This window comes from Blastococcus sp. SYSU D00813, from assembly GCF_054050735.1.
This window is the reverse complement of the sequence record NZ_JBJGZX010000038.1, coordinates 1-43,406: the sequence shown is the minus strand read 5'-3', so window position 1 is coordinate 43,406 and position 43,406 is coordinate 1. Positions and strand designations below refer to the sequence as shown.

Here is a 43,406-nt window from a genome sequence, read left to right as displayed (position 1 = left end):
CACACGAACTTGTTGTTTTGTGGCGCCAAAAAAACAACCACACACCCCCCCCCCCCACCCCCCCCCCCCCCCCCCCCCCCCCGCCCCCCCCCCCCCCCCCCCAGCCCGAGCGGCGCGGCCTGCGCCTGCGCCGCCTCCTCCTCCGAGACGTACCCCTGCTCGGCCATCCGCGAGAGCACCTCGTTGCGCCGCTCGGTGGCGCGCTCGGGGTGGGTGAACGGGTCGTCGTTGGTCGGGCTCTGCACGAGGCCGGCCAGCAGCGCGGCCTGGGTCAGGGTCAGCGCGGAGGCGTCGACGCCGAAGAACGCCCGGGCGGCCGGCTGCACGCCGTAGGCGTTCTGCCCGAAGTACACGATGTTGAGGTAGCGGGTGAGGATCTCCTCCTTGGAGTACTCGTCCTCCAGCGCCAGGGCCAGCCGCGCCTCGCGCAGCTTCCGGCCGACGGTCTGCTCCGTGGCCGCCACGCGCTCCTCGGGGGTGTCGGCGGTCTGCAGCAGGGTCTGCTTCACCAGCTGCTGGGTGAGCGTCGACCCGCCCTCGGCGACCTCGCCGGCGGTGATGTTGCGGACCAGCGCGCGCAGCGTGCCCTGGACGTCGAGGCCGCGGTGCTCGTAGAAGCGGGAGTCCTCGATCGCGACGATCGCCTCCTGCATGACCTCGGCGATCTGGTCCGGCGTGACGGGCTGGCGGTTCTCCTCGTAGAAGTACGTGATCGGCTCGCCGTTCGCGGCGAGCAGGACGGTGTTGCCCGGCGGCGTCCGGTCGGTGAGCTCGAGCGGGATGTCCCCGAGCAGCCCGGTCGACTGCGAGGCGATCAGGGCGGGCCCGCCGACCCAGGGGAACAGCAGCCCGGCGACCAGGGCCCCGGTGGCCACGATGGCGGCGACGAGCTTCAGCAGCGTGCCGAGCCGCGCGCGCCGGTCCATGGTCCTCCCTCCGGGGTGCGTCCTCCCTCCTGTCGGCCGCCCACGGAAACAGAGACGGCGGGCGGCCACAACCACCCGCGCCGCGACGGGACGCCCGGGACGCGCGTGACGACGCCGGCCGGCCGGTCCGGTCGACGGCCAGCGACCGGACCGCGACGCTCGGCGACCGCTCAGCCGGCCAGCGGCGCCGGCAGGTCGCCGCGGTGCAGGACCACGAGCCGGCTGACCGCCCGGGTGAGGACGACGTAGAGGCGCTGCAGGCCGCGGGGCTCGGCGGCCGCGATCGCCGCGGGGTCGACGACGACGACCGCGTCGAACTCCAGCCCCTTGGCCAGCCCCGCCGGGACGACCGCCAGCCGGCCGGCCGCGGCGCCGTCGTCGGCCAGGGGCTCGGCGGGCAGCCCGGCGTCCCGCAGGCCGGCGACGACGCCGGCCACCTCCGCGTCGGCGCACACGACCCCGATGGAGCCCGGCACGGCGGCCAGGTCGCCGACCACCTCGGCCAGGGGGCCGGCGAGGTCGGTCACCGGCCGCACCGTCAGCGACCCCGGCTCGCGGCGGACGGCGGTGGCGGCCGGCAGCCCGGGGGCGATGACCGGCAGCAGCCGGTTGGCGTAGTCGAGCACCTCGCCCGGCACCCGGTACCCCCGGACCAGCGGGCGGACGGCGGTGCCCGGCCGGCCCAGACCGCGCAGCGTCGGCCCCCACTCCCTCGCCGACCAGGGACTGGTGGCCTGCGCGAGGTCGCCGAGCACGGTGAGCGAGCCCGCGGCCAGCCGGCGGGCGATCGCGCGGCACTGCATCGCCGAGAGGTCCTGCGCCTCGTCGACCACCACGTGCCCGTAGCCGCCGGTGCGCTCGAGCAGGCCGGCCACCTCGTCGACCAGCACCGCGTCGGCCGCCGTCCACGGCGCCGTCCGCAACGACCGGGGAGCCGGCCGGACCAGCGCGGCCTGCTCCTCCTCGTCGAGCACGCCCCGGGCGGCGCGGGCCAGCACGGCGGCGTCCGACAGGAGGTCGCACACCAGCGCGGCGGCGTCCCGGGCCGGCCAGACCGCGTCGCAGAAGGCACGGACCTCGGGGCTCCGGGCAGCCCGGCGGGTCTCGGCGTCGCTGGGGCTGCCGCCGGCGGCCTCCTTCTGCCGGCGGGCGTCCTCGGCGAGGCTCATCGCCAGCCGCTCGCGGCCGGCGGTGTAGTGCAGCACCTGCTGGTCGTCGTCCCCGCGGCCGCGCCGCCGCAGGTCGTCGACGTAGCGCTTCAGCCGCTCCACCGGCACCCGGTAGCGGCGGCCCGCGAGCGGCACCTGCACGTCGTCGGCCGGCTTGGCGACGGCGCCCCACAGCGCCCGGTGCAGCACGGCCGCCATCCGCTCGTCGCCCTTGAGGGCGGCGACCTCCGGCGCGTCGGTGGCGCGGACCGGGACCCGGGCGGTCAGGTCGGCCACGGTCGTCTGCTCGACGTCGACCTCGCCGAGGGTGGGCAGCACCTGCTCGATGTAGCGCAGGAACGCCCGGTTGGGGCCCACGACCAGCACGCCGGTGCGGGCCAGCTGCCCGCCGTGCGTGTACAGCAGGTAGGCGGCGCGGTGCAGGCCGACGGCGGTCTTGCCGGTGCCCGGGGCGCCCTGGACGCAGACCGACTCGGCCAGCGGCGCCCGGACGATCTCGTCCTGCTCCGGCTGGATCGTGGCGACGATGTCGCGCATCGGGCCGGTGCGGGGGCGCTCGATCTCGGCCCGCAGCAGCGCGCCGTCCCCCTCCTGGCCGGCACCGAGCAGCTCGTCCTCGTAGCCGGTCAGCTCGCCGCCGTCGAAGCCGAACCGGCGGCGGCGGACCAGGCCCTGGGGGTCGGCGGCGGTGGCCCGGTAGAACGGCCGGCTCATCGGCGCCCGCCAGTCGATGACCACCGGGTGCCCGGCGTCGTCGCGGACGTGCCGGCGGCCGATGTGGAAGGTCTCGCCGCCCCCGTCGCCGCCGCCGTCGGTGCGGCCGAAGAAGGGCGGGACGCCGGGGTCGTCGGCCAGCGCGGCCAGCCGCTCGGCGCGGGCGGCGCCCAGCCGCTCGGAGGCCCAGGCGTCGACGCCGGCGTCGGTCACGGCGGTGGCCGCGGCGCGCATCCCGGTGAGGCAGTCGGCGGCGTGCGCGAGGTGCGCGCGCTCGGCGGTCAGGACGGGGTCGGGGGCGGGGTCGGGGGCGGGGTCGGGGGCGGTGGTCGTCTCAGCAGGCGGGACAGACACGGTCGATGGACGTTACGCGCGCCCGGGCGCCCCGTCGATCGACTTCCGACGTGTGCCCGGCCGCCGCTCCGGGGAGGGAGAGGGCATGTCCGACACGATGCTCGCCGGCCGGTTGAACGTGCGCACGAGGGAGTTCACGGTGCGCGAGGTGCCCCGCCCCTCCCCGGGGCCCGGCCAGGTGCTGGTCCGGGTCCGCGCCGCGGGCATCTGCCTCTCCGACGTCCACCTCATCGAGGGCCAGCTCTCCCCGCTGTTCCTCGCCGGGGAGGAGGTCACCCTCGGCCACGAGGTCGCCGGCGAGGTGGCCGAGCTCGGCGAGGGCGTCACCGGCGCGACCGTCGGGCAGCGGGTCACCCTGCAGGCCGGGGAGGAGATCGGCGGCTGGATCCACACCCGCGGCGTCGACTACGACGGCGGCTGGGCCGAGTACGCGCTGGCCACCGTGCCCACCCTGGTGCCGATCCCCGACGACATGCCCTTCGAGCAGGCCTGCATCGTCCCCGACGCCGTGTCCACGCCCTGGGCCTCGATCGTCCGCACGGCCGGCGTCCGCGCCGGCGAGCCGGTGGGGGTCTGGGGCATCGGCGGGCTCGGCGCGCACGCGGTGCAGCTGCTCCGCCTGGCCGGCGCGGCGCCGATCGTCGCCGTCGACCCGGTGGAGGCCGCCCGCGAGCGCGCCCTGGACTTCGGCGCCGACCTGGCGCTGGACCCGTCCGAGGACGTCGCCGCGCGGGTCCGCGAGCTCACCGGCGGCGCCGGGCTGGCGTACGCGTTCGACTTCGCCGGCGTCGCCGCGGTGCGCGAGCAGGCGGTGCGCTGCCTGGAGCGGGACGGCGGCCTGGTGCTGGTCGGCCTCACCGACCAGCCGCTCACCATCCGCAACGGCACGCAGTTCAGCTACTTCGGCCAGCGCGTCCTCGGCCACTACGGCTCCGAGCCCCAGCACGTCGAGCAGCTCGTGCGGCTCGTGCGGCACGGCCGGCTGGACCTCTCGCGGTCGATCTCGGGCACCCTGCCGCTGGCCGAGGCCGCCCGCGGCGTCGAGCAGCTCGAGCGCAAGGAGGGCAACCCCGTCCGCCTCGTGATCCAGCCGTAGCGCGAGGCCCGGCCGTCACCCCTCCCCGGGTTCCCGGATGAGGACCTCCACGGCGCGGAACTGCTCCGGGGTGTCGAGCAGCACCTGCTTCGTCGGCTCGCCGACCTCGACCGGGGCGGTCCGGGGGAGGTCGGCGAGCGGGCGCAGCCGGGGGTCGGCCAGCACGTCGTCGACCAGCCCGCGGTCGCCGCCGGGCACGAGCGCGGTCAGGCCGGCGGCATGCGGCAGCAGCACGCGGGCCGCGGTGTCGGCGGCCGCGCCCACCACGGCGGCGGTCTGGTTGTCCCGGCGCCGGGCGAAGCGCTGCTGCGACCAGCCGCCGGCCGCCGTCCGCCCCTGCACCAGCCGGCTGTCGACCTTCGACACCACGAGCGCGGCGCCGTCGAAGACGCCCACCGCCCAGCGCCCGCGGCGCACCAGCAGCACGGCCGCGCGCACCGGACGTCGGGCCGCGGCACCGAACGAGGCCAGCAGGGGCGGCTGCGGCGTCCAGCCGAACGGCGCCCGCAGCACGACCGCCGTCCCGTCGGCGCAGGTCACCGCCAGCGCGTCGCCGTCGGCACGCACGTCGGTGAAGGCGCCGTGCCGCTCGGCCACGCCGTCCAGCCACCGGCCCAGCCGCTCGGGGGCGACGCCGAGCCGGCGGCCCCCGCCGGCGGCCGGACGGGACCGGGTCACGGCCGCGCGCCCAGCCGCCGGGTGCCGGCCGGCAGGCCCAGGGCGTCGGCGACCGGCGCGGGCAGGCCCGCGACCGCCTCCTGCGCCGCCAGCAGCTCCGGGCCGGGTCCCGTGCCGGCCAGGGCCGACAGCGGGAACTCCGCGCCGCCGGCCTCCTGCCCGGTGGCCGCCCGGAACGCCGCCACCGTCGGGTACGGCACCGGGGCGGCCGCACCCTCCGGCCAGGTCACCACGGCGGCCGGGTCGCCCGGCCCGGCCACCAGGTAGGCGTTCCCGGTGAGGGTCAGGCCGATCTCGCCGGCGGTCCGCAGGAGCCCGCGGTCCTCCACGCAGACCAGGCAGCCGCTGCCCTGCGCGCCGCCGACCACGTTGCCGCCGACGGTGACCTGGCCCAGCACCCACGTGACGGTCGGGTCGGGCAGCTCCTGCCGCGGGTCGTGCCCCGGCACGTCGAGGTCGCTGGCCAGCCGCTCGTCCTGCACGACCCACAGCGGCCGCTCGCCGTTGCCGGCCACGGTGTTGCCCCACACCTCCACCCCGGCCGCGTTGTTGACCTTGATGCCGGTGCGGCCGTTGCCCACGACCAGGTTGTCGGCGAGGACGGCGCGGCTGGAGATCTCGAAGGCCAGGCCGTTGGCCGTGTTCCGCAGGACGTCGTTGCCGGTGACGGTCGCGTCGAACACCGACTCGTCGAACCACAGCCCGGTGCCCAGGTTGTCGGCGAACACGCTGTCGCGCACGGTCAGCCCGCGGGCCCGGCCGAGCTTGGCGCCGCCGGAGACCGGCGCGGCGTTGAACCGCTCGGTGTTGTTGCCGACCGCCCGCAGCCCGTCGACCAGCAGGCCGTCGGCGTAGGAGGACTCGAGCCCGATCAGCCCGTTGCGCTCGACGGTGACGTCCCGGACGACGACGTCCTCGCCCTGGCCGCGGCCGCCCACGAACAGGCCCTGCGTGGCGTTGTCCGAGACGACGACGTCCTCGACCGTGACCCCCCGGGCGGTGACCCGCACGGTCCCCTTCTGCGGCACCGAGGTCGCGTAGCCGCGGAACCCCAGGCCGCGCACGGTGCTGCCGGCGCCGAGCACCGTGAGCGCGACGTCGAGGTCGCTGGCCCGCACCGCCCGCCCGGTGGGGTCGGTGCCCAGCCACAACCGGTCGCGCGCCTCGTCGACGGCGAAGGTGCCCGGCACGACCTCCGCCCGGCCGGCGACCTGCCGCTGGGCGACGCCGTCGACGAAGAGCATGTCGGGGTGGGCGGCCAGGGGGTGGGCCGGGTCCACGAAGGTGAAGCCCTCCTCCGTGCCGTCCGGCGCGCCCTCGGTGTAGGTGGGGCTGCTGTCGAACTCCGCCGTCCAGCCCTCCAGCCGCCAGACGGGCCCGTCGGCCACCCAGCCGGTGACCTCCCGGGTGCCGTCGAACCAGACCTCCGCGCCGGGCGCCGCCTGCAGGGTCAGCGCGCGGCCCTCGGGGAGGGTGACGCGCTCGTGGTAGGTGCCGGCGGCCAGCACGACGGTCGCCCCGTCCGGGGCGGTCTCGAGCGCGCGGGCCACCGTCCGCAGGGGCGCCGCCGCGGTGCCCGCGGCCGCGTCGTCCCCCGTGGGGGCCACGTGCAGGGCGCCGGCCGGGACGGCGTCCTGGCGGCTGCCGAGCGGCGCCGCGCCGGCCGCGACCACCGGGCGGGGGCCGGGCTCCTCGTTGGGCGGGACGTCCCCGGCGGCCGGCGGCGGCTCGGTGGGCGCCGCCCCGCCGGCCCCGCCGTCCCCCCGGCCGCTCACGGCGACGAGCGCCCCGGCGACGACCGCGAGCACCGCGAGCGCGAGCAGCACCAGCCGGCGGCGCCGCGGCGGCGCCGGGACGCGGGGGGAGGTCATCGCCGGCTCAGTCGCCGCTGATGACCGGCAGCCCGGCCGCCTTCCACGCCTGGAAGCCGCCGACGACGTCGGTGGCGCGGTGCAGGCCCAGGGCCCGGAGGGAGTCCGCGGCGAGGCTGGAGGAGTACCCCTCGTCGCAGAAGACGACGACCTCGACGTCGTAGCCGGTGGCCTCGGGCAGCTTGGCGTCGCTGGCCGGGTCGAAGCGCCACTCGAGGTGGTTGCGCTCGACGACCAGCGCGCCGGGGACGGCCCCGTCGCGGTCGCGCTGGGAGGCGGGCCGGGTGTCGACGAGCACCGCGCCGGCCTCCGCGCGGGCGGCGGCCTCCCGCGGGTCGACCCGCCGCAGCCGGCCCCGGGCCTCGGCCAGCAGCTCGTCGACCGTCTTGGCCCCCGCGGGGCGGTCGGGGGCGGTCACCCGGCCATCACCTTCTCCGCCTCGGCGTTCTGGACGGGGACCACGAGCAGCCGTCGGTAGGCGAAGACCACCAGCGCCGCCACCGCGGCCGCCACGACGGCGACGAGGAACGAGGCGTTGGCACCGTACGAGTCGACGATCAGGCCGGCGAGCGACGAGCCGACCGCCACACCCAGGCCGAGCGCGGTGCCGATCCAGGTGAAGGCCTCGGTGGTCGCCGACGGCGGCACCAGCAGCTCGGCGAGGGTGAAGGAGCTGATCAGCGACGGCGAGACGGCGACGCCGGCGACGACCACGAACGGGAGCATCAGCCACACGTCCTCGACGAGCAGCAGCGGGACGAGCAGCACGGTGAGGGCCGCGAGCACGATCGTCAGCCGCTTGCGCAGCGGGAGCTCCCAGTGCACCGTGCCCCAGCCGATGCCGCTGGCCATCGAGCCGACGGCCAGCCCCGCGATGAGGACCCCGGACAGCGACATCGCGTCGACCTCGTCGGCGAACGCCACCAGCGCGATCTCCAGCGTGCCCAGGATGGCGCCGACCGCGGCGCCGACCACGAAGAGCACCCGGATGCCGGGCGTGCGGATGGCCGAGGGCCCGTTGCGGCTCACGTGCCCGTGCGGGGGCGGCTCGGTGCGGCCCTGCGCCGCGAACAGCAGACTGCCGACGACGGCGAGGACGAAGGCGGTGACCACGCCCGACGTCGCGTGGCCGGTGGTCGACAGGAACGTCACCAGCACCGGGCCGACGATGAACACGAACTCGTCGACGACCGACTCCATGGCCAGCGCGGCCGGCAGGCGCTTGGTGCCCCGCAGCAGGTGCGTCCAGCGGACCCGGATCATCGACGCGACCGGCGGGATGCACGCGCCGGCGAGGCCGGCGAAGAGGAACACGGTCCAGGTGGGCCAGTCGTCCTTGACGGCGGCGAGGAACAGCGCGCCGGAGGCGGCGAAGACGGCCGTCACCGGCAGCAGCGTCCGCCGCTGGCCGAAGGTGTCCGCGAGCCGGCCGAGCAGCGGCCCGACCGCGGCCGTGGTGACCGCGCCGACGGCGGCGACGGCGCCACCGAAGGCGTAGGAACCCGTCTCGTCGGCGATCAGCAGGACGCAGCCGAGACCCACCATCGACAACGGCAGCCGGCCGATGAACGCGGCCAGGACCATCGGCACGGCGTGCGGCGTGCGCATGACGTGCAGGTAGGGAGACACAGAGCAAGGACCCCGTCGTGGTCAGGGGAGGAGGAGGACCCCCGCCACGCTAACCCACCGCGTGCGCCCCGGCCGCCGGACGACGGGGGCCACGCCGGTCAGCCCGCGGCCGCGTACCCCGGGCCGACCGCCGCGAGGAAGGCGTCCCAGTCCGCGGGCGGCTCGCTGCCGGTGAGGACGGCGTCGAGCCGGTCGAGGTACCAGTGCCAGCCGCTCGCCACGTCCGCGGCGCCGATGTCGCCCTCGAGCACCTGCTGGAAGGTGAGCGTCGTCCCCCCGGCGTCCTCGGCGAGGTCGACCTCGAGCCGCCAGCCCATCTCGTCGAGGAACTGCACCACCAGCCGGCGGGGCGGCTCGCACTCGACGAGCCGGACCCGGGTGACCGGCGCGCCCTCCTCGGCGGTCATGGTGAAGGTGCCCTCGGCGCCGGGCCCGTGGGGACCGTCGTACCGGCCGATCCACCGGACCGAGCGCTCGGGCTCGGTGAGCGCACCCCACACCGCGGCGGCGGGGTCGGGCCACGAGCGGCGGAAGACGAGGCGGCGCCGGCCGTCGGGGTCCGTGCGGACCTCGCCACGCCGGTCCTCGGGGCTCGCGGTCATCGGGTCTCCTCCCGGGTCGCCGCCCGCCGGCCGCGGGCGATCTCGGTGTCGAGCGCGTCGAGCCGCCGGGCCCACAGGTCGCGGTAGGGCTCCAGCCAGTCGTCGATCTCGCGCAGCGGCGCCGGGTCCAGCGCGTACAGGTGCCGCCGTCCCTCGACGCGGGCGCGGACCAGGCCGGCCTCGCGCAGGACGCGCAGGTGGCGGCTGACCGCCGGCCGGCTCACCGGGAACCGGCGGGCGAGGTCACCGGCGGCCACCTCGCCCCCGGCCAGCAGCGCGACGATCTCGCGCCGGGTCGGGTCGGCGAGTGCCGCGAGCGCCTGCACGTCCAATGTGTAACACATCGCTGACACGTCGGCCAGGCGGTTGCCGGGCGGCGGTCGCGGGAAGGCAGACCGCCATGACCGTCACCGACCCCGACGTGCCCGACCCGCTCAACGACCCGCGCACCCTGCAGGCCGACCCCGGCGCCCACGGCCAGGGCGACGACCTCGCCTCGGCCGCCGACGACCCGTCCGCGAGCGGCGAGGACGAGCTGACGGCCGGGCAGACCGAGGCCGACGACGCCGGCGGCGGCGACGTCACCGGCGGGGCCGCCACCGACGACGTCGCCCCCATGGGGACGGCGTCCGGCGACTCCGCGGGCGAGGACCCGCTCGGCGAGGACCTCGTCGGCGGCCCGCTCACCGGCGGCGGCGAGACCGCGGGCGGCGTGTCCTAGCCGGTGACGGATCGTTTCGTTTCGCCGCAGCGACCGCGGGAACCGTGTCCTGCACCACACCGGCGGCAGAACGGAGGGTTGTCATGGCGACCGGCGAGACCGGCTTCGAGGACGTCACCTACGACCTGATCTCGGTCCAGTACCACTCGCTCAAGGCCGGGCACGACTACGGCCAGTACGTGCGGGACGCGGAGAACGCGGGCCTGGACGACATCGCGGGCTTCTTCCGCGAGGTCATGGAGCAGGACTCGGCGCGCGCGAAGCGGTGCCACGAGTTCCTGCGGCAGCTGTCCGGCACGGACCAGGGCGGGCCGGCCACCCAGTGACGACGTGAGGCCCCGCTCCGACCCGGAGCGGGGCCTCGTCGTGCGGGCGCCTCAGACCGCGCAGCTGTCGCCCGCGCAGCCCTCGGCCGCGGGGACGGTGGTCAGCGGGTGGGCGTCGGCCCACGCCCGCTCGAGCACCTGCAGGAGCAGCTCGGCCGGTTGGGCGCCGGACGCGCCGTACCGCCGGTCGACGACGAAGAACGGCACGCCGGTGGCGCCCAGCGCCCGCGCCGTGGCGACGTCCTCCCGCACGGCCGCGCGGTACCGGTGGTCGGCGAGCGCCTCCCGGACCTCCGCCTCGTCGAGCCCGGCCTCGGCCGCCAGGGCGGCCAGCGAGTCGACGTCGAAGACCGAGCGCGCCTGCTCGAAGTGGGCGTGCAGCAGCCGCTCCTTGAGCTCCCCCTGCAGGCCGCGCTCGGCGGCCAGGTGCAGCAGCTCGTGGGCGAGCAGCGTGTTGCCGCTGACGCCGGCGGCCAGGTCGTAGCGCAGGCCCTCGCCGGCCGCGGTCTCCTCGACGTGCCGCATCATCGCGCGCATCTCGTCCTCGCCGCGGCCGTACTTGGCGGCCAGCGCGGGCAGCGTCGGGTGCGTCTCGCCCTCGGGGACCGTCGGGTCCAGCTCGAACGACCGCCACACGACCTCGACCTCGTCGCGGTGCGGGAACCGCTCCAGCGCGGCCTCCAGCCGCCGCTTGCCGATGTAGCACCAGGGACAGACGACGTCGCTCCACACCTCTACGCGCACGGACCGGCCAACCGCGGCCGGCCCGCCGTCATTCCGGCCCGTGCGCCTGCGCCCGGGCGCGGCCGTCGCCGGGCGTGGGGTCGAGGAAGACGTAGCGGACGCCGCCGTGCCGGGCCACCAGCCGCCGCTCGGCCTCGTCCGAGGCCCGCTCGACGTCGGCCACCGTGGCGGTGTCGGCGAAGTCGACCTTCGCCGAGACGATGAGCTGACCCGGTCCGATGACGGAGGTCAGCAGCACCGGGACGGCGCTCACCTGCGGCAGCGCCTCGATCTCGGCCCGCAGCTCCTCGCGCAGCCGCTCCGGCACCGACTGCCCGATCAGCAACGAGACGTTGGCCCGGGCGAGCACGGTGGCCACGAGCAGCAGCAGGAAGCCGATGAGGACCGCCGCGATCCCGTCCCACACCGGGTCGCCGGTGACCTGCTCGAGGAACAGCCCGAGCGCGGCCAGCACCAGCCCGACGAGCGCGGCGCTGTCCTCGAAGGTGACCGCCTTGACCGTGGTGTCGGTGGTCTCGGCCAGGTAGCGGCGCGGCGTCGTCCGCTCGCGGCGGGCGCCGCCGCGGACCTGCCGGACGGCCTTGAGCCAGGAGGCGCCCTCGAGCACGAAGGAGACGGCGAGGACGACGTAGGCGATCAGCGGGTCGCCCTGCTCCTCGCCCTCCAGGATCGTCTCCACGCCCTGGTAGAAGGAGAACCCCGCGCCGAGGGTGAAGGTGGCCAGGCAGGCCAGCAGCGCCCAGAAGTAGGTCTCCCGCCCGTAGCCGACGGGGTGGCGCTCGTCGGGGGCGCGGTCCCCGCGCTTGAGCGCGACGAACAGCAGCACCTCGGTGATCGTGTCGGCCAGCGAGTGCGCCGCCTCCGACAGCATCGCCGAGGAGTGGCTGATGACACCGCCGACGAGCTTGGCGATCGCGATGCCGAGGTTGGCCAGGCCGGCCACGACGACCGTGCCGGTCGACTCGCCGCCCTGGTGCTCCCCCTGCGCCTCGCGGACCAGGGCGTGCTCGGCGCCCGGCGCCGGTTCGGTCATGGCGCGGGCTGTGCCCGGCGACGCCGCGCCCCATGCGCGGCCCCCGGGCGCGCCGGGGGACGGCCGACGCCGTCCCCCGGCGGTGCGTCAGCGGACGCCGACGAGGTCGACGACGAAGACCAGCGTCGCGCCGGGCTTGATGACCCCGCCCGCGCCGCGGTCGCCGTAGGCCTTGTGCGCCGGGATGGTCAGCCGCCGGCGGCCGCCGACGCGCATGCCGGCGATGCCCTCGTCCCAGCCCTGGATGACCATGCCGACGCCCAGCCGGAACTCCAGCGGGTCGCCCCGGTCCCACGAGGCGTCGAAGGTCTCGCCGGCGTCGTGGGTGACGCCCACGTAGTGCGCGCTCACCAGGCTGCCGGGGGTCGCCTCGGGCCCGTCGCCGACGACGATGTCCTCGACCACCAGGTCGGCCGGGGCCGGGCCGGTGGGCGGGTCGACGTCCGGTCGGGTCAGTTCCGCCACGGTTCTCCCTCCTGCACCGGGGAGGTCCCGGCACCGCGGTCCATCCAATCAGCGGCGGCCGGGGCCGGCGCAGCGGCGGGGACCGAGGGCACCGGCTCGGGCAGCGGCGCGGCCGGACCGGCGTCCAGCGGGTGGGCCAGCTCGTCGGCCGGCAAGCGGGCCGCGACGACGGCGACGACCGCCATCACCGGCGGCGCCAGACCGGCGACCAGGAACGTGGTGGTCGTCCCGATCGCCTCGCTCACCGTGCCGGCCAGCGCCATCGACAGCGGCATGAAGCTCAGCGAGGTGAAGAAGTCGAGGCTGGACACCCGGCCCAGCAGCGCCGGCGGCACCCGGCGCTGCAGCAGGGTGCCCCAGATGACCATGCCCGCCTGGAACGTCGCGCCCATGAGCGCTCCGGCCGCGATCATCACCCACAGCGCCGGGGAGGCCCCGAACACGACCATCGGGACGCAGCCGAGCCCCCACAGGACGTTCATCACCGTCAGGTAGCGGCGGGGCAGCCGCAGCGACGCGACGACCAGCGAGCCGGCGGCGCCGCCGATGCCGAAGGCGGCCAGCACCCACGCGTGCTGCGCGGGGCCACCGCCGGCCTCGGCCACCACGTAGGGCACCAGCACCTCGAACGGCCCGATGAAGACCAGCAGCATGGCCGCGGCGAACAGCAGCGTGGCCAGCAGCCACGGCGTCCGGACCATGTAGACGAAGCCCTCGCGGACGTCGGCCAGCAGGCCGGTCCCCGGCCCGTCCTCCCCCATGTCCCGGCGGACGGGCGTCTCCGGCAGCAGCCACACGGCGACCCCGGCCAGCACCGCCGCGACCGAGGTGGCCGTCAGGGCCACACCCGGCGAGGAGGCGGCGACCACGGCGCCGGCGGCGGCCGGGCCGGCGGCCTGGGCCAGCAGCGGGCGGACCACGCCCTCCAGGCCGTTGGCCGCCAGCAGCTGGTCGGCGGGCACCAGCGCCGGCACGAGCGCGGAGTACGCCGGGTAGTACAGGCCCATCCCCGCGCCGGTGAGCAGCGAGACCAGGCCCAGCTGCCACGTGGCCAGCAGCCCGGTCAGGGAGAGCACCGCGACCGCGCCGGTGCTGACGGCCTGCAGCAGCTCGACGCCCAGCAGGATCCGCCGCTGGGGCACGCGGTCGGCGAGGGCGCCGCCGAGCAGCGTGCTGGCCAGCATGCCTGCCGCGCTGGCCCCGGCGACCAGGCCGAGCACGGCCGGGCCGGCACCGAGCTCCACCACCTGCCAGACGAGGGCGATCGCCCACATGCCCTGGCCGAACAGCGAGAGCGCGAGCGAGGTGGCCAGCAGCCGGTACCGGCCCGAGGCGAGCGGCGTCAGGGCCCGGGGGAGGCCGGCCATCGTGCGACCTCCTCGATCCGGACGGCGGTGCGCCCCATCGTCACCCAGGGGTGCGACGGGAGTCGCGCGAGTTCTCCGGGGGCGGACGCGGATGCGGCGCGCGCCGGGCCGTGCTGGGCTGGGGCATGCCCGCCGAGGACCGTCCGTGGTGGACCCGCGCCGTCGTCTACCAGGTCTACCCGCGCTCGTTCATGGACTCCGACGGCGACGGCATCGGCGACCTCGGCGGCGTCCTCCAGCGGCTGGACCACCTGGCCGACCTCGGCGTCGACGTCCTGTGGCTCTCCCCGGTGTACCCCTCGCCGCAGGCCGACAACGGCTACGACATCAGCGACTACACCGACATCGACCCGCTGTTCGGCGACCTGGCGACGTTCGACCGGCTGGTCGCCGCGCTGCACCAGCGCGGGATCCGGCTGCTCATGGACCTGGTGGTCAACCACACCAGCGACGCCCACCCGTGGTTCCTCGAGTCCCGCTCGTCCACCACGAACCCGAAGCGGGACTGGTACTGGTGGCGGCCGCCCCGGCAGGGCATGACCGCGGGCGCGCCGGGCGCCGAGCCGACCAACTGGCAGTCGTTCTTCTCCGGCCCGGTCTGGGAGCTCGACGAGGCCAGCGGCGAGTACTACCTGCACCTGTTCGACCGCCGCCAGCCCGACCTGAACTGGGAGAACCCGCAGGTCCGGCAGGCGGTGTACGAGATGATGCGGTGGTGGCTCGACCGGGGGGTCGACGGCTTCCGGATGGACGTCATCAACATGATCAGCAAGGACGTCGCCCCCGACGGGTCGCTGCGCGACGGGCCGCCGCTGCCGGGCTCGGCGTGGGGCGACGGGTCGGCGTCCTACCTCGGCGGGCCCCGCATCCACGAGTTCCTGCAGGAGATGCACCGCGAGGTGTTCGCCGGGCGGGAGGGCGCCTTCCTCACCGTCGGCGAGATGCCGGGGGTGACCGTGGAGCAGGCGCGGCTGTTCACCGACCCGGCCCGCGCCGAGGTGGACATGGTGTTCCAGTTCGAGCACGTCGGCCTGGACCACGGGACGTCGAAGTGGGACGTGCACCCGCTGCGGATGCGCGACCTCAAGGCCTCCTTCGGCCGCTGGCAGGCCGGGCTGGCCGAGGTCGGGTGGAATTCGCTCTACTGGGACAACCACGACCAGCCGCGGGCGGTCTCGCGGTTCGGCGACGACTCGCCGCGGTACCGGCGCGACTCGGCGACGTGCCTGGCCACGCTGCTGCACCTGCACCGCGGGACGCCGTACGTCTACCAGGGCGAGGAGCTCGGGATGGCGAACTTCCCGTTCACCGCGCTCGAGCAGTTCCGGGACGTCGAGTCGCTCAACCACCACGTGCACGCGGTCTCCGCCGGGGCCGACGCCGCCGAGGTGCTGGCCGGGCTGCGCCTGATGAGCCGGGACAATGCACGCACGCCGGTGCAGTGGGACGCCACGCCGAACGCGGGCTTCACCACCGGCACCCCGTGGATCGACGTCAACCCCGACCACGTCGAGTGGAACGCCGCCGCCCAGCGCGCCGACCCCGACTCGGTGTTCGCCCACCACCGGCGCCTGATCGCGCTGCGGCACTCCTCCGACGTCGTGGCCGTCGGGGACTTCCGGATGCTGCTGCCCGACTCCGACGACGTCTACGCGTTCACCCGGTCCCTCGACGGCGAGACGCTGCTGGTCGTCTGCAACCTCTCGGCCACGCCGTACGAGCTGGCCGCGTTGCTGCCCGAGGCGGCCGGCGCCGCGCTGGTCCTGGGCAACCTGCCCGACCCCGGACCGGAGCTGCGCGCCTGGGAGGCCCGGGTGCTGCGCCTGCCCTGAAGGAGGACCCCGTCCCTCGCCGGCTCGGGACGAGCCTCCGGACGGGGCCTGATCAGGCGGCGGCCGCGACGCCCGCCCCGCCGCCGAGGACCGCGGCGTAGTGCCCGATCAGCTCGTCGCCCACCCGCGCCCAGGTCCGGTGCACCACCGACCGGCGGGCCCGGGCCGCCGCCGCGCGCAGCGCCAGCCGGTCGTCGCGCAGACCCGCCACCATGGCCGCCAGCACCCGTGGGTCGTCCCCGCTCCACAGCCAGCCGTTGCGCCCGTGCCGGACGAGGTCCAGCGGCCCGCCGGCGGCGGCCACGACCGCGGGGACGCCCGCGGCCAGCGCCTCCTGCACCGCCTGGCAGAACGTCTCGTCCCGGCCGGGGTGCACGAACAGGTCGAACGACGCCACCAGCCGGCCGAGGTCGTCGCCGGTGCGCTGCCCGGTGAAGACCGCGCGGGGCAGCGCCCGCTCCAGCCGCCGCCGGCACGGACCGTCCCCGGCCACCACCAGCCGCACCCCGGGGAGCCGGTCGACCGCGGCCAGCAGGTGCAGCCGCTTCTCCACCGCCAGCCGCGCGACCACCCCGACGACCAGCTCGCCGTCCGGGGCCAGCCGGGCGTGCAGGGCGGGGTCGCGGCGGCGCGGGTCGAACTGGCGACCGTCGACGCCGCGCGCCCACAGGGCGAGGTCGGGCAGACCGCGGCTGCGCAGCACGGCCGCCGTGGCCGAGGAGGGCACGAGGGTCAGGTCGGCGGTCCCGTGCACGCGCCGCACGAGCCGGTCGGCGAGCGCCGGGCCGCCGGGCAGCCGGTAGCGGCGTGCGAAGGCGGCGAGGTCGGTCTGGAAGACGGCGACCACGGGGATCCCGAGCCCCCGGGCGGCCCGTCCCGCGGCGGCCCCGAGCAGGGCGGGCGAGGCGAGGTGCACGACGTCGGGCCGCAGCCGGCGCAGCGTGGCGGTCAGGTCCAGCCCCGGCCGGGCGACCGCCAGCCCGCGGTAGCCCGGCAGCCGCATCGCGGGCACGCCGACGACCTCGACCGGCGCGCTGCACTCGCTGGTGTAGGACTCCCCGCTGGGCGCCACGACCACCGGGAGGTGCCCGCGGACGGCGAGGTGGTCGGCGACCCGGACCACCGACGTGACGACCCCGTTCACCGCCGGCCGGAAGGTCTCGGCGACGAGGGCGACGCGCAGCCCGGCCACGGCAGGGACGGCAGCGGCGGCACCGGTCAGGACTCCCGTCACACCGCGCAGCGTCGGCCGCGGACGTGGCCGCGCGGTGACCGGGGGAGTTCGGCAGGCGTTACGCCGACCGAACTCCTCCGCCTCAGGGGTGCAGCTCGGTGATCGCGTGCACGGGGCAGTCCAGCAGCGCCCGGCGCACGTCGTCCTCCCGGTCCGGCGCCACGGTGCCGGCGCCGATGAGCGAGACGTAGCCCCACTCGTCGAGGTCGAAGACGTCGGGCGCGTAGCGGGCGCAGAAGCCGAAGCCGTCGCACTTGGTCCGGTCGAGCTTGATCTTCACGGCGGTCCTCCTCGGCGGGCGGCGGCTCAGGCGGACGCCGGCACGGCGACGGCGAACGGCGCCCGGGCCAGCGGCTGCCCCTCCGCCGGGGCGCAGGTGGGGCAGGTGTCGTCGAGGTGGGCGCGGACGGCCTCGGGGAACTCGCGGAGGACGGCGGCGGCGACGTTGGTCGCCCCGTCGAGCGTGCCGCACGCCCCCCGGCCGCGCAGGCGCACCGACCAGTCGGTCAGGCGGGCCACGTCGGGCGCCTCGGCCCGGTGGTCGCGCAGCGCCTCGAGGACGGCGCTCATCGCCGGTATCCCGTTGAAGCACGAGCCGCACTGGCCGGCGTTCTCGCGGGAGAAGTACGCCATCACCGCGGCGGAGACCTCCACCGGGCAGGTGCCGGCGGTCAGCAGGCCGACCGCCCCGCACCCGAGGCCGCTGTGCAGGGCCTTGAGCGCGTCGTACTCCAGCGGCACGTCGAGCACGTGCCGGCCGAGCACGCCGGAGAAGTAGCCGCCCATGAGGACGCCCTCGACCGCGGCCGGGTCCTCGCCCAGCCAGCGCAGGACCTCGGTCAGCGTCACGCCGAAGGGCACCTCGTACAGCCCGGTCGCGGCGCAGCCGGACAGGGTGAGCAGGAAGGTGCCCGGCGAGGCGACGGTGCCCAGCGACCGGTAGCCGGTCGAGCCCAGCCGCTGCACCAGCGGCAGGTTCGCGAGCGTCTCGACGTTGCTGACCAGCGTCGGCCGGCCCTTGACGCCCTCCTCGAAGGGCCGCGGGGGCTTGTCCGTGGGGAGCGCCGGCCCGCCGCCGATGGCCTGGACGGCGGCGGTCTCCTCACCGGCGACGTAGGTCGGCTCCACGACGGTGATCGCGACCGCGACGTCCCACAGGCCGGTGCCGCGCAGCTCGTCCAGCGCCTGCGCCACGGTCTCGGCGGCGTCGGCGTCGGAGACGTACACGTGCGCCTCGTCGGCGCCGGCCATCAGCGCGGCCAGCCGCAGGCCGTCGAGGACCAGGTGCGGCCGGGTGCGCAGCAGCCAGCGGTCCTTGACCGAGGCCGGCTCCCCCTCCTCGCCGTTGGCGACCGCGACCGGCACGCCGCGTCCCCCGCGGACGGTGCGGATCTTGGTGGCGATCGGGAAGGCGGCGCCGCCGCGGCCGCGGACGCCGGCCCCGTCGACCTCGTCGAGCAGGCGCTCGACGTCCTCGACCGGCGCGTAGCCCCCGGCCGCCCGGTAGGCGGCGAGGTCCTCGTGGCCGCCGGTGCCGGGGACCAGCCGGCCCGCGACGCCCGGGTACGCGCCGAGGGCAGGGGTCACCGGCGCGTCTGTCGCCAGGCTCATGGTGCGCAGGACCTCCGGGGTCAGGCGGTGACGATGACGTCGGAGCCCTGCACCCGGACCGGGTAGGTGCGGATGCTCCACTCCGGCTTGACCGCGGTGGTGCCGGTCGCGAGCTCGAACCCCCACTGGTGCCACGGGCAGTAGATGAACTCACCGGCCCGCGACTCGGCCGCGCCGCCCGGGGCCTCCGGGTCGACGACGGTGAGGCCGTGCGTGCGCCCCGAGCACAGCGGGCCGCCCTCGTGCGGGCAGTAGTTGGCGATCGCGTAGAAGCGGCCGTCGACGTTGTAGACACCCACGCCCCAGCGGCCGATGGGCACGACCTTGTGCTGGCCGGGCGGGATCTCGTCGACGGTCGCCACCACGTGCTCCCGTCCCCGCGCGAGCGGGGTCCGTACGGTCGAGCGCTCCCGCACTACAGGGCCCGCTTCTGCCCGGGCAGCGCCGGCACGGTCTCGGGCAGGTTCGGGAACACCTGCAGCGCGTTCTGGTACATGATCTTGTCGCGCATGTGCAGGGGCAGGTGCTTGGCCACCCACTGCGGGTCGTCGAAGGTCCAGTGCGGGTAGTCCGAGGAGAACAGCAGCAGCCTGTCGGCCTCCATCCACTCCAGCGCGCGGGTGAACTCGAGCTTGTCCTCCGGCATGTCCAGCGGCTGCGTCGTGCACCAGATGTGGTCCTTGACGTACTCCGACGGCTTGCGCTTGAGGCCGTTCTCCGGGCCACGCCTGGCGTACACGGCGTCCATCCGCCACATCAGCGGGAGCAGCCAGTTGAAGGCGTGCTCGATGAAGACGATCTGCAGCGTCGGGAAGCGGTCGAAGACGCCGTCGAAGACCAGGCTCATGACCTGGTTGGCCGCCAGCATCGAGTAGCTGACCATCAGGTCGTGGTTGTAGGTCATGAAGCCGACCGGTGACATCGGCAGCTCGTTGTGCTGGCCGCGGCCGAGGTGGCAGGCCACCGGCAGGCCGTTGCGGGTCGCGGCCTCCCACACCGGGTCGTACCGCGGGTCGCCCCAGGCCGGGCGCAGCTCGGCGCCGATCAGGACCTGGGACATGTAGGGGTGGCCGGCCCAGTGCTCGATCTCGCGCGCGGCGGCCTCGGGGTGCTCCATCGCGGCGACGATCGAGCCGCGGAAGCGCTGGTGCCAGTTGTGCTCGCTGTCCAGCCAGCACGCGTCCTGCCACAGGTTGGTGGCCTGGGCGACGGCGTGGTGCTCCTCCTCCGTCTGCCCGCCGCCGTTGAGCGGCCCCAGGATCAGCAGGTCGCAGCCGGCCTCCATGATCACCTGGCGGAACATCAGGTCCGGGTCGGACCCGGCGAAGTTGCCGTCGCTGGGGAACGAGTCGGTGCGCATCGCGAACGAGTGCGCGAAGTCCGGCGCGTCGTAGTAGACCGGGCTGCCGGCGCCGGTGGACCGGTTCTCGAACAGGCTGCGGAACCGCGCCGGCAGGAACGGCGTCAGCTCGCCGCGCTTGGGCGAGGGGTGGATGTCGCTGTCGACGACGCGCACCTCCGCCGTCTCGCTGCTGAGCGTCTTCGGGCGCTGCATCTCGATGGTCATGCCGGTTCCTCTCGTCGCGTGCCGGACGGGTCGGGGGAGCGCCTCAGGCGGACGCGGGGACGGGGGTCGGAACGGGGGCGGACAGGCCGTAGAGCCGGGAGGCGTTGCGCCACAGGACCTTGTCCCGCTGCTCGGGCGTCCAGGCCCGCGGCAGGTCCTCGGGGGAGTGCATCTGCCAGTCCGGGTAGCTCGACCCGAACAGCAGGTGGTCCTCCTTGCCGGTCATGCGCAGCCACTCGTCGGCGAAGTCGGCGTCGGCGCCGGGGCCGTCGAGGGCGCCGTGCACGAAGTACACGTGGTCGGCGAGGTAGGCGCTGGGGATCTTCGGCGCCCACGGGGTCTGCTCGAGGTGGGGCCGGCCGAAGGAGTCCATCCGCCAGATGAACGGCGTCAGCATGTCCGCCGCGCCGTCGGCCCAGACGATCCGCAGCTCGGGGAACTCCTCGAAGACGCCCTCGGCGATCATGTTGAGCAGGTGCCAGACGAAGGTCATCGGCTGGTACGCGGTCAGGTGGGAGAAGGTGCGGGTGATGCCCGACGGCGTCGGCGGGTGGGTGATTCCGACGCCCATCTCGATGTGGACCGCGACCGGCAGGCCCGCCTCGACCGCCGCACGCCACAGCGGCCGGAAGTACGGCCGGCCGTAGGGGTGCTGGGTCTGCATCGGCAGGCCGATCTGCACGACCCTCGGGTGGTCGGCGTACCGCCGGATCTCGCGGACGGCGCCGTCGACGTCGTTCGGGTTGACCCGGATGGTGCCGCGGAAGCGGTCGGCGTACGTGCCCGAGTCGAGCCAGCGCTCGACGAGCATGCGGTTGTATCCGGCGAAGATCGCGGTGCCCAGGTGCCAGTCGGGGAGGATGCCCGCGTTCGACATGGGGTGGAGGACGGCGTAGTCGACGCCGCGCTCCTCGAACAGGTGGCGGCCCACGAGCTCCGGGTCGGAACCGGGGTGCCCCGGCAGCCTCGTCACCGGCTGCCCGAAGGCCTGCTGCTCGACCACCGAGTCGGCCTGGGTGCCCGGGGCGTAGCGGACGCCGTCCGGCGGCGCGAACCACGCGACGTCGACGTCGGGGTAGCCGCGGCTCTTGAACGGCTCGTGCAGGTAGCCGCGCAGGTCGCGGTCGGAGGCGAAGAAGACGTGCACGCTCGCGTCGATGACGGGCTGACCCTCGGAACCCAACGCACGACCTCCCGCAGCGGCCGCGCACGCGCGGCCGGATCAAACGATTGCTCCGCTCACCGTAGTCCGGGGTGACGGCAGCCACAAGGGCGGTCCCCGGCCGCGTGCCCGGGGGGACCGCCCCCGGGCACGCGCCGGCGTCAGCCGGTGGGGCGGCCGTTCCAGTTGATGGTCGTGGGCTCGCCGGCCTCCTTGCCGTCGACGAAGTCGACGAGGGTCGGCGCGGCCAGCACCCAGGACTGGAAGATGCCGCCGGTCCCGGCCTCCCGGTCGCGGCCGCCCTGCTCCCAGGCGTCCTCGGGCCACGGCGGCTCGATCAGCCGGGAGCCCCTGATCAGCGTGTGCACCCGGAACGACGTCGTCGGCGGGTGGTCGTGGTCGGCGATCCCGGGCCGGATGATCAGCGTGGGCACCCGGATCTCGCCGAACTCCCAGTCGGCGACGCCGGGGATGGCCTCGTTCGGCTTGGGGATGAAGGCGTCGAGCCAGCGGTTCATGACCCGCTCGAACTCCTCGGCCCCGATCGCCCGGAGCCGGTCGGCGTTGCGCGGGTTGTCCCGGACCAGGTCGGTCCAGCCGCCGGCGGCCCCGCCGAGCTCGATGATGCCCTCGATCCCCTTGGCGCGGACGGTGCGCAGCTCGTTGAGGATGTAGACGCCGGCCAGGGACATCGTGCTGAAGTTGCCGCCGACGATGTTCCACAGCGCCAGCCGGCTGACCCGCTCCGGGTACATCAGCGCGAAGACGATCGAGTCGCGCGCGCCGCCGGAGCCGCCGAACTTGACGACCCGTTCGATCCCCAGGGCGTCGAGGAGGCCACCGAGGGTCTCCGCGCGCATGTGCGACTCGGACCGCCCGAAGACCTGGATGTCGGACCTCCCGCAGTTCGGGCGGTCCCAGAGCAGCACCCGCTTGCCGCCCGCCGCGATGCCCTCCGCCAGCTCCCGGACGCCCGGGTAGTCCTTGCTGAACCGCCCACCGGGCGTGAGGACGACGACCTCGCCGTCCTCGGGCCCCACGAACTCGTGGACGACGACCCCGCCGTTGACCACCGTCTCGGTCTCAGCCACCTGCACCTCTCCTCTCCGTCGGGTCTTCCGTGGAAACCGTGGGCGCCCGGCGCACCGGCGCGGCTCGGCCGGCACGCGGGCGGCCATACTCGACGCCATGACGGGCGTGCGCGGAGCCGCGGGCCGCACGGCCCCCGGCGACAGCGCGCGGGCGCAGGTCGTGCGGGAGACCGCCGCCCGGCTGTTCGAGGCGGCCGGCTACGCGGGCACGACCATGAACGACATCGCCGATGCCGTGGGGGTGCTGCCCGGCAGCCTCTACCACCACGTCGCGTCCAAGGAGCAGATCGCCGCCGAGCTGCTGACCGCGTTCGGCGAGGCGCTGGCCGAGGTGGCCGCCGCGGCCGGAGCCGACCCGCCGGAGCCCGGCCCCGCCGCCGAGCAGCGGGTCCGGCAGCTGACCGCCGACGTCATGGCGCTGAGCTCGGCGCACGGCGCCGCCGTCCGGCTGCGCGCCTTCGAGCCGCCGACGGTGGCCACGCCCCGCCTGCGCTCGGCGATGCGCCTGCCGACGGCGGCGCTCGACCGGGCCTGGCGGGACGCCGTGGACGGGCTGCGGCCGGCGCGTCCGGGCGGCGCCGACCCGGCGCTGCTCCGCTTCGCCCTCCAGCAGGTGACCCTCGAGGCCCCCGGCAGCTACCCCGGCGACCGGGACCCGCGGGAGCTGGCGACCGGGCTGTGCGACGTCCTGCTGCAGGGGGTGGCCCCCGCCTGCCCGCCCGACGCCGGGCTCGACGGCTCGGCCGCCTCCCGCGCGGCGAGCGAGGCAGTGGCCCGGTGGCGGAGCGAGGAGCCGGCCGGCGGCCCGCGGGACCGCGACAGCATCGTGGCCGCGGCCCGCACCGAGTTCGCCCGGCGCGGCTACGACGCGACGACGGTCCGCGACATCGCCACGGCCGCCGGCGTCCGGATGGGCACGCTGTACCGGCGGGTGGAGTCCAAGGAGGCGCTTCTGCGCGAGGTCCTGGGGAGCTACTCCGGGCACCTGGGCGACGCCTTCGCCGCGGTGCTGGCGGCCGGGTCGCCGCCGGTGGAGACCCTCGACGGCCTGGTCCGGGTGTTCGTGCACGCCAGCCGCCGGTTCGAGGCCGAGTCCTGCATGCTGCGCTACGGCTGGAGCGGCCGGGAGGCGACGAGCAGCCCGTTCCACGACTACTACCTGGAGACCCAGGGGCGGCTGCGGGCGCTGGAGGAGCTGCTCGCGCGCGGCGCGGCGGACGGCTCGCTGCGGACGGTGCCGGACCTGGCTCTGCACATCCGCTCCGTCCTGTGGCTGCCGTTCCACCAGCACGCGCGGACCGGGACGGCACGCGCGCAGGCCTTCCTGCGTGCGGCGCTGCTACGGGGCGCGCTCCGCGGCTGAGACCGGGTCGGCCGCCTCGCGGACGACGATCCGCACCTCGCAGTTGAGGGCGGCCTCCAGCGCGGTGTGCAGCCGGCCCTCGGGCACCCGCCGGGACTGCTCCCGGTCGAGGACGACGCGCACGACCTCCTCGCCGTCCTCCTCCCAGCGCTCGACCGGCGCCTCCACGCCGAACCCGGCGAGCACGCCGCGGGCGTCGTCGTCGGTCCCGCGGCTGATGAAGGTGACGACGCCGGGGGTGGCGGGCAGGCCGAAGGCCCGCGAGCACAGGCCGACGTAGTCGTCGCGGTCGGCCAGCTGCGACTCCTCGAGGATCAGCTCCACCTCGCGGTGCCGCTCCGGGAGGTGCTCCGGCGGGCTGGCCACCACCTCGAGCGCGGCGTCGCGCAACGCCACCAGACCGGCCTCGTACGCGTCCGGCCCGAGAACGCCGTCCGCGTCGATGACCACCCGCATGACGGCCGTGCGCACGAGCGGAAGCTACCCGAGCCGGCGCCGAGACGGAACGAATACTTGCTCCGCCATGGCACGCTGTCCCCGGCGTCAGCGGCGAGCGGAGGGGACCAGTGCTGCACCAGAAGCGCCGTCTCGCGCTGCTCGGCCCGGCCTTCGTCGCCGCGGTGGCCTACGTCGACCCCGGCAACGTGGCCACCAACGTGACCGCGGGTGCCCGCTACGGCTACACCCTCGTGTGGGTCGTGGTGCTGGCCAACGTCATGGCCGTGCTGGTGCAGTACCTGTCGGCCAAGCTCGGCCTGGTGACCCGCCGGTCGCTGCCCGAGCAGCTCGGCGACCGCCTGCCGACGCCGGCCCGGCTGGCCTACTGGGTGCAGGCCGAGGCCATCGCGGTCGCCACGGACATGGCCGAGGTGGTCGGCGGCGCGCTCGCGCTGGCGATCCTGTTCGACGTCCCGCTGGTGCTCGGCGCGGTGCTGACCGCCGCGGTGTCGCTGCTGGTCCTGCGGATCGGCGACGCGCGGGGGCAGCGGGCGCTCGAGCGCGTCGTCATGGGCTTCCTCGCGCTGATCGCCGTCGGGTTCATGGCCGGACTCGTCGTGGACCCACCGGACGGCGGCGACCTGGCCGGCGGGCTCGTGCCCTCCTTCGCCGGCGCCGACAGCGTGCTGCTGGCTTCGGGGATCATCGGCGCGACGGTCATGCCGCACGTGATCTACCTGCACTCGAGCCTGACGACGACGCGGCTGGGCGCCCGCGGCGAGGGGCTGGGCGTGGGCCGGCTGCTCTCGGCCACGCGCGGGGACGTCGCCTCCGCCCTGGTGCTGGCCGGGGTGCTCAACCTGTCGCTGCTGGTGGTGGCCGCGTCGAGCCTGCAGGGGTTCCCGGGCACCGACACGCTGCAGGGCGTCCACGCGCTGATGTCCTCGGAGCTGGGCACCGGCGTCGCGCTGCTGTTCGCCGTCGCCCTGCTGGGGTCGGGGCTGGCCTCGACCTCGGTCGGCAGCGCCGCGGGCGCGGAGGTCATGCGCGGGCTGCTGCGGCGGCGCATCCCCCTGCTGCTGCGGCGGGTCCTCACCGTCGTCCCCGCGATCGCCGTGCTGGCCCTGGGCGCCGACCCGAGCGAGGCGCTGGTCGTCTCGCAGGTCGTGCTGTCGCTGGGCATCCCCTTCGCCCTCGTGCCCCTCGTCGTGCTGACCGCGCGGCGCGACGTGATGGGCGAGCACGTCAACCGGCGCGGCACGACCGTGGCGGCCTCGGTGGTCGCCACCGCCGTCATCACGCTCAACCTCGCCCTGCTGTACCTGACCTTCCTCGGATGAGCGACCGCCCTGCGCCCCTGGCGCCTCCCCGTGACCCCGGTGTAGACACCGGGGCACCTCCCACTCGACGAAGAGGTGGACGGATGTCCCGCAGCAGCGCCGTCGTCCGGCCGGTCCCCCTGGCCCCCCGGTCCCCGTACCCCGCGTCCCTGTACTCCGCGATCTGCCTCGCGCTCGCGGTCGCCGGGCTGGCCACCGGGCGGGTGCTGGAGGCGGTGCTCCTGGTCGCCGGCGTGGTCGCCCACCTGCTGCTCGCGTCCCCCGTCCGGAGTCGCTCGGGAGCGGTTCCCGCGCTCGAGCGACTCCGCTCAGGCGAGGGGTGAGCGGGGCAGCATCCGGTCGCTGATGATCCGCTTCTGGATCTCGCTGGTGCCCTCGAAGATCGTGGTCAGCCGGGCGTCGCGCCAGTGCCGCTCGACCTGCCGCTCGGTGGTGTAGCCGTTGCCGCCGTGCAGCTGCATGGCCTGGCTGGTGACCCGGACGGCCATCTCGGTGGCCTCGAGCTTCACCATCGCGGCCTCCCGGTCGCAGGGGACGCCGAGGTCGAGCAGGTGCGCGACCTGGCGGTAGAACGCGCGGCTCTGCTCGATCTGCGCGGCCATCTCGGCGACGGCGAAGCGCAGCGCCTGGAAGTCGGCGATGGGGTGGCCGAACTGCTCGCGCTCCTGCAGGTAGACGACCGAGTCCTCCAGCGCCGCGCGGGCCAGGCCCACCGCGCGGGCGGCGGTGTGCACGCGCGCGGTGTCGAGGAACTCCTTGGCCTTGCGCATCCCGGCCCGGGCCGCCTCCTCGCCCTCCCCGTCGGCCGCGTTGGCGTCGTCGAGGACGTTGCCGGCGGGGATCCGGACGCCGTCGAAGGTCAGGTCCCACGTGAGGAACCCGTGGTAGCCCACCTTGTCGATGGGGTGGCCCGACAGGCCCTCGGGGAACTCGCCCCGCTCCTTCTCCAGCAGCAGGGTGCGCAGGCCCCGGGAGCGCGGCTCGCCCTCCTCCGGGTCGCGCTCGCGGACGAGCACCTGGATGAAGTCGGCGGCCTCGGCGTTGCCGCACCAGCGCTTGCGGCCGGTGACGACCCACTCGTCGCCCTCGAGCACGGCCCGGGTGGAGACGCCGGCGAGGTCCGAGCCGGCGTCGGGCTCCGACAGCGCGATCGCCCCGATCCACTCGCCGCGGGCGCTGCGGCGGAGCAGCTCCCGGCGGCGGTCAGGGTCGGCCAGCGACGTCCCCAGGCCCTGCGCGCGGGCGAGGATGCTCGCGGTGCTCATCCAGGCGCGGGCCAGCTCCTCGGACACCATGCAGTACTCGAAGACGCCCAGGCCCAGGCCGCCGTCCTCGGCGGGGACGGTGATGCCGAAGTACCCCAGCTCCGCCAGCCGCTGCAGCAGCGAGGCGGGGATCAGCCCCTTCTGCGGGTCGAGCTCGTTGGCCACCGGCAGCACCTCGTCCATGGCGAACCGGCGGGCCTGCAGCTGCAGCGCCTCCCGCTCGGGCGTGTGCCACGGCGGCAGGAGCTCCGGCGGCCGGGCCTCCTTCAGCTCGGTGGTCCCCCCGGTGGCGCTGTCGCTCGACGTCATCGTCGCTCCCTGCTCGGCCGGCGTCGGTGGTCACTCTGGCCGGGGAGGGTGCCCCCCGCTCGGCGCCGTCACCCGCGTTCGTGATCGACGCCACGCACCTCACACGTACTTCACAGATCTCACAGGATAGTGGTAGGAAGACGGCGTGGCACTCCCCGACCGGCTCGACGTGACGCTGCGGCTCGTCCGCAACGGCGGCCGCGTCTCGCTCGCCGACCTCGCCGCCCGGCTGGGCGTCTCCGAGATGACCGTGCGCCGCGACCTCGACGCGCTGCAGGCGCGCGGGCTGGTGGAGCGGGTGCGCGGCGGTGCCGTGGCCGTGGCCGAGCCGGAGAGCGAGGCCGGCTTCGCCGCCCGTGCCGGCTGGCAGGCGGGGGTGAAGGACCGGCTGGGCCGGGCGGTGGCCGACCTGGCCGAGCCCGGCTCGACGGTCCTGCTCGACGCGGGGACGACGACCGTGCACGTGGCCCGCCACCTCGCCGACCGCGCCGCCGGCGGCGACTGCCCGCTGACCGTGGCCGCTCTGAGCCTCCCGGTGGCCGCGGCGCTGGCCGACCGGCCGGGGATCCGCCTGCTCGTGGTGGGCGGGGAGTCCCGGCCGGGCGAGCAGAGCCTGTCCGGGCCGCTCACGGCCACGGTGCTGCGGCAGCTCACCTTCGACCTGTTCGTGATGTCGATCGGGGCGGTCAGCGCCGAGGCCGGCTGGTCGGAGTTCACCCTCGAGGACGCCGCGGTCAAGCAGGCCGCCCTCGCCTCGGCCCGCTCGGCGCTGGTGGTGGCCGACGCCTCGAAGCTCGGCGTGCGCGCCTTCGCCGCCGTGGCCCCCCTCGCCGCGGTCGGCCGTTTGATCACCGACCCCAGCGCCCGGGACCCCCAGCTCTCCCCCGCGGCCCAGGACACCCTGGCCGCCCTCGAGTCCGCCGACGTGGAGGTCGTGTGCGCGTGAACGAGCCGTTGATGATCCTGGTCGCCGGGCCCTACCGCGGCGGCACCGGCGACGACCCGGCGCTGATCGCGGCCAACCACCGCGCGATCCAGGAGGCCTGCCTCGCGCTGTTCCGCGCCGGGCACCTCGCCGTGAACGGGGAGGACCTGGCGCTCCCGCTGGCGGCCCTGGCCGGGTCGACCCGGGTCGGTGACGCCGCGTTCGACGAGGTGTTCCACCCGATGGGCCGCCGGCTGGTCGCGCGCTGCGACGCGGTGCTGCGGCTGCCGGGCGCCTCCGCCGGGTCCGACGAGATGGTCGCGCTGGCCGAGGCCCGCGGGGCCGCCGTCTACCGCAGCCTGGCCGAGGTACCGGCGGTGGCGCGGTGACCGCGGTGACGGCCGGCGTCCCCGGCGTCGACGTCCCCGACCACCGGGGGCGGACCGGGCTGCACCTGGCCGGTCGCGACCTGACCGGGAACCCCGACGTCGTCGTCCGCGACGTCGAGTTGCTGGCCGCCGCCTGGCACGTGCTGCGGCGGACGACGTTCGACCAGCGCCGCCGCGACGGCCGCTGGACCACCGAGCAGCGGGAGACCTACGACCGCGGGAACGGCGCGGCCCTGCTGCCGTACGACACCGCGCGGCGGACCGTGCTGCTCACCCGGCAGTTCCGCTACCCGGCCTACGTCAACGGCCACCCCGACGGGATGCTCGTCGAGGCCGCGGCCGGGCTGCTCGACGACCAGGACCCCGAGTCGGCGATCCGGCGGGAGGCCGAGGAGGAGCTCGGCGTCGTCGTCGGCGAGGTGACCCGCGTGTTCGACGTCTTCACGAGCCCCGGCTCGGTCACCGAGCGGCTGCACTGCTTCGCCGCGCCGTACACCCCGGCCGACCGGGTCTCCGCCGGCGGCGGGGTCGCCGAGGAGGGCGAGGACATCGAGGTGCTGGAGCTCGACGTCGACGAGGCGCTGGCCATGGTCGACGACGGCCGGATCGCCGACGCGAAGACGGTCGTGCTGCTGCAGTGGTCGGTGCTGCGCGGTCCGTTCGCCTCCCGCTAGCGGAACCGGACGGGTGTGGACGCCGACCAGGAGGCCGTCCCGCCCTGGAACCGCTGGGTGCAGGCCCCGGCCGGCGTGCAGACGGCCTCCCCGGCCGGGTAGCCGTACCGGCCCCGCTCGTAGCTCTGGGCGCCCCAGGCCGCGAGCACCTGCGTGCCGACCGACCAGGCCCCGCCGGCGGGCGACCAGTAGATCGACCCGCCCTGGTAGCGCTGGAAGCAGCCGCCGTCGCGCAGACCGCACCGCTCCTCGGCGACCGGGTAACCCAGCGCGCCTCGCTCCCACCCGGTGGCCGACCAGCGGGTGCGGAGTGCCCCCCGGACGACGAAGGCACCGGCGCTGCCGGAGTAGACGGAGCCGCCCTGGAAGTGCTGGTAACAGCCCCCGCCGGCCAGGCCGCAGACGGTGTCGGACACCGGGTACCCCAGCGCCCCGGTCTCCCAGCGCTGCGCACCCCACCGCGTCATCACCGGACCGGCCATCACCACGCGTGCCCCGGTCGCCGGTGACCAGTAGACCGACCCGTGGGCGAACTTCTGGAAGCACCCCCCGTTCCGCAGACCGCACCGCTCCTCGGTGATCGGGTGCCCCAGCGCCCCGCCCTCGCGACCGCCGGCGGTCCAGCGGGTGCGGATCGCCCCCAGGACGACGTAGCCACCGGCAGCACTGGCGGACACCGAGCCACCCTGGAAGTCCTGACGGCAGCCGCCGCCGGCCAGGCCGCAGACGGTGTCGGACACCGGGTACCCCAGCGCCCCGGTCTCCCAGCGCTGCGCACCCCACCGCGTCATCACCGGACCGGCCATCACCACGCGTGCCCCGGTCGCCGGTGACCAGTAGACCGACCCGTGGGCGAACTTCTGGAAGCACCCGCCGTTCCGCAGACCGCACCGCTCGGCGCTGGTCGGCGGGCCCAGCGGTCCGGTGTCCCCGCCGGCCTGCTGGTACGCGACCGTGATCGGCGACGGCGCGCGTGGTGTCACCGCGGCGCTGGGGGCACTCGCCGGGCTGGTGCCCATCGAGTTCCGGGCCACGACCCGGAAGGAGTACGCCGTCCCGTTGGTCAGGCCGGTCACCGTGGCCGTGGTGCCCACGACGACGGTGGTGATCCCGCCCGGCGATGCCGTGACGGTGTACTCGAACACCGGGCTGCCGTTGTCGGCGCCAGGCGTCCACGACACGGTCGCCCGGCGGTCCCCGGCCGTCGCGGTCACGGAGGTGGGAGCGGCCGGAGCGGCGACGGGCACCGTGGGCACGGTGTCGAGGCCCGGTCCGGCGGGGCCGGTCCCGAGCGCGTTGGTCGCCCGGACGGTGATGGTGTAGGTCGTGCCGTTGCTGAGGCCGGTCACGGTCGCCGTCAGGGCGCCGCTGGTCGTGGCGGTGGCGACCGGCGCACCTCCGGCGGACGCGGTGACCGTGTAGCCGGTCACCGGGCTGCCGTTGCCCGACGCGGCCACCCAGGTGACGACGACGCTGCGGTCCCCCGGCCGGACGGTGAGCCCGGTGGGAGCGGCGGGCGGCCCGGCGGGGACCACGGCGTTGCTCGCCGCACTGGCCCCGCTGGTGCCGACCGCGTTGGTCGCGGTGACGCGGAAGGTGTACGACGTCCCGTTGGTGAGGCCGGTGACCGCTGCGGTGGTCGTGGTGCCGGTGACTGTCGCCGTCGGTCCGCCCGGCGTGGCCGTCACCCGGTAGCCGGCGACCGGGGTGCCGTTGGCCGTGGCCGCCGTCCAGGAGACGGTGGCCGAGCCGTCCCCGCGGACGGCGGTGACGCCGGTGGGCGCGGTCGGCACACCGGCGGGCGTCACGGCCGCGCTCGCGGCGCTCGCCGGGCCGGTGCCGACGGCGTTGGTCGCGGTGACGGTGAAGGTGTACGCGGTGCCGTTGGCCAGGCCGGTCACGGTGGCCGAGGTGCCGCCGGTCGTCGTTGCGGTCGCGCCGCCCGGGGACGCCGTCACCAGGTAGCCGGTGACCGGGCTGCCGCCGTCGGGCGCGGCGGCCCAGGAGACGGTCGCCTGCCGGTCGCCGCGGGTGGCCGTGACGCCGGTCGGGGCGCCCGGCGCGGAGACGACCGGCCCCTCCGCCCCGGTGATCAGCTCGTAGGCGTCGATCAGCCCGTGGCCGGTGTTGTCGTCGAAGCCCGGCGTCTCGATGTCGATCGCCGTCGTCCGGACGAGGTCGCGGATCTGCGCCTGGGTGTGGGTCGGGAAGGCGTCGCGGTGCCGGGCGAGCACCGCCGCCACGTGCGGCGCCGCCATCGAGGTGCCGCTCCGGGAGACGTACTCGTACAGCGGGTCCGTCGACACGACCGACCAGCCGCCGGCCGAGATCCAGTTCGTCGGACCGGAGTAGGAGAAGTAGGTGGACTGCCGGAGGTCGTCGGTGGCCGCGACGGCGATGGCGCCCGGCGAGGCCGCCGGGTAGTTGACCGTGTTGCCCTCGGCCCGGTTGTTGCCCGCAGCCGCCACGACGACCACGTCCCGGTCCGTCGCGTACTTCACCGCGGTGTTGTACTGCGAGTTGTAGGGCCCGGACAGGCTCATGTTGATCACGTCGGCGCCGTGGTCGACGGCCCAGATGATCCCGCTGGCGATCGTGGCCGAGGTGCCGCTCCCGCTGGTGCCGAGGACGCGGACCGGCATGATCTCCGCGTTGCTCGCGCCGGTGATGCCGAGCCCGTTGTCGCTCACCGCGGAGATCTGGCCGGCGACGTGGGTGCCGTGGCCGTGGGGGTCGATGCAGCCGTTCGTGCCGGGGTAGGACCCGGCGTCCGGGGCGAAGTCGGCCCCGAGGTCGCACCGGACCCGGCCGGCGAGGTCCTCGTGCGTGGCGAGCACGCCGGTGTCGAGCACGGCCACGAGCTGACCGGAGCCGTCCGCGGCGCCGGCGGGCAGCTCGGGGAGCCTGAGGTCGTCCAGCGCCCACTGGGCGTAGCGGTAGGGGTCCTCGGCGGCGATGGAGGCCGGCGTGTCCACCGACACGTCGACGACGCCGGGCTGCCGCTCCAGCTCCTCGGTCACCTCGGCGACCTCGGACGGGGCGGCCTCGCGCGTGATGACCTCGGCCTCGCCGTCGACGACGACGATCGCGGAGACGGTGGTCGGCGCCTCGTCCGTCGACCCGGGGGGAGCCGGGTCGGTCGCCGGCGGCAGCTCGGTCACCCCGACCGGAGGCAGGGGCTCGGCCACCGCGGGCGGTGCCGCGAGGACCGCCGTCCCCAGGATCGTCGCCAGGGCTCCACCGAGCAGGGCCGTCCGCCTCGTCGTCCACACGCGTGACACATCGGACGGATGGGGCAGGTGGGACAGCGGAGTTCCCCAATAGTGAGGAACCGGCTCCGCAGGTCACGGCCGGGTCACGGCCGCAGGGCCCCGGCGAGTGCCCCGGCGACGGCCCAGCGAGGGCTCAACGACGGCCCGGCGAGGGCCCAGCGAGGGCCGAGCGAGGGCCCAGCGAGGGCCCAGCGAGGGCCCAGCGAGGGCCCAGCGAGGGCCCAGCGAGGGCCCAGCGAGGGCTCAGCGGACGCCGCGCTCGCGGGCCGGCGACGTAGTGGTCGACCAGGGCCGGGTCGTCGACGGCGCCGCTGTTGACCGCCTTCTGCGGGTCGACGCCCTGGAACAGCCGCTTGAGCGGCACCTCCAGCCGCTTGCCGGTCCGCGTGTGCGGCACGCCGGGCACCACCAGCACCTCGTCGGGCACGTGCCGCGGGCTGGCCTGCTCGCGGATGGCGCCGCGGATGCGGGCGACGAGGTCGTCGGTGAGCTCCGCGCCGGGGACGAGCTGCACGAACAGCGGCATCCAGTAGCCGCCGTCGCGCTGCTCGACCCCGAGGACGACGCAGTCGGCGACCTCGGGGACCGACTCGACGGCGGCGTAGATGTCGGCGGTCCCCATGCGCACGCCGCCGCGGTTGAGCGTGGAGTCCGAGCGGCCGGTGATCACGCAGGTGCCGCGCTCGGTGACCTCCAGCCAGTCGCCGTGCCGCCAGACGCCGGGCCAGGGCTCGAAGTACGCCTCGCGGTAGCGGGTGCCGTCGGGGTCGGCCCAGAAGTGCAGCGGCATCGAGGGCATCGGCTCGGTGACGACCAGCTCGCCCAGCTCGCCGACGACCGGCCGGCCGTCCTCGTCCCACGCCGCGGCGGCGACCGCCAGCATCGGCCGCTGGAGCTCCCCGGCGGTCACCGGCAGGAGCAGGGAACTGCCGATGAAGCCGGTGGCGACGTCCGTCCCGCCGGACAGGGACCCGAGGAAGACGTCCCGGCCGACCCTGTCGTACACCCAGCGGAACGCCGACGCGGGCAGCGGCGAGCCGGTGGAGCCGATGGCCCGCACGCGGGACAGGTCGTGCGTCTCACCGGGGCGCAGGCCGGCCTTCTCGCAGGCGGTCAGGTAGCCGGCGCTGGTGCCCAGGTAGGTGACGCCGGTGCGCTCGGCGAGCGCGAACTGCGCGTCGACCGACGGGTACGCCGGGGCACCGTCGTGGACCACCACCGTCGCGCCCACCAGCAGCGCCGAGGTGGCGATGTTCCACATGATCCAGGCGGTGGAGGCGTACCAGTAGAAGCGGTCCCCCGGGCGGACGTCGCCGTGCAGGGCCAGCTGCTTGTGCTGCTCGAGGACGACGCCCCCGTGGCCGTGCACGATCCCCTTGGGCAGCCCGGTGGTGCCCGAGGAGTAGACGATCCACAACGGTGCGTCGAACGGCAGCGGCTCGAACACCGGCTCCTGCTCGCCGGCCATGGCGTCGGCCCAGGACAGCACCTCTCCGGGGCTCCCGCCGGGGAGCTCGTCCGGGAACAGCCGGGGGACGGCGATCGTCGTCCGCACGCTCGGCAGCGCGGCGCGGAGCTCGGCGACGACCTCGCGCCGGTCGTGCGGGCGGCCGTTGAAGCGGTAGCCGTCCACGGCCACCAGGACCGTCGGCTCGATCTGCGCGAACCGGTCGAGCACGCTCCGGGTGCCGAAGTCCGGCGCGCACGAGGACCAGACCGCGCCGATCGAGGCCGCGCCGAGGAAGGCGACGACCGCCTCCGGCACGTTGGGCAGGTAGCCGGCCACCCGGTCGCCGCGGCGCACCCCGAGGCGGCGCAGCGTGGCGGCGAAGGCACCGACCTGCCGGCGCAGCGACGCCCACGAGATCTCGGCCGGTTCGGCTTCCCCGGCCAGCACCGCCTCGGTCACCGCGACCAGCGCCGGGGAGGCCCCGGTCCCGTGCCGCAGCGCCTGCTCGGCGTAGTTGACCGTGGTCCCGGGTAACCACTCGGCGCCGGGCATCTCCCGCCGGGTGAGCACGCGGTCGTCCGGGACGCCGGGGAGGACACCGCTCCAGTCGGCGACCTCGGCCCAGAACGCGTCCAGGTGGTCGACCGACCAGCGCCACAGCCGGTCGTAGTCGACCGGGTCGCCGAGGTCGATCCCGCGCCGCTGCTGCACCCGCGCCGCGAAGTCGGCGATGCGCGTGGCGCGGACGGACTCGGGCGTCGGCCGCCACAGGACGTCGGGCTGGTGCTCGGTCACGGCGGCCTCCTCGCTCCCGGTGCGCGCTCGACCGGTCCCCCGGGGCGCGCACTCTCCGGATCCGCACCCTGCCATCCCGTCCCGGACGTTTCACGTGGCACACCCGCTCGCTCCGCGGTGACGCACCGTGAGCGGGCCCGTGCGTGCTCCAGCCCATCGGGGGACGCCGTCCGGCTCGCCAGGGCAGTCCCTCCTGCATCACTCTCTGTGGTGAGGCGGTGACCGGAGGAGGCGTCGGCCATGGCGACGGGACACGGTGCGGGCGGGCGTCGAGCCCTGCTGCGCCGGCTCGCCGTGCGCGGCCTCGCGGTGGCCGGTCTCGGCGCCGGGCTGTGGGTCGCCGGTCAGCTGGCGGCCACACCCTCCGCCTCGGCGCAGGAACGGCCGGTGGGCGACCTGCTCACCGGGGTCTCGGCCGTGGTCGGCGGGGTGACCGGACCGGTGCTCGACGCCCTCCCACCGGTCGCGGAGGCCACCCCGCCCCCGCTGCGGCCGGTGGTGGACGACGTCCTGGCCCCCGTCGTGCGGTCGGTGACCGAGCCGGTGACCGACCTGCTCGGCGGCACGCCCCTCGCGCCCGTCGTCCCGCCCGTGGTGGAGCTGGTCGAGGGCGCGCCGTTCCCTGGTGCCCCGATCGGCCCCGTGCCCGCTCCGCCGGTCGGTCTGCCGGTGCCGGGCGCACCCGCTCAGCCCGCGGAGCCGGCGCCCGCCGTGGCCGTCGAGGCCACCGCCGGCGCCGGGCCGTCGCCGGCCGCGCCCTCGCCGGTTGCGCCGCCGCCGGCCGCGCCGTCCGTCACGGGGACGCCGTCGGCGCCGGTCACGGCGGCCCTGCCGGACGAGCCGCGCCCGGCCGCCGTCGTCGCACCCGCCCCGGTGCCGGCGCCCGCGCCGTCCGCGTCGCTGCCGCCCGCCGTCGCGACCCCGGCGACGCCGGGTGCCGGCGCGGGCGCCGGGACCGGCTCCGGTGGCGCCGACCAGCCCTCCGCGGCGCTCCCCGTCCCCGCGTCGTCCCCCGGAGACGGCGGCCGGCTCCTCGCCGGCCCGTCGGGCTCGCGCCTGCCCGCCTCGCCCGGGGCGGACGCCGCGACCTCTCCCGACTGAGTGGGGCGCCGCCGGCCCACGCGCCGGCGCAGCGCCACACCCCGCCGTCCCGCCGGGACCGGGGACCCACTCGTCAGGAGAGGTACTCGCATGAACACCTGGATCCGTCGCGGCCTGGAGGCCGCGCTGCTCACCGGCGGCCTGTGGGCCGTCGGCACGGGGGTCGCGTCCGCGGACGACGGCCTGGACGTCTCGGTGCCGGTCACGGTGACCGACAACGCGCTGGCCGTGCTCGGGGACGTCCCCGGTCCCGGCCTGCCGCTGCCCGCTGTCGAGGCCGACCTGGGCGTCGACCTCGGGGCGGTGTCCGTGTCGGTGCCCGTGACCGTCGGCGGCAACGGCGTCGGGCTGCTGGGCGGCACCGCCACGCAGGAGCCCGCGTCCCCGCCGGCGGCGACGCCGGCGGACGTGACCGTCCCCGTCAGCGTCGTGGGCAACGCCGTGGGCGTGCTCGGCGACGCCGCCGCGTCGGGCACCGCGCCGACCCCGCCCGGCAGCGACGGCGGCCTGCTCGGCGTCTCCGTGCCGGTGACCGTGTGCGGGAACGGCATCGGCCTGCTGGGCGACGCCACCGGCGGCTGCACGCCCGCCGCCGGCGGTCCGGGCACGGGCGGTCCCGGCACCGGCGGTCCGGTCGTCGACGTCGACCTCCCGGTGACCGTGTGCGGGAACGGCATCGGCCTGCTCGGCGACGCCGCCGGCGGCTGCACGCCCGCCCCGGGCACGCCCGGGGGGCCCGGCGGTCCCGGGACGGACGGCCCCGGCATCGACGTCGACCTGCCGATCACCGTCTGCGGAACCGGGATCGGACTGCTCGGCGGCGGCTCCGGCGACTGCACCCCCGGCGGTCCGACGACCCCGACCGACCCGGAGGGCCCGGGGGGTCCCGACCAGCCCGGCACGCCCGGCCAGTCCGGCACGCCCGGCCACCCGGGCGCGCCCGCGCACCCCGGCACGCCCGGTCACCCCGGGACCAGCGGTGGCCCGGCGGCCCCCGTCGCTGCCGCCTGGTCGGGCGGCCTGCTCACCGGCGCCGCGCTGACGGCCGGCGGGGCCGGCGCGGGCGGGCTCGCCTACACCGGCGTCGACGTCGCCTCGTGGCTGCTCGTCGCGGTGCTGTGCCTGGTCGCCGGGCTGGGCACCGTGGCCGGGCTGCGCCGGCGCCCGGAGGGCGCCGAGGTCGGCTGACCGGATCGGGACCGGCGGGCGGGCTCGAGTGCCCGGCCGCCGGTCCCGGTACGTCCGGCGGACAGGCGCGACCGGCGCTACCTTCCAGCCGTGGCGGACGCCGACCTGCGCTTCTACTTCGACCCCGTCTGCCCCTTCGCCTGGATGACCAGCGAGTGGGTCCGGATCGTCGCCGCGCGCCGCCGCTACCTCGTGGAGTGGCGGTTCATCTCGCTGCGCCTGCTCAACGCGCACGTCGACTACGCCGCCCAGTTCCCACCCGACTACGAGGCCGGGCACACCGACGGCCTGCGCCTGCTCCGGGTGGCGGCGCGCGTGCGGGACGAGCACGGGCCCGAGGCGGTCGACCGGCTCTACCGCGCGCTGGGCGAGCGGATCTTCCACGCACCGGAGGCCGAACGGCCCGCGGCGGGCAGCGGGGGGACGCCGGAGTTCGTCGGCCCCGTGCTCGCCGAGCTCGGCCTGCCCGCCGGCCTGGCCACGGCGCTGGACGACGAGGGCTGGGACGCCGTGCTGCAGGACGAGACCGAGGAGGCGCTGCGGTTGACCGGCCGGGACGTCGGGACGCCGATCCTGCACTTCCGCCCGCCGGAGGGGACGGCGTTCTTCGGTCCGGTGATCAGCCGCCTGCCGGCCGAGGAGGACGCCGTCGAGCTGTGGGACCACGTCGTCGCGCTGGCCGCCTTCCCGGGGTTCGCCGAGCTGAAGCGGAGCCTGCGCGAACGCCCGCAGCTGCCCTCGTTCGGTGTCCGCCCGGAGGAGGTCGGGCGCGAGGAGGACTGGCACGGCGGCAGCCGGCGGCAGCGGAGGTGACCGGGTGACGAGCGGACCGGGCGACGAGCGCAACGTGCTGGGCGGACCGCTCGAGCCGTGCGGCACCCAGCCGATGACCGGCTTCTACCGGGACGGCTGCTGCAGCAGCGGCCCCGACGACCTCGGCCGGCACACCGTGTGCGCGGTCGTCTCGGCGGAGTTCCTCGACCTGCAGCGGGAGCTCGGCAACGACCTGCGCACCCCGCGGCCGGAGTTCGGCTTCCCCGGTCTGGTCCCCGGTGACCGCTGGTGCGTGGTGGCGGTCCGCTGGCTGCAGGCCTACCAGGCCGGAGCCGCGGCCGGCGTCGTGCTGGCCGCGACCAACGCCCGCGCGCTGGAGGTGGTGCCGCTCGAGGCGCTCCGCCAGCACGCCGTCGACGTCCCCGACGACATCAGCGGCCTCGGCTGAGCCGGACGCCCGGGGCTGCGCCCACCGCAGGGGCGCGCGCCGGTGGCCGCCCGCAGCCTGTCCACCGTTGCCGGCGACCCCTTGACGACCGGTGCCGTCAAGCTGGTCGGCGGTGTTCGTGGTCGTGTGGCGGTTCGTGAGCCCGCGCTCCTGGGCGGAGCGGCCGACGGTTGCCGCGGCCGCCCCGGAGGCCTGGTGCGGCTGACGGTCCGCGTGCGGCCCGGCGCCGGTCGCACGGTGGTCGGCCCGGGTCGACGACGGACTCCGGGGGTGCCGGGACCGGCGTGCCGCCAGTAAGGTGAGGCTTGCCTGATCAACAGCCGTGCCCGTCCTCCTCCGCCGTCCGCCCGGGAGCCGCCGTGAGCGCCGTGACCGACGCCCCGGCCCCCGCGGCCGCGGCCGTCGCCGACCAGCGGCGCGGGTTGCTGCGGGGCACCGGTGGCCGCGCGGCCACGATCCTCGTGCTGCTCGTCCTGCTCGTGGTCGCCGCGGCGCTGAGCATCGCCGTCGGCTCCCGCCCCATCCCCCTCGGCTCGGTGTGGGAGGCGCTGACCACCCCCGGGCTGGGCACCGAGGAGGCGGTGGTCGTCCGCGAGCTGCGGGTGCCGCGCACGCTGCTCGGGGTCCTCGTCGGGCTGGCCCTCGGCGCGGCCGGCGCGCTCACCCAGGGCCACACCCGCAACCCGCTGGGCGACCCGGGGCTGCTCGGCGTCACCGCCGGCGCGTCGTTCGCCGTGGTGCTCTCCATCTGGCTGCTCGACGTCGGCACCCCCTCGGGATACGTCTGGTTCGCCTTCGGCGGGGCCCTGGCCGGCAGCGTCGTCGTCTTCGTGCTCGGCTCGGCCGGGCGCGGCGGGGCCACCCCGGTGACCCTGGCGCTCGCCGGCGCCGCGGTCACCGCGCTCCTGTACGCGCTGGTCCAGGCGATCCTCGTCAGCGACCAGGAGACCCTCGACGGCTACCGGTTCTGGGTGGTCGGTTCCCTGGCCGGCCGGGACGCCGACGTCGCCGGCCAGGTCGCCCCCTTCATCGTGGTCGGGCTGCTCCTCGCGCTGGCCAACGCCCCGGCCCTCGACCTGCTGGGTCTCGGCGAGGACGTCGCCCGTGGCCTCGGCCAGCGGATCTGGCTGGCCCGCCTCGTCGGCCTGGCCGGCGTGACGCTGCTGTGCGGGGCCGCCACCGCCGCCTGCGGGCCGATCGCCTTCGTCGGCCTGGTCGTGCCGCACGTCGTGCGGGCGATCACCGGCCCCCGGCACCGCTGGCTGGTCCCCGGCTCGGCGCTGCTCGGCGCCGTCCTGCTGCTGTCGGCCGACGTGCTCGGCCGGGTCCTGGCCCGCCCCGGGGAGGTGCAGGTCGGCATCGTGCTGGCCTTCGTCGGCGCGCCGTTCTTCATCGCCCTCATCCGCCGCCGCCGGCTGGCCGGACCGTGACGGCCACGCAGGAGCGCCCGGCCGCCGTCCCGGCCCGCCGCGGGACGACGGTCGTCCGCATCGGTCCCGCCTCGGCGCGGATCCGCTGGCGGCAGCTGGTCGTCCCCCTGGTGGCGGCGGCGGCGCTGGTCCTGGTGTCGGCCGTCAGCCTCGGCCGCGGCGACTTCCCGGTCCCCGTGACCGAGGTGCTCCGCACGCTCGTGGGCCTCGGCGAGGGCAGCTCGGAGTTCATCGTCCTCGAGCTGCGCGCCCCCCGGATCGCCGTCGGCCTGCTCGTCGGCCTCGCGCTGGGCATGTCCGGCGCGCTCTTCCAGACCTTCGCCCGCAACCCGCTCGCCTCCCCCGACGTCCTGGGCATCACGCAGGGCGCGTCCGTCGGCGCGGTGGCCGCCATCGTGCTCAGCGGCTCGACGACGACTGGTGAGCTGCTCGGCGGCCTCGGCATCCCGCTGTCGGCGCTGCTGGGGGCGCTGGTCGCCGGCCTGCTCCTCTTCGTGCTCGCCTGGCGCGCCGGCATCGAGGGCTTCCGGCTGGTCCTGGTCGGCATCGCCCTGTGGTCGCTGAGCAGCGCGATCGTCGAGTACCTGCTCACCCGCGCCGAGATCTACGACGCCTCGGCCGCCTACGTGTGGATCACCGGGTCGCTCAACGCCCGCACCTGGGACCACGCCGTCCCCCTGGCGCTGTCGCTGCTCGTGCTGGTGCCGGTCGCCCTGGCCGCGTCCCGCGCCCTCGGCGTCCTGCAGTTCAGCGACGACACGGTGCGCGGGCTCGGCGTCCGGCTGGCCGCCACCCAGGCCGTCGTGGTGCTCATCGCCGTCGCGCTCACCGCCACCGCCGTCGCCGCGGCAGGGCCGATCGCGTTCGTGGCGCTCGTCGTCCCGCAGATCGCCGTCCGGCTGACCGGCGGCTCCCGGCCACCGCTGCTGGCCTCCGGCCTGCTGGGCGCGCTGCTCGTCGCGACCGCCGACCTGCTGACCCGCACGGTGCTCCCCGCCGCGCTGCCGGTCGGCATCCTCACCGCGGTGGTCGGCGCCCCCTACCTCATCCACCTCCTCCTCCTCCGTGGAAGGCGGCGATCGACGCTGTGACCGCACACCTGACCGCGGGCGAGACCACCCGCGCCGCCGCCACCCCGGACGGACCGGTCCGCCTCGCCGCGGAGTCGGTGCGCCTGGCCTACGACGAGCGCGTCGTCGTCCACGACGTCGACCTGGCCCTCACCGACGGCTCGTTCACCGCGATCGTCGGGCCCAACGGCTGCGGCAAGTCCACGCTGCTCAAGGCCCTGGGCCGGCTGCTGCGCCCGACCGCGGGGCAGGTGGTCCTCGACGGGCGGTCGATCGCGAAGACGCCCACCCGCGACGTCGCCAGGGTGCTGGGCCTGCTGCCGCAGACGCCGATCGCCCCCGACGGGCTGACCGTGGCCGACCTGGTCGCCCGCGGCCGGCACCCGCACCAGAGCTGGCTGCGCCAGTGGTCCCGGGACGACGAGGACGCCGTCGCCGAGGCCCTGTCCTGGACCGACATGACCGAGCTCGCCGACCGGCCGGTGGAGGCGCTGTCGGGCGGTCAGCGGCAGCGCGCGTGGATCTCGATGGCGCTGGCGCAGGGCACCGACCTGCTCCTGCTCGACGAGCCCACCACGTACCTCGACCTGGCCCACCAGATCGACGTCCTGGAGCTCGTCGCCCGGCTGCACGCCGAGCGGGGCCGCACGGTCGTCGTCGTCCTGCACGACCTGAACCTGGCCGCGCGCTACGCCGAGCGGCTGGTGGCGATGCGCGACGGCGTCCTCGTCGCCTCCGGCACGCCCGGCGAGGTGCTCACCGAGCAGCTGATGGCCGAGGTCTTCGAGCTCGACGCCCGGGTCGTCCCCGACCCGGTGGCCGGGACTCCCATGGTGGTGCCGGTCCGCCGCCTGCGCTGAGGCGAGCCCGCGCGGGGGCCTCAGCCGGCGACGCCGACCCGCCAGTAGCCCATGAACGCCACCTCGTTGCGCGGCACGCCCAGGTCCGTGACCAGGTGCCGGCGCAGCTGCTTCACGACTCCGGCCTCCCCGGCCAGCCAGGCGTAGCAGCCGGCGGTCGGGTCGACGTCGGGGACCTCCCACAGCGGCTCGGCGTCCACGTCGACGTCCTCGACGTCCTGGTGCGCCTCGGGCCGGGCGACGCCGAGCTCGCGCAGCGCGGCCTGCACCGCGGGCACCAGCAGCTCACCTCGGGCGCGGCCGGCGCGCGGCAGCCAGCGCACGTCCACGCCCTCGGGGACGTCCAGCGCCTGCTCGTCGCCGGCCTCGGGCACCTCGAGCAGCGCGACGACCCGGCGGCCGGGGGCCAGCCCCTCGAGGATCGCGCCCACCGCCGGGACGGCCGTCTCGTCGGCGGCGAGGAGGAGGGTGTGCGCGGTGGCCGGCGGGGCCCACTCCACGCCCCACATCCGGCCCGTGCCGGGGCGGTCGGGGCCCAGCAGCACCAGCCGGTCGCCGGGGACGGCGGCGGCGGCCCAGCTCGCGGCCGGTCCGGCGTGCCCCTCCCCCACCCCGTGCAGGACGACGTCGACGTCCAGCTCGGCGCGCTCGGGCCGGGCCGCACGGATCGTGTAGGTGCGCAGGTGGGGGCGGACGTCGTCGGCCAGCGCGCAGTAGGCCGTGTACCAGTCCGGCCCGGGGACGAGGAGCTCCATGACGTCGATGCCGGGCCGCTGCGGGATCACGAACTTGATCCGCTGGTCGTCGCCGGCGACGCCGAACGAGGCCAGGTCCGGAGCGCCGAGGGTCAGCCGCACCGTGCTCGGGCCCAGGCGGCGGGTCGCGGTCACGACCGTGTCGTAGAAGCGCCAGCCGGGCGCCTCCACCGGCGCGACCTCGCTGGTGGCGGCCTCGGTGGTGGTCACGAGCGGTCCCCGATCCTCGGTGCCGACCCCGGTCCGGACGGCCTGTTAGGTGAGGCTAACCTGCTGCGCGCCACCGAGGGAACCCTCGACCCCGGACGACGAGGAGAGACCGTGCCCCGAACGACCCGCCGCGCCACCGCCGCGGCCCTGACCCTGCTCGCGCTGACCGCGACCGCCGCCTGCGGCGGGGAGGACGACGACGCCGCAGGCGCGTCCGGCGACGGCGGCTGGTCCTTCACCGACGACGTCGGCACCACGGTGGAGCTCGACGCGACCCCCACCCGCATCGCCGGGCTGACCGACCTGACCGCGTCGCTGTGGAACTACGGCATCGCGCCGGTGGCCACCTTCGGGCAGACGTCCCCCCAGGACGACGTCGCCTTCGACGGCCGCGACCTCGACGACGTCGCGGTCGTCGGCTCGAGCTACGGCGAGATCGACGTCGAGGCGCTGGCCGCGGCCGACCCCGACGTCATCGTGACGACCGTCTACCCGGAGGACTCCTCGGGCGAGATCCCCGAGGACGCCCTCGCCTACGGCTTCACCGACGCCGCGCAGCAGGAGCAGGTGGCCGCGATCGCCCCGATCATCCAGATCGCCTACACCGGGTCCGGGGCGGACGTGATCGAGCGCCTCGTCGAGCTGGCCGGGGCACTCGGCGTGGACACCGCGGGCGGCGAGGTCGCCGAGGCGCGCGCCGACTACGAGGCGGCGTCGGAGGCCCTCAGCGAGGCGGCCGCCGGCGGGATCACCGTGCTGCCGGTCTACGCCACCGCCAGCGAGGGCTGGTACATGGGCAAGGCCCCCGACGACCCGCAGCTGCGGCTCTACCAGGACCTGGGCGTGGAGTTCGTCGACCCGGGCGGCGAGGACTACTTCTGGCACGCCGTGGGCTGGGAGAGCGTGCCCGACTACCCCAGCGACGTGATCCTCTACTCGCTGCGCGGCAGCATGACGCCGGAGGAGATCGCGCAGCAGCCCACCGCCGCGCTGCTGCCCGCCGTCCAGGCCGGGCAGGTGTACCCGTGGAAGTACATCGGCCCGGACTACGTGGCCCAGGCCGCGTACATGGAGGAGCTCGCCGGCTGGCTGACCGAGGCGCAGAAGGTCACCTGAGGCCGCGGGTGGAGTGCGGGGGGCGAGGACCCCTCGCCCCCC

The 43,406-nt window shown here is 76.0% G+C and carries 42 protein-coding genes; 18 read left to right on the top strand and 24 right to left on the bottom strand.

The window, feature by feature from the left end:
* A partial coding sequence (locus ACI8AX_RS19855) for a transglycosylase domain-containing protein (RefSeq protein ID WP_456551583.1) occupies positions 1-926 on the bottom strand: 926 nt, incomplete at its 3' end.
* Positions 927-1,096: 170 nt separating this feature from the next.
* Positions 1,097-3,163 (bottom strand): HelD family protein, encoded by a 2,067-nt coding sequence (locus ACI8AX_RS19850; protein WP_456551582.1) that lies wholly within the window; start codon positions 3,161-3,163, stop codon positions 1,097-1,099.
* Positions 3,164-3,248: 85 nt separating this feature from the next.
* On the opposite strand from ACI8AX_RS19850, the gene ACI8AX_RS19845 reads away from it, so the two are divergent.
* Positions 3,249-4,259, top strand: a complete 1,011-nt coding sequence (locus ACI8AX_RS19845) for a zinc-binding dehydrogenase (protein WP_456551581.1) — start codon at positions 3,249-3,251, stop codon at positions 4,257-4,259.
* Positions 4,260-4,274: 15 nt separating this feature from the next.
* Here ACI8AX_RS19845 and ACI8AX_RS19840 read toward each other — a convergent pair whose 3' ends face one another.
* The 6 genes from ACI8AX_RS19840 to ACI8AX_RS19815 all read right to left on the bottom strand — a co-directional run bounded on the left by ACI8AX_RS19840 (position 4,275) and on the right by ACI8AX_RS19815 (position 9,383).
* The gene (locus ACI8AX_RS19840) at positions 4,275-4,937 is read right to left on the bottom strand and encodes an acVLRF1 family peptidyl-tRNA hydrolase (protein WP_456551580.1); all 663 of its coding nucleotides are present in this window, start codon (positions 4,935-4,937) and stop codon (positions 4,275-4,277) included.
* On the bottom strand, positions 4,934-6,808 hold the full coding sequence (locus ACI8AX_RS19835; RefSeq protein ID WP_456551579.1) for a right-handed parallel beta-helix repeat-containing protein: 1,875 nt from the start codon (positions 6,806-6,808) through the stop codon (positions 4,934-4,936). Before ACI8AX_RS19835 ends, ACI8AX_RS19840 begins: the two co-directional genes overlap by 4 nt.
* 7 nt (positions 6,809-6,815) lie before the next feature.
* A complete protein-coding gene (locus ACI8AX_RS19830) occupies positions 6,816-7,226 on the bottom strand; it encodes a rhodanese-like domain-containing protein (protein ID WP_456551578.1) in 411 nt (136 codons plus the stop codon).
* Positions 7,223-8,416 (bottom strand): MFS transporter, encoded by a 1,194-nt coding sequence (locus ACI8AX_RS19825; RefSeq protein ID WP_456551577.1) that lies wholly within the window; start codon positions 8,414-8,416, stop codon positions 7,223-7,225. Before ACI8AX_RS19825 ends, ACI8AX_RS19830 begins: the two co-directional genes overlap by 4 nt.
* A gap of 119 nt (positions 8,417-8,535) precedes the next feature.
* A complete protein-coding gene (locus tag ACI8AX_RS19820; protein ID WP_456551576.1) occupies positions 8,536-9,039 on the bottom strand; it encodes an SRPBCC domain-containing protein in 504 nt (167 codons plus the stop codon).
* On the bottom strand, positions 9,036-9,383 hold the full coding sequence (locus ACI8AX_RS19815; protein ID WP_456551575.1) for an ArsR/SmtB family transcription factor: 348 nt from the start codon (positions 9,381-9,383) through the stop codon (positions 9,036-9,038). The genes ACI8AX_RS19820 and ACI8AX_RS19815 overlap by 4 nt, the downstream gene beginning before the upstream one ends.
* A 56-nt stretch (positions 9,384-9,439) precedes the next feature.
* Here ACI8AX_RS19815 and ACI8AX_RS19810 point away from each other — a divergent pair, with 56 nt between their 5' ends.
* Together ACI8AX_RS19810 and ACI8AX_RS19805 are read left to right on the top strand one after the other, a co-directional pair.
* Positions 9,440-9,760 (top strand): hypothetical protein, encoded by a 321-nt coding sequence (locus ACI8AX_RS19810; RefSeq protein ID WP_456551574.1) that lies wholly within the window; start codon positions 9,440-9,442, stop codon positions 9,758-9,760.
* Positions 9,761-9,843: 83 nt separating this feature from the next.
* Positions 9,844-10,086 (top strand): acyl carrier protein, encoded by a 243-nt coding sequence (locus ACI8AX_RS19805; RefSeq protein ID WP_456551573.1) that lies wholly within the window; start codon positions 9,844-9,846, stop codon positions 10,084-10,086.
* 51 nt (positions 10,087-10,137) lie between these two features.
* Here ACI8AX_RS19805 and ACI8AX_RS19800 read toward each other — a convergent pair whose 3' ends face one another.
* From ACI8AX_RS19800 to ACI8AX_RS19785, 4 genes are all read right to left on the bottom strand, one after another.
* Positions 10,138-10,830 (bottom strand): DsbA family oxidoreductase, encoded by a 693-nt coding sequence (locus ACI8AX_RS19800; RefSeq protein ID WP_456551572.1) that lies wholly within the window; start codon positions 10,828-10,830, stop codon positions 10,138-10,140.
* Between the two features lie 28 nt (positions 10,831-10,858).
* On the bottom strand, positions 10,859-11,863 hold the full coding sequence (locus tag ACI8AX_RS19795; protein ID WP_456551571.1) for a cation diffusion facilitator family transporter: 1,005 nt from the start codon (positions 11,861-11,863) through the stop codon (positions 10,859-10,861).
* Between the two features lie 87 nt (positions 11,864-11,950).
* Positions 11,951-12,328: an FKBP-type peptidyl-prolyl cis-trans isomerase gene (locus ACI8AX_RS19790; protein WP_456551570.1), complete on the bottom strand. Its 378-nt coding sequence runs from the start codon at positions 12,326-12,328 to the stop codon at positions 11,951-11,953.
* On the bottom strand, positions 12,316-13,695 hold the full coding sequence (locus tag ACI8AX_RS19785; protein ID WP_456551569.1) for an MFS transporter: 1,380 nt from the start codon (positions 13,693-13,695) through the stop codon (positions 12,316-12,318). The genes ACI8AX_RS19790 and ACI8AX_RS19785 overlap by 13 nt, the downstream gene beginning before the upstream one ends.
* 125 nt (positions 13,696-13,820) lie before the next feature.
* Between ACI8AX_RS19785 and ACI8AX_RS19780 the strand changes: the two genes are divergently transcribed.
* Entirely contained in the window at positions 13,821-15,527 is a 1,707-nt protein-coding gene (locus ACI8AX_RS19780; protein WP_456551568.1) for a glycoside hydrolase family 13 protein, read from the top strand.
* A 52-nt stretch (positions 15,528-15,579) separates the two neighbouring features.
* Here the strand turns inward: ACI8AX_RS19780 and ACI8AX_RS19775 are convergent, their stop codons facing one another.
* The 7 genes from ACI8AX_RS19775 to ACI8AX_RS19745 all read right to left on the bottom strand — a co-directional run bounded on the left by ACI8AX_RS19775 (position 15,580) and on the right by ACI8AX_RS19745 (position 22,192).
* A complete protein-coding gene (locus ACI8AX_RS19775) occupies positions 15,580-16,761 on the bottom strand; it encodes a glycosyltransferase (RefSeq protein WP_456551567.1) in 1,182 nt (393 codons plus the stop codon).
* An 82-nt stretch (positions 16,762-16,843) separates the two neighbouring features.
* Positions 16,844-17,041 carry a ferredoxin gene (locus ACI8AX_RS19770; RefSeq protein ID WP_456551566.1) on the bottom strand — a complete coding sequence of 66 codons (198 nt, stop codon included), beginning with the start codon at positions 17,039-17,041 and terminating at the stop codon, positions 16,844-16,846.
* Between the two features lie 26 nt (positions 17,042-17,067).
* A complete protein-coding gene (locus tag ACI8AX_RS19765) occupies positions 17,068-18,372 on the bottom strand; it encodes an NADH-ubiquinone oxidoreductase-F iron-sulfur binding region domain-containing protein (protein ID WP_456551565.1) in 1,305 nt (434 codons plus the stop codon).
* 20 nt (positions 18,373-18,392) lie between these two features.
* Positions 18,393-18,734: a Rieske (2Fe-2S) protein gene (locus ACI8AX_RS19760; RefSeq protein WP_456551564.1), complete on the bottom strand. Its 342-nt coding sequence runs from the start codon at positions 18,732-18,734 to the stop codon at positions 18,393-18,395.
* Between the two features lie 53 nt (positions 18,735-18,787).
* Complete coding sequence (locus ACI8AX_RS19755; protein WP_456551563.1) at positions 18,788-19,939, bottom strand: amidohydrolase family protein; 1,152 nt, start codon at positions 19,937-19,939, stop codon at positions 18,788-18,790.
* 43 nt (positions 19,940-19,982) lie between these two features.
* The gene (locus ACI8AX_RS19750; RefSeq protein ID WP_456551562.1) at positions 19,983-21,122 is read right to left on the bottom strand and encodes an amidohydrolase family protein; all 1,140 of its coding nucleotides are present in this window, start codon (positions 21,120-21,122) and stop codon (positions 19,983-19,985) included.
* 140 nt (positions 21,123-21,262) lie between these two features.
* Complete coding sequence (locus ACI8AX_RS19745) at positions 21,263-22,192, bottom strand: alpha/beta fold hydrolase (protein ID WP_456551561.1); 930 nt, start codon at positions 22,190-22,192, stop codon at positions 21,263-21,265.
* Between the two features lie 97 nt (positions 22,193-22,289).
* Between ACI8AX_RS19745 and ACI8AX_RS19740 the strand changes: the two genes are divergently transcribed.
* The gene (locus tag ACI8AX_RS19740; RefSeq protein WP_456551560.1) at positions 22,290-23,555 is read left to right on the top strand and encodes a TetR/AcrR family transcriptional regulator; all 1,266 of its coding nucleotides are present in this window, start codon (positions 22,290-22,292) and stop codon (positions 23,553-23,555) included.
* On the opposite strand, the gene ACI8AX_RS19735 is transcribed toward ACI8AX_RS19740, so the two are convergent.
* Positions 23,532-24,026, bottom strand: coding sequence for a hypothetical protein (locus ACI8AX_RS19735; protein ID WP_456551559.1), 495 nt, complete (start codon positions 24,024-24,026; stop codon positions 23,532-23,534). The two genes, ACI8AX_RS19740 and ACI8AX_RS19735, sit on opposite strands and share 24 nt — an antisense overlap.
* 95 nt (positions 24,027-24,121) lie before the next feature.
* Here ACI8AX_RS19735 and ACI8AX_RS19730 point away from each other — a divergent pair, with 95 nt between their 5' ends.
* Positions 24,122-25,333 carry an Nramp family divalent metal transporter gene (locus ACI8AX_RS19730; RefSeq protein ID WP_456551558.1) on the top strand — a complete coding sequence of 404 codons (1,212 nt, stop codon included), beginning with the start codon at positions 24,122-24,124 and terminating at the stop codon, positions 25,331-25,333.
* 83 nt (positions 25,334-25,416) lie between these two features.
* The gene (locus ACI8AX_RS19725) at positions 25,417-25,656 is read left to right on the top strand and encodes a hypothetical protein (protein ID WP_456551557.1); all 240 of its coding nucleotides are present in this window, start codon (positions 25,417-25,419) and stop codon (positions 25,654-25,656) included.
* Here the strand turns inward: ACI8AX_RS19725 and ACI8AX_RS19720 are convergent.
* On the bottom strand, positions 25,642-26,907 hold the full coding sequence (locus ACI8AX_RS19720; protein WP_456551556.1) for an acyl-CoA dehydrogenase family protein: 1,266 nt from the start codon (positions 26,905-26,907) through the stop codon (positions 25,642-25,644). The genes ACI8AX_RS19725 and ACI8AX_RS19720 overlap by 15 nt on opposite strands.
* Positions 26,908-27,052: 145 nt before the next feature.
* Between ACI8AX_RS19720 and ACI8AX_RS19715 the strand changes: the two genes are divergently transcribed.
* From ACI8AX_RS19715 to ACI8AX_RS19705, 3 genes are read left to right on the top strand one after another with little or no spacing between them, the layout of a single operon-like run.
* Positions 27,053-27,853: a DeoR/GlpR family DNA-binding transcription regulator gene (locus ACI8AX_RS19715; protein WP_456551555.1), complete on the top strand. Its 801-nt coding sequence runs from the start codon at positions 27,053-27,055 to the stop codon at positions 27,851-27,853.
* Complete coding sequence (locus tag ACI8AX_RS19710; RefSeq protein WP_456551554.1) at positions 27,850-28,221, top strand: DUF4406 domain-containing protein; 372 nt, start codon at positions 27,850-27,852, stop codon at positions 28,219-28,221. The genes ACI8AX_RS19715 and ACI8AX_RS19710 overlap by 4 nt, the downstream gene beginning before the upstream one ends.
* Entirely contained in the window at positions 28,218-28,895 is a 678-nt protein-coding gene (locus ACI8AX_RS19705; RefSeq protein ID WP_456551553.1) for an NUDIX domain-containing protein, read from the top strand. The genes ACI8AX_RS19710 and ACI8AX_RS19705 overlap by 4 nt, the downstream gene beginning before the upstream one ends.
* On the opposite strand, the gene ACI8AX_RS19700 is transcribed toward ACI8AX_RS19705, so the two are convergent.
* Positions 28,892-32,167 (bottom strand): fibronectin type III domain-containing protein, encoded by a 3,276-nt coding sequence (locus tag ACI8AX_RS19700; RefSeq protein ID WP_456551552.1) that lies wholly within the window; start codon positions 32,165-32,167, stop codon positions 28,892-28,894. The genes ACI8AX_RS19705 and ACI8AX_RS19700 overlap by 4 nt on opposite strands.
* Before the next feature lie 133 nt (positions 32,168-32,300).
* The gene (locus ACI8AX_RS19695) at positions 32,301-34,412 is read right to left on the bottom strand and encodes an acetoacetate--CoA ligase (protein WP_456551551.1); all 2,112 of its coding nucleotides are present in this window, start codon (positions 34,410-34,412) and stop codon (positions 32,301-32,303) included.
* A gap of 240 nt (positions 34,413-34,652) precedes the next feature.
* Here ACI8AX_RS19695 and ACI8AX_RS19690 point away from each other — a divergent pair, with 240 nt between their 5' ends.
* From ACI8AX_RS19690 to ACI8AX_RS19660, 7 genes are all read left to right on the top strand, one after another.
* Positions 34,653-35,513 (top strand): hypothetical protein, encoded by an 861-nt coding sequence (locus tag ACI8AX_RS19690; RefSeq protein ID WP_456551550.1) that lies wholly within the window; start codon positions 34,653-34,655, stop codon positions 35,511-35,513.
* A gap of 90 nt (positions 35,514-35,603) precedes the next feature.
* Positions 35,604-36,701: a hypothetical protein gene (locus ACI8AX_RS19685; RefSeq protein ID WP_456551549.1), complete on the top strand. Its 1,098-nt coding sequence runs from the start codon at positions 35,604-35,606 to the stop codon at positions 36,699-36,701.
* A gap of 90 nt (positions 36,702-36,791) precedes the next feature.
* Positions 36,792-37,514, top strand: a complete 723-nt coding sequence (locus ACI8AX_RS19680) for a mycothiol-dependent nitroreductase Rv2466c family protein (protein WP_456551548.1) — start codon at positions 36,792-36,794, stop codon at positions 37,512-37,514.
* Between the two features lie 4 nt (positions 37,515-37,518).
* A complete protein-coding gene (locus ACI8AX_RS19675; protein ID WP_456551547.1) occupies positions 37,519-37,923 on the top strand; it encodes a DUF2237 family protein in 405 nt (134 codons plus the stop codon).
* Between the two features lie 359 nt (positions 37,924-38,282).
* Positions 38,283-39,353: a FecCD family ABC transporter permease gene (locus ACI8AX_RS19670; RefSeq protein WP_456551546.1), complete on the top strand. Its 1,071-nt coding sequence runs from the start codon at positions 38,283-38,285 to the stop codon at positions 39,351-39,353.
* Positions 39,350-40,444, top strand: coding sequence for a FecCD family ABC transporter permease (locus tag ACI8AX_RS19665; protein ID WP_456551545.1), 1,095 nt, complete (start codon positions 39,350-39,352; stop codon positions 40,442-40,444). The genes ACI8AX_RS19670 and ACI8AX_RS19665 overlap by 4 nt, the downstream gene beginning before the upstream one ends.
* Complete coding sequence (locus ACI8AX_RS19660; RefSeq protein ID WP_456551544.1) at positions 40,441-41,283, top strand: ABC transporter ATP-binding protein; 843 nt, start codon at positions 40,441-40,443, stop codon at positions 41,281-41,283. The genes ACI8AX_RS19665 and ACI8AX_RS19660 overlap by 4 nt, the downstream gene beginning before the upstream one ends.
* 20 nt (positions 41,284-41,303) lie before the next feature.
* Here the strand turns inward: ACI8AX_RS19660 and ACI8AX_RS19655 are convergent, their stop codons facing one another.
* Complete coding sequence (locus ACI8AX_RS19655; RefSeq protein WP_456551543.1) at positions 41,304-42,248, bottom strand: siderophore-interacting protein; 945 nt, start codon at positions 42,246-42,248, stop codon at positions 41,304-41,306.
* Positions 42,249-42,359: 111 nt separating this feature from the next.
* On the opposite strand from ACI8AX_RS19655, the gene ACI8AX_RS19650 reads away from it, so the two are divergent.
* Positions 42,360-43,364, top strand: a complete 1,005-nt coding sequence (locus ACI8AX_RS19650; RefSeq protein ID WP_456551542.1) for an ABC transporter substrate-binding protein — start codon at positions 42,360-42,362, stop codon at positions 43,362-43,364.
* Positions 43,365-43,406: the final 42 nt, after the last annotated feature.

Bases quoted from the DNA above. Each gene is read 5' to 3' on its own strand.
- ACI8AX_RS19825 (WP_456551577.1), bottom strand. From the start codon at position 8,416: ATGCGCACGCCGCACGCCGTGCCGATGGTCCTGGCCGCGTTCATCGGC.
- ACI8AX_RS19820 (WP_456551576.1), bottom strand. From the start codon at position 9,039: ATGACCGCGAGCCCCGAGGACCGGCGTGGCGAGGTCCGCACGGACCCC.
- ACI8AX_RS19755 (WP_456551563.1), bottom strand. From the start codon at position 19,939: ATGACCATCGAGATGCAGCGCCCGAAGACGCTCAGCAGCGAGACGGCG.
- ACI8AX_RS19780 (WP_456551568.1), top strand. From the start codon at position 13,821: ATGCCCGCCGAGGACCGTCCGTGGTGGACCCGCGCCGTCGTCTACCAG.
- ACI8AX_RS19835 (WP_456551579.1), bottom strand. From the start codon at position 6,808: ATGACCTCCCCCCGCGTCCCGGCGCCGCCGCGGCGCCGCCGGCTGGTG.
- ACI8AX_RS19785 (WP_456551569.1), bottom strand. From the start codon at position 13,695: ATGGCCGGCCTCCCCCGGGCCCTGACGCCGCTCGCCTCGGGCCGGTAC.
- ACI8AX_RS19795 (WP_456551571.1), bottom strand. From the start codon at position 11,863: ATGACCGAACCGGCGCCGGGCGCCGAGCACGCCCTGGTCCGCGAGGCG.
- ACI8AX_RS19845 (WP_456551581.1), top strand. From the start codon at position 3,249: ATGTCCGACACGATGCTCGCCGGCCGGTTGAACGTGCGCACGAGGGAG.
- ACI8AX_RS19805 (WP_456551573.1), top strand. From the start codon at position 9,844: ATGGCGACCGGCGAGACCGGCTTCGAGGACGTCACCTACGACCTGATC.
- ACI8AX_RS19810 (WP_456551574.1), top strand. From the start codon at position 9,440: ATGACCGTCACCGACCCCGACGTGCCCGACCCGCTCAACGACCCGCGC.
- ACI8AX_RS19690 (WP_456551550.1), top strand. From the start codon at position 34,653: ATGGCGACGGGACACGGTGCGGGCGGGCGTCGAGCCCTGCTGCGCCGG.
- ACI8AX_RS19740 (WP_456551560.1), top strand. From the start codon at position 22,290: ATGACGGGCGTGCGCGGAGCCGCGGGCCGCACGGCCCCCGGCGACAGC.
- ACI8AX_RS19815 (WP_456551575.1), bottom strand. From the start codon at position 9,383: ATGTGTTACACATTGGACGTGCAGGCGCTCGCGGCACTCGCCGACCCG.
- ACI8AX_RS19765 (WP_456551565.1), bottom strand. From the start codon at position 18,372: ATGAGCCTGGCGACAGACGCGCCGGTGACCCCTGCCCTCGGCGCGTAC.
- ACI8AX_RS19685 (WP_456551549.1), top strand. From the start codon at position 35,604: ATGAACACCTGGATCCGTCGCGGCCTGGAGGCCGCGCTGCTCACCGGC.
- ACI8AX_RS19725 (WP_456551557.1), top strand. From the start codon at position 25,417: ATGTCCCGCAGCAGCGCCGTCGTCCGGCCGGTCCCCCTGGCCCCCCGG.
- ACI8AX_RS19720 (WP_456551556.1), bottom strand. From the start codon at position 26,907: ATGACGTCGAGCGACAGCGCCACCGGGGGGACCACCGAGCTGAAGGAG.